The organism is Romboutsia sp. Marseille-P6047, assembly GCF_900604535.1.
Classification (GTDB): Bacteria; Bacillota; Clostridia; order Peptostreptococcales; family Peptostreptococcaceae; genus Romboutsia_E.
Genome location: NZ_UWOT01000002.1, coordinates 230,687 through 288,357, shown reverse-complemented (window position 1 = coordinate 288,357; position 57,671 = coordinate 230,687). Strand labels below are relative to the sequence as shown.

56 protein-coding genes and 2 pseudogenes (1 of these 58 cut by a window edge) are annotated in these 57,671 nt (G+C 26.6%); 17 read left to right on the top strand and 41 right to left on the bottom strand.

The window, feature by feature from the left end; all coding sequences use genetic code 11:
- Together EIH23_RS03300 and EIH23_RS03295 are read right to left on the bottom strand one after the other, a co-directional pair.
- A protein-coding gene (locus tag EIH23_RS03300) for a sn-glycerol-1-phosphate dehydrogenase (RefSeq protein ID WP_122638791.1) crosses the window boundary here: on the bottom strand, positions 1-90 show its start. 1,269 nt of this gene lie to the left of the window's left edge; 90 of the gene's 1,359 nt are visible here — the first part of the coding sequence; the start codon lies at positions 88-90; its stop codon lies beyond the left edge, outside the window.
- Positions 91-116: 26 nt separating this feature from the next.
- Positions 117-932, bottom strand: a complete 816-nt coding sequence (locus tag EIH23_RS03295; RefSeq protein WP_122638790.1) for an HAD-IIA family hydrolase — start codon at positions 930-932, stop codon at positions 117-119.
- Positions 933-1,226: 294 nt separating this feature from the next.
- Here EIH23_RS03295 and EIH23_RS03290 point away from each other — a divergent pair, with 294 nt between their 5' ends.
- Entirely contained in the window at positions 1,227-1,988 is a 762-nt protein-coding gene (locus EIH23_RS03290) for a DeoR/GlpR family DNA-binding transcription regulator (protein ID WP_122638789.1), read from the top strand.
- A 47-nt stretch (positions 1,989-2,035) separates the two neighbouring features.
- Here the strand turns inward: EIH23_RS03290 and EIH23_RS16835 are convergent, their stop codons facing one another.
- The 9 genes and pseudogenes from EIH23_RS16835 to pdxA all read right to left on the bottom strand — a co-directional run bounded on the left by EIH23_RS16835 (position 2,036) and on the right by pdxA (position 10,743).
- A complete protein-coding gene (locus tag EIH23_RS16835; protein WP_330566173.1) occupies positions 2,036-2,986 on the bottom strand; it encodes a transketolase-like TK C-terminal-containing protein in 951 nt (316 codons plus the stop codon).
- Positions 2,987-3,070: 84 nt separating this feature from the next.
- A pseudogene (locus tag EIH23_RS16830) lies at positions 3,071-4,045 on the bottom strand (1-deoxy-D-xylulose-5-phosphate synthase N-terminal domain-containing protein); the annotation flags it as partial.
- Positions 4,046-4,071: 26 nt separating this feature from the next.
- On the bottom strand, positions 4,072-4,719 hold the full coding sequence (fsa, locus tag EIH23_RS03280) for a fructose-6-phosphate aldolase (RefSeq protein WP_122638788.1): 648 nt from the start codon (positions 4,717-4,719) through the stop codon (positions 4,072-4,074).
- Positions 4,720-4,741: 22 nt separating this feature from the next.
- Positions 4,742-5,965, bottom strand: a complete 1,224-nt coding sequence (locus tag EIH23_RS03275) for a 6-phosphofructokinase (RefSeq protein ID WP_122638787.1) — start codon at positions 5,963-5,965, stop codon at positions 4,742-4,744.
- A gap of 3 nt (positions 5,966-5,968) precedes the next feature.
- Positions 5,969-6,952 carry a 2-keto-3-deoxygluconate permease gene (locus EIH23_RS03270; protein WP_122638786.1) on the bottom strand — a complete coding sequence of 328 codons (984 nt, stop codon included), beginning with the start codon at positions 6,950-6,952 and terminating at the stop codon, positions 5,969-5,971.
- A gap of 113 nt (positions 6,953-7,065) precedes the next feature.
- Entirely contained in the window at positions 7,066-7,530 is a 465-nt protein-coding gene (gene rpiB, locus EIH23_RS03265; RefSeq protein ID WP_122638785.1) for a ribose 5-phosphate isomerase B, read from the bottom strand.
- 27 nt (positions 7,531-7,557) lie between these two features.
- Positions 7,558-8,337 (bottom strand): triose-phosphate isomerase, encoded by a 780-nt coding sequence (gene tpiA / locus EIH23_RS03260; protein ID WP_122638784.1) that lies wholly within the window; start codon positions 8,335-8,337, stop codon positions 7,558-7,560.
- Positions 8,294-9,703 carry a four-carbon acid sugar kinase family protein gene (locus EIH23_RS03255; RefSeq protein ID WP_122638783.1) on the bottom strand — a complete coding sequence of 470 codons (1,410 nt, stop codon included), beginning with the start codon at positions 9,701-9,703 and terminating at the stop codon, positions 8,294-8,296. Before EIH23_RS03255 ends, tpiA begins: the two co-directional genes overlap by 44 nt.
- Positions 9,691-10,743 carry a 4-hydroxythreonine-4-phosphate dehydrogenase PdxA gene (pdxA, locus tag EIH23_RS03250; protein ID WP_122638782.1) on the bottom strand — a complete coding sequence of 351 codons (1,053 nt, stop codon included), beginning with the start codon at positions 10,741-10,743 and terminating at the stop codon, positions 9,691-9,693. Before pdxA ends, EIH23_RS03255 begins: the two co-directional genes overlap by 13 nt.
- Before the next feature lie 258 nt (positions 10,744-11,001).
- Between pdxA and EIH23_RS03245 the strand changes: the two genes are divergently transcribed.
- On the top strand, positions 11,002-11,763 hold the full coding sequence (locus EIH23_RS03245) for a DeoR/GlpR family DNA-binding transcription regulator (RefSeq protein WP_122638781.1): 762 nt from the start codon (positions 11,002-11,004) through the stop codon (positions 11,761-11,763).
- Positions 11,764-11,795: 32 nt separating this feature from the next.
- On the opposite strand, the gene EIH23_RS03240 is transcribed toward EIH23_RS03245, so the two are convergent.
- The 9 genes from EIH23_RS03240 to EIH23_RS03200 form a co-directional block, all read right to left on the bottom strand.
- Complete coding sequence (locus tag EIH23_RS03240) at positions 11,796-12,701, bottom strand: cation diffusion facilitator family transporter (protein ID WP_122638780.1); 906 nt, start codon at positions 12,699-12,701, stop codon at positions 11,796-11,798.
- Positions 12,702-12,923: 222 nt separating this feature from the next.
- Complete coding sequence (locus tag EIH23_RS03235) at positions 12,924-13,430, bottom strand: sensor histidine kinase (protein ID WP_122638779.1); 507 nt, start codon at positions 13,428-13,430, stop codon at positions 12,924-12,926.
- A complete protein-coding gene (locus tag EIH23_RS03230) occupies positions 13,431-14,804 on the bottom strand; it encodes a PAS domain S-box protein (protein ID WP_122638778.1) in 1,374 nt (457 codons plus the stop codon).
- A 151-nt stretch (positions 14,805-14,955) separates the two neighbouring features.
- Positions 14,956-15,150: a (2Fe-2S)-binding protein gene (locus EIH23_RS03225; protein WP_122638777.1), complete on the bottom strand. Its 195-nt coding sequence runs from the start codon at positions 15,148-15,150 to the stop codon at positions 14,956-14,958.
- Between the two features lie 21 nt (positions 15,151-15,171).
- The gene (locus EIH23_RS03220) at positions 15,172-15,924 is read right to left on the bottom strand and encodes a hypothetical protein (protein ID WP_122638776.1); all 753 of its coding nucleotides are present in this window, start codon (positions 15,922-15,924) and stop codon (positions 15,172-15,174) included.
- A gap of 140 nt (positions 15,925-16,064) precedes the next feature.
- Positions 16,065-16,823, bottom strand: coding sequence for a fumarylacetoacetate hydrolase family protein (locus tag EIH23_RS03215; RefSeq protein ID WP_122638775.1), 759 nt, complete (start codon positions 16,821-16,823; stop codon positions 16,065-16,067).
- Positions 16,824-16,895: 72 nt separating this feature from the next.
- A complete protein-coding gene (locus EIH23_RS03210; protein WP_122638774.1) occupies positions 16,896-18,230 on the bottom strand; it encodes an MATE family efflux transporter in 1,335 nt (444 codons plus the stop codon).
- Between the two features lie 231 nt (positions 18,231-18,461).
- Positions 18,462-20,396, bottom strand: a complete 1,935-nt coding sequence (locus EIH23_RS16695; RefSeq protein ID WP_279265745.1) for a glycosyl hydrolase 53 family protein — start codon at positions 20,394-20,396, stop codon at positions 18,462-18,464.
- A 365-nt stretch (positions 20,397-20,761) separates the two neighbouring features.
- Positions 20,762-21,550 carry an EFR1 family ferrodoxin gene (locus EIH23_RS03200; protein WP_122638772.1) on the bottom strand — a complete coding sequence of 263 codons (789 nt, stop codon included), beginning with the start codon at positions 21,548-21,550 and terminating at the stop codon, positions 20,762-20,764.
- A 754-nt stretch (positions 21,551-22,304) separates the two neighbouring features.
- Here EIH23_RS03200 and EIH23_RS03195 point away from each other — a divergent pair.
- Positions 22,305-23,903 (top strand): peptide chain release factor 3, encoded by a 1,599-nt coding sequence (locus EIH23_RS03195; protein ID WP_122638771.1) that lies wholly within the window; start codon positions 22,305-22,307, stop codon positions 23,901-23,903.
- Between the two features lie 335 nt (positions 23,904-24,238).
- Here the strand turns inward: EIH23_RS03195 and EIH23_RS16690 are convergent, their stop codons facing one another.
- Together EIH23_RS16690 and EIH23_RS03190 are read right to left on the bottom strand one after the other, a co-directional pair.
- Positions 24,239-24,370 (bottom strand): hypothetical protein, encoded by a 132-nt coding sequence (locus EIH23_RS16690; RefSeq protein WP_279265744.1) that lies wholly within the window; start codon positions 24,368-24,370, stop codon positions 24,239-24,241.
- Positions 24,371-24,542: 172 nt separating this feature from the next.
- Entirely contained in the window at positions 24,543-25,292 is a 750-nt protein-coding gene (locus tag EIH23_RS03190) for an alpha/beta hydrolase (protein ID WP_122638770.1), read from the bottom strand.
- 165 nt (positions 25,293-25,457) lie between these two features.
- Here EIH23_RS03190 and cls point away from each other — a divergent pair, with 165 nt between their 5' ends.
- The 4 genes from cls to EIH23_RS03170 all read left to right on the top strand — a co-directional run bounded on the left by cls (position 25,458) and on the right by EIH23_RS03170 (position 28,717).
- The gene (cls, locus tag EIH23_RS03185; RefSeq protein ID WP_122638769.1) at positions 25,458-26,912 is read left to right on the top strand and encodes a cardiolipin synthase; all 1,455 of its coding nucleotides are present in this window, start codon (positions 25,458-25,460) and stop codon (positions 26,910-26,912) included.
- 163 nt (positions 26,913-27,075) lie between these two features.
- Complete coding sequence (locus EIH23_RS03180) at positions 27,076-27,666, top strand: class I SAM-dependent methyltransferase (RefSeq protein ID WP_164488970.1); 591 nt, start codon at positions 27,076-27,078, stop codon at positions 27,664-27,666.
- Positions 27,667-27,713: 47 nt separating this feature from the next.
- Positions 27,714-28,232 carry an ECF transporter S component gene (locus EIH23_RS03175; RefSeq protein ID WP_122638767.1) on the top strand — a complete coding sequence of 173 codons (519 nt, stop codon included), beginning with the start codon at positions 27,714-27,716 and terminating at the stop codon, positions 28,230-28,232.
- A 260-nt stretch (positions 28,233-28,492) separates the two neighbouring features.
- A complete protein-coding gene (locus tag EIH23_RS03170) occupies positions 28,493-28,717 on the top strand; it encodes a hypothetical protein (protein WP_122638766.1) in 225 nt (74 codons plus the stop codon).
- A gap of 221 nt (positions 28,718-28,938) precedes the next feature.
- On the opposite strand, the gene EIH23_RS03165 is transcribed toward EIH23_RS03170, so the two are convergent.
- The 5 genes from EIH23_RS03165 to EIH23_RS03145 form a co-directional block, all read right to left on the bottom strand.
- The gene (locus EIH23_RS03165; protein ID WP_122638765.1) at positions 28,939-29,139 is read right to left on the bottom strand and encodes a cold-shock protein; all 201 of its coding nucleotides are present in this window, start codon (positions 29,137-29,139) and stop codon (positions 28,939-28,941) included.
- Between the two features lie 99 nt (positions 29,140-29,238).
- The gene (locus EIH23_RS03160; RefSeq protein WP_122638764.1) at positions 29,239-29,763 is read right to left on the bottom strand and encodes a prolyl-tRNA synthetase associated domain-containing protein; all 525 of its coding nucleotides are present in this window, start codon (positions 29,761-29,763) and stop codon (positions 29,239-29,241) included.
- A 16-nt stretch (positions 29,764-29,779) separates the two neighbouring features.
- Positions 29,780-30,145 (bottom strand): HIT family protein, encoded by a 366-nt coding sequence (locus EIH23_RS03155; protein WP_122638763.1) that lies wholly within the window; start codon positions 30,143-30,145, stop codon positions 29,780-29,782.
- A 183-nt stretch (positions 30,146-30,328) separates the two neighbouring features.
- On the bottom strand, positions 30,329-30,631 hold the full coding sequence (locus tag EIH23_RS03150) for a hypothetical protein (RefSeq protein ID WP_122638762.1): 303 nt from the start codon (positions 30,629-30,631) through the stop codon (positions 30,329-30,331).
- Between the two features lie 220 nt (positions 30,632-30,851).
- Positions 30,852-31,238 carry a desulfoferrodoxin family protein gene (locus EIH23_RS03145; RefSeq protein WP_122638761.1) on the bottom strand — a complete coding sequence of 129 codons (387 nt, stop codon included), beginning with the start codon at positions 31,236-31,238 and terminating at the stop codon, positions 30,852-30,854.
- 483 nt (positions 31,239-31,721) lie between these two features.
- Here EIH23_RS03145 and dndC point away from each other — a divergent pair, with 483 nt between their 5' ends.
- From dndC to EIH23_RS03130, 3 genes are read left to right on the top strand one after another with little or no spacing between them, the layout of a single operon-like run.
- Positions 31,722-33,185 carry a DNA phosphorothioation system sulfurtransferase DndC gene (gene dndC, locus EIH23_RS03140; RefSeq protein ID WP_122638760.1) on the top strand — a complete coding sequence of 488 codons (1,464 nt, stop codon included), beginning with the start codon at positions 31,722-31,724 and terminating at the stop codon, positions 33,183-33,185.
- Positions 33,172-35,331, top strand: coding sequence for an AAA family ATPase (locus EIH23_RS03135; RefSeq protein ID WP_122638759.1), 2,160 nt, complete (start codon positions 33,172-33,174; stop codon positions 35,329-35,331). The genes dndC and EIH23_RS03135 overlap by 14 nt, the downstream gene beginning before the upstream one ends.
- Before the next feature lie 2 nt (positions 35,332-35,333).
- Positions 35,334-35,717, top strand: coding sequence for a DndE family protein (locus tag EIH23_RS03130; protein ID WP_122638758.1), 384 nt, complete (start codon positions 35,334-35,336; stop codon positions 35,715-35,717).
- Here EIH23_RS03130 and EIH23_RS03125 read toward each other — a convergent pair.
- From EIH23_RS03125 to EIH23_RS03105, 5 genes are all read right to left on the bottom strand, one after another.
- Positions 35,687-36,670 carry a DUF262 domain-containing protein gene (locus tag EIH23_RS03125; RefSeq protein ID WP_122638757.1) on the bottom strand — a complete coding sequence of 328 codons (984 nt, stop codon included), beginning with the start codon at positions 36,668-36,670 and terminating at the stop codon, positions 35,687-35,689. The genes EIH23_RS03130 and EIH23_RS03125 overlap by 31 nt on opposite strands.
- 148 nt (positions 36,671-36,818) lie before the next feature.
- Positions 36,819-41,993, bottom strand: coding sequence for a DNA phosphorothioation-dependent restriction protein DptH (gene dptH / locus EIH23_RS03120; RefSeq protein ID WP_122638756.1), 5,175 nt, complete (start codon positions 41,991-41,993; stop codon positions 36,819-36,821).
- Positions 41,974-43,362 carry a DNA phosphorothioation-dependent restriction protein DptG gene (dptG, locus tag EIH23_RS03115; RefSeq protein ID WP_122638755.1) on the bottom strand — a complete coding sequence of 463 codons (1,389 nt, stop codon included), beginning with the start codon at positions 43,360-43,362 and terminating at the stop codon, positions 41,974-41,976. The genes dptH and dptG overlap by 20 nt, the downstream gene beginning before the upstream one ends.
- Positions 43,363-43,364: 2 nt before the next feature.
- Positions 43,365-45,722: a DNA phosphorothioation-dependent restriction protein DptF gene (dptF, locus tag EIH23_RS03110; protein ID WP_122638754.1), complete on the bottom strand. Its 2,358-nt coding sequence runs from the start codon at positions 45,720-45,722 to the stop codon at positions 43,365-43,367.
- A gap of 437 nt (positions 45,723-46,159) precedes the next feature.
- A complete protein-coding gene (locus EIH23_RS03105; protein ID WP_122638753.1) occupies positions 46,160-46,384 on the bottom strand; it encodes an HRDC domain-containing protein in 225 nt (74 codons plus the stop codon).
- A gap of 163 nt (positions 46,385-46,547) precedes the next feature.
- Between EIH23_RS03105 and EIH23_RS17075 the strand changes: the two genes are divergently transcribed.
- Positions 46,548-46,679 (top strand): YvrJ family protein, encoded by a 132-nt coding sequence (locus tag EIH23_RS17075; protein ID WP_122638752.1) that lies wholly within the window; start codon positions 46,548-46,550, stop codon positions 46,677-46,679.
- 191 nt (positions 46,680-46,870) lie between these two features.
- Here EIH23_RS17075 and EIH23_RS03095 read toward each other — a convergent pair whose 3' ends face one another.
- From EIH23_RS03095 to EIH23_RS16490, 3 genes are all read right to left on the bottom strand, one after another.
- Positions 46,871-48,268 (bottom strand): MATE family efflux transporter, encoded by a 1,398-nt coding sequence (locus EIH23_RS03095; protein WP_122638751.1) that lies wholly within the window; start codon positions 48,266-48,268, stop codon positions 46,871-46,873.
- A 56-nt stretch (positions 48,269-48,324) separates the two neighbouring features.
- Positions 48,325-48,735 carry a MarR family winged helix-turn-helix transcriptional regulator gene (locus EIH23_RS03090; RefSeq protein WP_122638750.1) on the bottom strand — a complete coding sequence of 137 codons (411 nt, stop codon included), beginning with the start codon at positions 48,733-48,735 and terminating at the stop codon, positions 48,325-48,327.
- A gap of 306 nt (positions 48,736-49,041) precedes the next feature.
- Positions 49,042-49,494, bottom strand: a complete 453-nt coding sequence (locus EIH23_RS16490) for an MMPL family transporter (RefSeq protein ID WP_243113308.1) — start codon at positions 49,492-49,494, stop codon at positions 49,042-49,044.
- A 490-nt stretch (positions 49,495-49,984) separates the two neighbouring features.
- Here EIH23_RS16490 and EIH23_RS17165 point away from each other — a divergent pair, with 490 nt between their 5' ends.
- The 4 genes from EIH23_RS17165 (at position 49,985) to EIH23_RS03070 (ending at position 52,412) form a co-directional block, all read left to right on the top strand.
- On the top strand, positions 49,985-50,197 hold the full coding sequence (locus EIH23_RS17165) for a TetR-like C-terminal domain-containing protein (RefSeq protein ID WP_442970278.1): 213 nt from the start codon (positions 49,985-49,987) through the stop codon (positions 50,195-50,197).
- 161 nt (positions 50,198-50,358) lie between these two features.
- On the top strand, positions 50,359-50,526 hold the full coding sequence (locus EIH23_RS16190; protein ID WP_164488969.1) for a hypothetical protein: 168 nt from the start codon (positions 50,359-50,361) through the stop codon (positions 50,524-50,526).
- A 400-nt stretch (positions 50,527-50,926) separates the two neighbouring features.
- Positions 50,927-51,316 carry a GntR family transcriptional regulator gene (locus tag EIH23_RS03075; protein WP_122638749.1) on the top strand — a complete coding sequence of 130 codons (390 nt, stop codon included), beginning with the start codon at positions 50,927-50,929 and terminating at the stop codon, positions 51,314-51,316.
- Entirely contained in the window at positions 51,309-52,412 is a 1,104-nt protein-coding gene (locus EIH23_RS03070) for a DUF1648 domain-containing protein (RefSeq protein WP_122638748.1), read from the top strand. Before EIH23_RS03075 ends, EIH23_RS03070 begins: the two co-directional genes overlap by 8 nt.
- Positions 52,413-52,565: 153 nt before the next feature.
- On the opposite strand, the gene EIH23_RS03065 is transcribed toward EIH23_RS03070, so the two are convergent.
- The 5 genes from EIH23_RS03065 to EIH23_RS03045 all read right to left on the bottom strand — a co-directional run bounded on the left by EIH23_RS03065 (position 52,566) and on the right by EIH23_RS03045 (position 55,588).
- Positions 52,566-52,784 (bottom strand): hypothetical protein, encoded by a 219-nt coding sequence (locus tag EIH23_RS03065; RefSeq protein ID WP_122638747.1) that lies wholly within the window; start codon positions 52,782-52,784, stop codon positions 52,566-52,568.
- Between the two features lie 278 nt (positions 52,785-53,062).
- Positions 53,063-53,719: a DUF2812 domain-containing protein gene (locus tag EIH23_RS03060; protein WP_122638746.1), complete on the bottom strand. Its 657-nt coding sequence runs from the start codon at positions 53,717-53,719 to the stop codon at positions 53,063-53,065.
- Positions 53,720-53,764: 45 nt separating this feature from the next.
- Positions 53,765-54,082, bottom strand: coding sequence for a hypothetical protein (locus tag EIH23_RS03055; RefSeq protein ID WP_122638745.1), 318 nt, complete (start codon positions 54,080-54,082; stop codon positions 53,765-53,767).
- Positions 54,083-54,228: 146 nt separating this feature from the next.
- Positions 54,229-55,233: a permease gene (locus EIH23_RS03050; RefSeq protein ID WP_122638744.1), complete on the bottom strand. Its 1,005-nt coding sequence runs from the start codon at positions 55,231-55,233 to the stop codon at positions 54,229-54,231.
- 82 nt (positions 55,234-55,315) lie between these two features.
- Complete coding sequence (locus EIH23_RS03045) at positions 55,316-55,588, bottom strand: ArsR/SmtB family transcription factor (RefSeq protein WP_122638743.1); 273 nt, start codon at positions 55,586-55,588, stop codon at positions 55,316-55,318.
- Positions 55,589-55,798: 210 nt separating this feature from the next.
- Between EIH23_RS03045 and EIH23_RS03040 the strand changes: the two genes are divergently transcribed.
- A complete protein-coding gene (locus EIH23_RS03040; RefSeq protein WP_122638742.1) occupies positions 55,799-56,515 on the top strand; it encodes a metallophosphoesterase family protein in 717 nt (238 codons plus the stop codon).
- 21 nt (positions 56,516-56,536) lie between these two features.
- Positions 56,537-56,812, top strand: a pseudogene (locus EIH23_RS03035) (biliverdin-producing heme oxygenase); the annotation flags it as partial.
- Between the two features lie 83 nt (positions 56,813-56,895).
- Here the strand turns inward: EIH23_RS03035 and EIH23_RS03030 are convergent.
- A complete protein-coding gene (locus EIH23_RS03030) occupies positions 56,896-57,348 on the bottom strand; it encodes a DUF2383 domain-containing protein (protein ID WP_122638740.1) in 453 nt (150 codons plus the stop codon).
- Positions 57,349-57,671: the final 323 nt, after the last annotated feature.

Genomic DNA, 57,671 nt, shown 5'->3' with positions numbered 1-57,671 from the left:
TACATCTTCTATAGAAACATTATGATCTCTTTTACAGCTACAATTTTGTATTCCTTTTAGTAAATTTTCTATGGAAATATTATTATTCATTTATTTTCCCCCACTTTTTTATTATTCTATGCTAATACATCAACTTCTTTTATATTACGATAAATATCTTTTACTGAATTAAATACATAAGTTGGATTTATATCCGACATTTCTAAGTCTCCCATAGTAGCTTCCCCTGACAATACTAATACAGATGTTATATCTGAATTTATTCCTAACATTACATCTGTATATAATCTATCTCCTACCATAGCCATTGTAGACTTTTCTATATTAAATTTTTTACTTATAGCTTCTACTATACCTTTGTTTGGTTTTCCTATTATATAAGGTAACTTTCCTGTTGAAGCTTCTATTAGCTTTATCATTGAGCCAGTATCTGGCATATATTTTCCACCTTCAAGGGGACAGTTTAAATCTGGGTGAGTTGCTATATATGTAACCCCTTCTCTTAAATAATCGCATGCTTTCCATATTTTTTCATATGTAAGAGTTGTGTCAAATCCCAATACTACATAATCAGGCTTTTCATAACTATCATTAACTAAGGTTATTCCATGTTTTATAAACTCTTCTTCTAAATCTTTTGTTCCTAATAAAAATACTTTTGGATTTTTACTTTCTTCCTTTAAGTATATTGCTGTAGCTTCCCCTGATGTAAATATGTTTTCTACTTGGCAATTTATTCCTAATCTTCTTAACTTTTCTACATAAGTTATTTTTGATTTTGAGGAGTTATTTGTCATAAATATATATCTTTTATTTTGTTTTTCTAATTCTTCTAAGAATTCCTTTGCTCCATCAATCAAATCATTTCCCAAGTATATCGTTCCATCCATATCTAATAAAAAACATTCCACATCTTTAATGTTTGTATTCATAATAATCTCTCCCTGAACCAAATTTATTTTTTCAGTTTCCCTTTTATTTGTTTTTGTTTTTTATTTTTTATAATTAATTTCGTTTACGTTTATAATTATATGGTAGTACCCTAATTATTATTTCGCAACCATTTTTTAATATTTATTATCTTTTCTTTTCTTTTTTTGTTATTTATCTTTCTTTTCATTTTATTTTTATTTTTAAATTGTTTTTTTATTTTTTATATGATATATTTTTAGTAAATTATAATAGTGAAAAATGATAATTTATATAAAATATGGAGGTGATACCTTATGCTAACTCTAGAACGACATAATCAAATAATGGAATTACTATATAAGAATACTAGAATGACTACTAATGAGCTTTGTGAACAATTAAATGTTTCTGCAGCTACTATTAGAAATGACCTTAACTTTTTAGAAAAAGAACAGCTAATAAAGAAATTTCATGGTGGTGCTACTTTACCAGATCAATCAAATAATCTTGAATTTCATAAAAGAGATAAAATAAACAATATAGAAAAAGAGAATATAGCTAATGAAGCTCTAAATTTAATAAAAAACGATCAATGCATTTTATTAGATGCAAGTTCTACATCATTAGCACTTGCTAAAAAATTACATATATTTGACAGACTAACTGTAGTTACAAACGGAATTTACGCTATGTTAGCTTTAAAGGATGTACCTAATATTACAGTTATATTTATAGGTGGTATAGTTACTAAAAACTCTGGATGTACTGAAGGTCTACTAGGAGTTGATTTATTAAGTAAGATAAATGCTGATATATCTTTTGTATCTGCTCATGGATTTACCTTAAATGAAGGATTAACTGACTTTAATATTTATGAAGTTGAGTTAAAAAAACAAATGTTAAAAAGATCTAAAAAATCAATTGCTTTATTAGATTTTTCTAAGTTTGAAAATGTTTCAACAGCATCTTTTTGTAAATCTAATGAATTAGACTTAATAATAACTGATAATAAAGCTGATAATAAAGCTTTAGAAAAATACCGTAATTCTGGTATAAATATTACAGTTTGTGAATAATAAAAAGGGCTACCTAATTTTTAAGGTAACCCTTTTTTATATTTTATTTAAAAAACTAATTCTTTATTATTTTCTACTACTTTAATTGCTTTTTCTACTACATTATCTACAGTGAATCCAAATTTTTCAAATAAATCATTTGCATTTCCTGATTCTCCAAAATGATCTAGTGATAATATATCTCCATCAAGTCCTATATATTTATGCCATCCAAATGAAGATAACGCTTCTACTCCTAATCTTGATCTTACTTTATTTGGAAGTACACTTTCTTTATATTCTTTACTTTGAGCATCAAATAACTCAAATGATGGCATACTTACAACTCTTGAATCTATACCTTGTTCTTTAAGTTTATCATATGCTCTATATATAAGTTCTACTTCAGAACCAGAAGCTATAAGTATTATATCTGGGTTGTCTTTTTTAGAATCCCTTAGTATATATCCACCTTTTAATGCTCTTTTTCCATCACCTTCGTATAAAGGTAATTTTTGTCTAGTTAATACTAGTGAAGTTGGTGTAGTTTTATTAGAAATAGAATAATACCATCCTGCTGCAGTTTCTTTTGAATCTGCCGGTCTAAATACAGTCATATTAGGCATACTTCTAAGAGCTGCTAATTGTTCTATTGGTTGGTGAGTTGGTCCATCTTCTCCAACACCTATACTATCATGAGTTAATACATATGATATAGGTAAATTCATTAGTGAAGAAAGTCTCATTGAAGCTTTCATATAATCACTAAATACAAAGAATGTAGCACAAAATACTCTTAATCCGCCATGAGCATACATTCCATTACAAATAGCTGCCATTGCATGTTCTCTAACTCCAAAATGAAGGTTTGATCCACTTTTATATTCTTTTGAAAAATCACCTTTATCCTTCATATAAGTTTTATTAGATGGAGCTAAATCAGCTGAACCACCTATAAGATTTGGTACTAAATCTTTTAATCTATTTATTAATATTCCCGAAGATTCTCTAGTTGCCATTTCTTTATCAAAACTCCAGAATTCTTCATTTTCTAATAAAGCTTTTTCATTTATATCTTTATTAAACCATAAATCATATTCTTTAGCTAATTCTGGATATTCATTTTTATAAGATTGTAATAATGAATTCCAATTAGCTTCTTTTTCTTCTCCAGATTTTATGTATTTATCCATATTTTCATATACTTCGCTTGGAACTTCAAAAGGAACTTCACTTGGCCAATTAAGATTTTCTCTAAAAGCTTTTATATTATCTATTCCTAGTGGCTCTCCATGAGCAGATGCTTTTCCTTCTTTTGCAGGACAACCATATCCTATCTTAGTACTTACTATTATCATAGAAGGTTTTGAAGTTTCTGCTTTAGCTTCATCTATAGCATTGTTTATAGCTTCTATATCATTACCATCAGAAACTTTAATAACTTGCCAGTTATAACTTTCGTATCTCTTAGCAACATCTTCTGTAAATGCTATATCAGTACTTCCTTCTATAGAGATTTTATTAGAATCATATAAAACTATAAGTTTTCAAAGCCCTAATGTTCCTGCTAATGAACTTGCCTCTCCTGATATACCTTCCATTAAACAACCATCACCTACTATTGAGTAAGTATAATGATCAACTATATTATACTTTTCTTTATTAAATTTATTAGCTAAATATTCTTCTGCAATAGCCATACCTACAGCATTACATATACCTTGTCCTAAAGGTCCTGTAGTTATCTCAACACCTGGAGTATGATTATATTCAGGATGACCTGCTGTTATACTTCCTGTTTGTCTAAAGTTTTTTATATCATCTATACTTACTTTATATCCGAATAAATGTAATAATGAGTATTCTAACATAGAACCATGCCCTGCTGATAAAATAAATCTATCTCTATTTTGCCATTTTGGATTTTTTCCATTATGATTCATTTTTGACCATAATGTAAATGCCATTGCAGCTGAACCTAAAGGTAATCCTGGATGACCTGAGTTTGCTTTTTGTATAGCATCTGCAGAGAGTATTCTTATTGCATTTATACACTTTTCATTTAAATTAGAATTCATCTTTATTCCCCCTAATAGTTAATACTTTATTTATTAAAAGCATCTTCCCAATCTTTTTTAAACTTTTCTAAACCTTGATCTGTTAAAGGATGTTTTAACATTTGATACATTAATTTAGCTGGAACTGTTGCTATGTCAGCTCCTGCTTGTGCTGCTTCTATAACGTGTATAGGAGTTCTTACACTTGCTGCTATAATTTCTGTTTGTATATCATGCACTTTAAATATTTTAGATATACTTTTTATTAAATCCATACCATTCATTGATATATCATCGATTCTTCCTAAGAAAGGACTTACATACGTTGCACCAGCTCTTGCAGCAAGCAAGGCTTGTGGTGCTGAGAATATTAATGTTACATTTGTTTTTATACCTTCTTTAGAAAGAATATTAGTTGCTTTAAGACCTTCTTCTGTCATAGGTATTTTTACAACCATATTAGGATGTATTTTAGCTATTTCTCGTCCTTCTTTTATCATATTTTCAACATCTTCACTTATAACTTCTCCACTTATAGCTCCATCAACTATTTCAGTTATTTCTTTTATAACTTCATTAAAATCTCTTCCTTCTTTAGCCACAAGAGATGGATTTGTAGTAACTCCACAAATTACTCCCATATCATTTACCTTTTTTATATCATCAACATTAGCTGTATCTAAGAAAAACTTCATATTAATCTCCTCCTTTTACACCTTAGTATAAGTTCATATATTCAGGTATACCATTTTTATAATTTATACTTACTTCACCTTGTATTAAAGGTTTTAAATAATCTATCATTTCTTTTTTAACATCATTTCCATTTGAATTTATCCAGCTTAAGGGAACTTTCTTTTCTAGATTTGCAACATTCTTAATATCAGTAGTAACAAATTCGATTTTATATGGATTAGAACTTATCCTTTTAATGCCTACCATTACTCCTGAATTTCCTTCATTAGCACATTGAAATTCCTTCATGCCTAGAGCTTTAGACTCATCTAAATCAGTTTTACTTCCTATATGTCCTGCACATCTTTGCATTAAATTTAATTCTATAGACCTTACTTTGCAGCCTATTTCATTTCTTACTATTTCCTCAAGAACTCTTCCTGCACCAGCTATATAATTATGACCAAATACATCTTTAACACCAGATTGTACTTCATCAGATATATATTGACCATTTGAATTTTTTATACCTTCACTTATTGCTACTATAACTGAGTTATTATCTTTTAACTTTTCCTTTACATCATTAGTAAACTTATTTATATCAAAATCATTTTCACATAAATATATAAGATTTGGTCCAATTCCGCCATTTAATCTTGATAATGCAGATGAAGCAGTTAGCCATCCTGCATTTCTTCCCATTACCTCTACTATAGTAACTGATTGTGTATTATAAACAGAACAATCTCTTTCTAATTCAGAAAAAGTTGTTGCTATATACTTAGCTGCTGATCCAAATCCTGGACAATGATCAGTTTCAACTAGGTCATTATCTATCGTTTTTGGTGCCCCAATTATATTTATATCATCTATATTTTTTACTCTACAGTATCTACTTAATTTTTCTACTGTATCCATTGAGTCATTCCCACCTATGTATATAAAGTAGGCTATAGAGTATTTTCTTAACACTTTTATTATTTGTTCGTATTGATTTTCACATTTATCTATATCATTAAGTTTTAATCTACAAGATCCAAGAGCTGCTGCTGGAGTTTTATAAAGTAAATCCACATCACTAGTATCTTTTAATATTTCATTTAGTTCTATAAAACTTTCTTCTATAACTCCTTGAATACCATTCTTGGCTCCATATATTTTATTTATATTTCCAGAAATCTTAGCCATCTCAACTATTCCAGCTACTGTAGCATTTATTGCAGATGTAGGGCCTCCTGATTGAGCAACTAAAATATTTTTCATATCTTATACTCCTTCCAACTCAGTGTCTGATATTATGCCTTCTTTAGCCATTTTCTTCTTTAATCTTTTATCTAAAAACGCAACTATGAATGGGCATAAGAATAATGTAACTATTGATGCAGTTGCACATTGAGCAGTTGCCATTTCTGTATATGGTGCCATTGATGGATCTGCCTCTGCTACTGCTGCTGGCGTCATTGATGAATTTAGAGCAGTTGTACCAATTACTGCACCCATTGCACTTCTTTCTTCTTTTTTAAGACATAAGTTATATAAGAAATAAAATAAAAATCCTGTTACAGTTGATATTAATCCAAGTAGTATTCCAGATGCTCCTGCTGTTGCTATTGTTGCAAGATTGGTATTAGAACCTATTGCTATAGTCATAAAAAAAGTAACTATAGGTTGAGCTTTTTTACACATATCTTTAAAATCACTATCTAAATTTCCCCATATAAAACCTATTAATATAGGTATTATTGTTGCTATTAATGAATTTATTGGAATAGTTGCAAGACCTGTTGCTCCTAATGCAACTAATGTAAAGAATGGACCATCATTTAATGAAAGTACTGATACTGCTCCTGTATCTGTGGCATTTCCAAACTGAGATGATAAAGAAATATATAAAGAACTATTTGAATTAGTTATTGCAGCTATCATAACCATAGGAGTAATTCCTAGTATTCCATTGTCACCGCATATTTTAGCTACTGTTAATCCCATTAAAACACCTACTATAAACTTCATTCCTGTTAATACTGTCCCTTTATAAAGAGGTAATCCAACTTGCTTTATGTTTATAGCAGAACCACATATAATTAAGAATAATCCCATCATTGCTGGTTGGCCATTTTTAAATAAACCAGTTGTAAATCCACCTATTTCAAAAAACTGAGGAAATACAGTATTTATAAAAACTGCGATTAATAAAGGAATAATTACAAGCCCACCAGGAATCTTTTGCATCTTCGATATAATTTTCATGTATAATCAATCTCCTTATTTTTATTTATTATATAACTATTATTTCATATACATTTTTTAAGTTAACTTATTATATAGGTCAATGTTTTACATTGACCTATATATGACTTTATTTATATATTCATTGCAGTTTTTGTATTCTTTTCATATTCACAAATTCTATCTACTTTATCTTGAGAACCTCCACCTGCAAATTCACAAGTTAACCATATTTCAACTAGGTATTTTGCAAGCTCTGGAGCTACAACTCTAGCTCCCATACACATTATTTGTGCATTATTACTTTTTCTAGCACGTTCTGTTGAATATGGATCGTGACATACTGCAGCTCTTATCCCTTGTACTTTATTTGCAGTTATTGCCATACCTATTCCCGTTCCACAAACAAGTATACCTCTTTCGTTATTTCCTTTTTGTATAGATTCTGCAACCTTTATAGCTACATCTGGATATAATACTTTTTCATCAGATGTATATGTTCCAAAATCTTCAACTTCAATCCCTTTTCCTATTAATAATTCTTTTACACTTTCTTTTAAATCAAATGCTGCTTCATCGCATCCTATAGCTAATTTCATCTTTATTTCCCCCTTTTAATTTAAACTTTATAAAGCTTTTTTAACTACATTTAAAGCACTATCTACCATAGCTTTAAAGTTCTCTCCCTTTAACCCAAATCTACCTATAAATAATCCATCAATATCTTCATATTTTACTAAATCTGGTGCAGTTTCTGGACTTACAGAACCTCCATATATAACTCTTATTGAATTTGCTACTTCTTTTCCATACTCTTGTTCAATAATTTTACGAATATATTTGTGAGTTTCATTTACATATTCAGGACGTGCAGCCTTAGGCTGACCTATAGCCCAAACTGGCTCATAAGCTAGGATTACCTTTTTTCTAAAATCATCACTTAAACCTTCTAAAGCCCATTCAACTTGTGTTTTTAAAGTTTGTTTTCCAATATTGTTATCTAAATCTTCTTTAGTTTCTCCTATACAAACTACAGGTATTAAATCATACTTTTCACAAATCTTAACTTTTCTATTTACTAAGATATCGCTTTCAGAAAACATAGCTTTACGTTCTGCATGACCTAATTCAACATAAGTACAGCCAATTTCTTTTAATACATTCGCTGGGACTTCTCCTGTATATGCACCTTTTTCTGCAAAACAAACATTTTGAGCTCCATATTTTATATTACTTCCTTTAAATTCTTCGCTTACTGTATGTATCATAGGAAATGTCGGTAATATAAATATATCTACATCTTCAACTTTTCCTACTTTATCACATATATCTTTAGCTAAGTTTTTTCCATCAACTATAGAATTAATGTGCATTTTCCAACTTGAAGCAACTATCTTCCTTCTCATCTTTATACACCTTACTTTCTTTTTTAGATTCTTTGAATAATCGATTGACTATATCAACCGCAGTATTTTCACTTCCTGTTAATCCACCTTTACCTATAACAGGCATTTTATTATATTTTGACCCTACTAACTTTCCAACATCAGCTTGTGGTATTACATAGTCTATAAGCTCTATACATTCAACACCTAATTGACGACATACACTTACCATTGTATCCCCGCCAGTCATATATAATCCTGCAAACTTATCTCTTCCTAATTTATCTAAAGATGACCATATTATATATCCTAATGAAGAGTTTATTCTTTCTGCACAAGAACCATACTCATATCCATGTTTCTCATCTTCTTTATCCAGATTTAGTAATTTTCCACTAAGAGCTGTCTCTAATAATATTGACCTTGGTTGATTTTTTTTACTTACAAGTTCTACAACTTTATCAATAGCCTTTTTAACTTCTAACTCAGCTTCTACTCCTCCATTTATTAAGGCTCTTGGATTAACATGTATTCTTACATTCCTTTCATCACTACATAAAACTTCCATTTGTTTTTTAGTTACTGGAGTAGCACTACCAGCTGCTATTAATACAGTTTTTTCTTCTGTGTAATCCTCTTTTATATTAACGTTTTCCCAAACTTTATTTGACATATATCCATTATGATAAGCTAATCTTTCTGTAAATGGTCCAGGGTCAACTGCAAGTACATTCCACCCCAATTCAACTACTGCACTTGCTATTGTATCTACATCTTCATCATCTATAGCATCTACAACTATTATTCTATTGCCCTCATCCTTTGAGTATATAAGTGATAATTTTACACTTTCTTTTCCACCTAAAACATAATCTAATCCAACAAATCCAACTTTTCTCTTACTTTGATCTTGTAAAAGTCTTGGTATATAATTTTCCTTTACAGGAGTTCTAACATCATTTGCTGCTGGAGTCTTTGTTAAAGCAACTCCATTTATAACAGAAAATCCACCTACTAATACCCTATTAGATTTTGGCATAGAAGGTACTACTATTGCTACATAGTCATCTCCTATTTCATCTAACATTGCATCTATTTCTACACCTATTCCTCCACGAAGAGTTGTATCTATTCTTTTTGAAAATTGCTTTATTCCCATTTTCTTTAAAGCTTTTGTTGCCTTAGTAACTTTTTCATAAGCTTCATCTGATGGTAATGGTCTACTGTTACTACTTACAATTATCCCTGTGTATTCATTCACATTCTCACATTCCTGTGCAGCAACTTCATTAAAAAATGCTGCTGTTTTTGCTCCTGACTTGGAAAGTAATACACCTACTGTAGTAGCTCCAGTTAAATCGTCTGCTACAGCCCCTATAATTGGCAAGTTACTTCCTCTCCCTTCTTTTCACTATTTCCATACATCATCTTTGCATATTGAGAAACCACTTTAGTTGATTCAATCATACTAACAGCACCAGCAATACCTTTTCCTGCTATATCAAATGCAGTTCCATGGTCTACTGAACTTCTTATAAATGGTAATCCAAATGTTAATGTTATAGATTTTTCAAAATCTAAAATTTTACAAGCAATATGTCCTTGGTCGTGATATAAAGAAAGGATTGCATCATATCTTCCTTGTTTACCTAAGTTGAATACCGAGTCTGCTGGAACTGGCCCTGTAACATTTATACCTAATTCCTTAGCAGCTTCACAAGCTGGTATTAACTGTTCTATTTCTTCTCTACCAAATAGTCCATTGTCTCCACCATGTGGATTTAATGCTGCAACTGCTATTAACGGATTTTTCATATTTAATTTTTTTAATTCTTTATATATATTTTTGATATTATTTAGAACTTCTTCTTTTGAAGCAAAATCACATGCATCTTTTAATGACATATGACGGCTAACAAAGAATACTCTTAATTTATGAACTGAAAACATTGTAAGAGCGTATGGAGAATTTGTTTCATCTTGATATATCTCTGTATGACCTGCTTGCTTTACTCCTACTAATTTTATTGCTGATTTGTGTATTGGAGCAGTTGATACTGCATGAACTTCTCCTTTTTTTCCTAATTCTATAGACTTCATTATGTAATCAATACTCATTTGACCTGCTAGTTTTTGTATTTTCCCATATTCAATTGAGTCACAATCATAATCTCCTGTTTCTAATACATCCATTGTTCCGTATTCATATTTTGCTTCTGATGGAGACGTTATTTTATTAATATTTAAAGTAACACCTAATACTTTCATTGCTCTTTCTAAAATTTTAATACTCCCTATAATAAAAGGTTTACATTCATTATATAAATCCTTGTCTAGCATAGTTTTAACAACTATCTCTGGTCCAATACCTGCTGGATCTCCCATTGTTATAGCTGTTATTGGTCTAAATTGATTATTTAATTCCATTATTCTATACTCCCCCTGCAATGTTATTTTCATTTACTTGTTTTTATATTTATATACTAATATCTTTATTATAAATTAGCAAGTGTTTTCTTGCGTTTTTTATTTTTTATTTTCGTTTTATTTTTATTTCATTGTTATTTATTTTTTATTTTTTGTTATTTGATTGTTTTTCAACCTTTTATGTGATACATTTTAATTAATAATTGATATAAAAATAACCATATTTATCATATATAAATAACTATAAGGAGTGAAATTATGCTAATGCTACAACGTCATATTCAAATAATTAACTTATTGAATAAAAATATTAGAATGACTACTAATGACTTTTGTAAAGAATTAAATGTATCTGCAGGTACTATAAGAAATGATTTGAATTTTTTAGAAAAAGAAAAATTATTAAAAAAATTCCATGGTGGAGCTGCAATATTAGAAAAACACTATACAATAGATATTGATAAAAGAAATAAACAAAATAATTTCGAAAAAGAAATTATTGCTAATGAAGCTTTAAAATTAATACAAGATGACCAATGTATTATTCTTGATGCAAGCTCAACTGCATTAGCTTTAGCTAAAAAGTTAGTAAAATTTAAAAGATTAACGGTAATTACAAATGGAATTTATACAATGATGGCTTTAAAAGATTTACCCAATATTACAGTTATTTTTATAGGTGGAATTGTTACAAAAAATTCAGCTTGTACTGAAGGTTTACTTGGATGTGATTTATTAGATAAAATAAATGCTGATATATCTTTTGTATCATCTCATGGTTTTACTTTAGATGAGGGGTTAACTGATTTTAATCTTTATGAAGTTGAATTAAAAAAACAAATGTTAAAACGTTCTAAAAAGTGTATTGCTCTATTAGACTATACTAAATTTGAAAATATATCTACTGCATCTTTTGGCAATTCTTGTGATATAGACCTAATAATTACTGATAGCAATACTGATATTTCTATAATTGAAAAATATCGTAACTCTGAAGTTAAGGTTATAATAGCTAAATGAAGGACTACCTTAAATAAGATAGCCCTTCATTATTAATCCATATTTTTAAATCCAGCTGGATTTACATGCACCATACAATGTTTTACTAGAGGAAATTCTCCTTCAATCTTATCATGAACAGCTTGTGCTATTTTATGAGCCTCTTCTAAGGATATACTTCCATTAACAGAAATCTCTACATCTAAATAAATCTTAGAACCAAACATTCTAGTTTTCATATCATCTATATCACAAACCCCATCTTGACTTTTAACTACATCTTTCATTTTATTTATAATATCAGTATCACATGATTTATCTATCATCTTATCCATACTATCTTTAAAAATATCATAAGATGCTTTTATTATAAATAAACATATAACTAAACTTGCAATAGGATCAAGCATAGGAAATCCAATTCTCGCTCCAAATATACCAATAAAGCTACCTACGGAAGACATTGCATCTGACCTATGATGCCATGCATCTGCCATAAGAGCACTAGAATTTATCTTCTTTGCATAAAAGCGTGTATACCAATACATTCCTTCCTTTACAATAATTGATATTATAGCTGCTAGTAATGCCAAAAATCCTGGTATTTGTAAATTTTCACTGGTAGGTCCAAATATTTTTTTTATACCAACTATACCTATACCTATCCCTGTAGCAAAAAGTATGCAAGCAAGTATCATACCTGCTACACATTCAAACCTATCATGACCATATTGATGTTCTTCATCAGCTTCCTTACTAGAAATATTAACTCCAATCATAACAATAATTGTGCTAAAAACATCTGAAGCAGAATGTACTGCATCTGATACCATAGCACTAGAATTTGATATAATACCTGCAAATAATTTAAATCCTGATAAGATGGCATTGAATATAATACTGTTAGTCGAGACTCTCATTGCTATATCTTTGTCGCTTTTTATATTAGAATTTCTCATAAATAGTCCCCCTAATTTTACTTTATATTAAAAAGCATCCATGAGAATAAGGTCTCATAGATGCCTACACTTCATTAATTATATTTTAAGAGTGTATATAAAATTTTTTACTTTATTTTAATAAATTATATTCTCATTTAATTAATTTTGTGAATAAAAATTCTATATTTCAAATATTTAATAAAATAAAAGGATAGATTATTTAAAAATCTATCCTTTTATTTATAAATATATATCTGAAAACTCTACGCTCATCTTAGTTATATTTTTAAAATTATTATTAAACTCTGATACATCAGATTCTTCACCCTCAATTAAAACATCTGGCAATGTAATTATAAACTCAGAACCCTCTCCTAATTTACTTTTTACACATATATCTCCATCGTGCATATTAACTAAGGATTTAACTAAAGAAAGACCTATTCCACTTCCTTCTCTATTATTATTCATCTTACTTCTTACTTGTTCAAATCTTCCAAAAACTGCCTCCAATTTATCACAAGGTATTCCTATTCCATTGTCTTTAACCATTATTTTGATATTATCTTCACAACTTATTTCAACAGATATAATCCCATTATCTTTATTAAATTTAATTACATTTGAAAGCAAGTTTAACATTATTCTTTCTATGTTATCTTGGTCAAAAGATATTATTTTTTCTTCAACATTTGTATCAAAAACTAAATTTAAGTTATTACTTTCAATAAATTCAGAAACAGACATTCATATATCCTCTACACATCTTACAATATCTCTATTTTTAGGATTGTGTGTAAAGCTACCTGAATCTAGTTTAGTTGAATCTATTAAGTTGTTTATTAATTTTAATAACCTATAGCTATTTTGCTTAATAATATTTAAATATCTATCAAAATATTCAAACTCTTCAGAGTTTAACTTATTCATTCTTAATTTAAGAACTTGATATGAACTAAGTATTAAATTTAAAGGAGTTCTAAGTTCATGAGATAAGTTTGCAAAAAAGTCCATTCTTAACTTTTCCATTTGTAATTCAAGTTTTTTAGCATTAGTTATATCAGATACTATGCATACTTTTCTTAAAACCTTTTCATCTTCATCTAAAATTGGGCAATACCTACCATAAAACCATCTATCTTCTTTATCTTTAGTTACTTTTAAAAACATTGTGTCCGTTTTATTATATTCATATGGTTTAAACTCTTTTTCAATTTCAACTTCATCCCAATGATTAACCCATCCATTTATATCTTCATATAAATTTAATTCTTCTGCTTTTATACCATGTATTTTTTCAAATGCTTTATTTATATAAATGATCTTATCTTCTTCCCTTATAAATATAATATCCTCTACATTATTAACTATTTGTAAGAATATTTCTTGATTCTCTTTAGCTTCTTTTATAAGTTCTACTTCATTAGTTGTTTCTATTGAACCCCCCATAGTTCCAATAACTATATTCGTTTCATCATCTATATGAGGCCATTTAGCTATCTCAAAGTACTTGGTTTCAGATTTTTTTTGAACTATATTATTAAATACATGTATTTCATTTTCCTTAATTACGTGTTGATCTTCTTCTATATACTTATTAGCTTTTTCTTTTTCTACTAAATCATAATCAGTTTTACCTATAATATCACTATATTTAAGATTTTCTACTTCTAAATATTTCTCACTTACATCTAAGTATTTACCATTTCTATCTTTTATCCAAGCTGGGAAAGGTGCTTTTTTAATTGACATAGGCAATTTAAATGCACTTTCGCTTATTTTATATACCCTAAAATGTATATATTTTCCATCTTCATTGTAACATTCCATCTTACAAATCCTATTTATAACGTTTACATACTTTTCAAATTCATATTTTTCATTTTTTATAGTTTCTAAAATAGCATTGTACCATATACTAATTTGATCTTTATCAATAAGGTCATTAGACCTTTTTCCAATAAGATCTTCTCTGTCCATATTAGAAAGCTCTTCAAATGCCTTATTGACGCGTACTACTTCTACTTCTGTAATTTCATTTTTATCATTTCTAATAAATTCTACACATATATATGCAATGGGACTTTCTTGTATCATTTTTTGGTATATATAATTCCCCATATTCTCCCCTCAAATCCGAATTTTCTATTTTTTCATATACCTAGTAATTATAACATATTTTTACATTTTATTTTAAGATATATTTTAACATTTTATTGTATACTTGATTTAACAGAAAAGATGATAGTTTATAAACTATCATCCTTTTAAACTACTTAATATATAATCTATTTTGTAAAACTTTTATTATAGTTATTTCTGCTTTTTGCCTACATCTTCCACAAGCTTTTCCAGCGTGAGTCTCATTCATTATTTCTTTTACACTTTTACATCCTTTTTCCTTTGCATCTATTAAATCTTGAACTGTTACATTAAAGCAGCCACATACTTTTTGACTATTACTCATAAGTTACCTCTCCTTATAATTTTACTTATACTTTCTATTTTTACTTCTAATACAGTGAAAGTCCATATTTGTACTTTCTTTGTATGATTTCTCTATCATACTTAAATTATCTTTATTTTTATCATCTATTTTTGATTTTCTAATTTGTTTATTATATTTAATTTGCTCTTTTACCAAATTCATATCATCTTCATTTATACTATAAAACCTTGCTATATTCACATCAGAAAGATTTAATTTAATTAATTCTTCTATTTGATTAAAACTTATAACATTGTTATTGTATTTATGAAAGTATTTATTATAAATAGTAAAAACTTTGTATTCATCTATTTTTAAAGATTTCGATATAAAATCAAATCCTATATTATTTTCTAATAAATCATTTATTTTTATTGCAGTTTCTATTTCTATAGCCTTATTTTTTGAAATATTGTTATTTATATCATTTAAAGCATATATAATATTTACTTTTTTACACTTATATAATTCAGATATTTCACTTATTGTTATTCCTTTAGATATAAGGTGTTCTATCATTCCCTTAGTTAAATTTGTCCCAAATATTATTTCTTCTTGCAAAATATTAAGTACATCTATTGTATGTATTTCTAACTCTATTGCTATATCTATATAACTTTTCCCTTCATTTATCTTGGCTTTAATTTCCCTTAAAAGTCTTGCCTTTTCTATTTTTTTATACTTTACAGTTTTTATATTTTTTGGAACTTTAAGTAATATATCTATACAAGCTCTTTCAACGCTTCCTTTCATAAATTTATTCCTTCCCTTTTATGCTTTATATAAATACTAAATTATTATTTATATACCCACATTACAATAAAATTATTGATTTGTAATAAAAAAACTACTTTAAAATGAATAAAATCATCAAAATAGTTTTTATTTATGTATTAATCTTTAATTACTATATTTTTTAATTTACCTATACCTTCAATTTCTACAGTTACAACATCATCTATGTTCATTTCACCTACACCTGATGGAGTTCCTGTAAGTATTACATCTCCAGGATAAAGTGTCATTCCTTGAGTTATAAATTCTATTATTTCAGGAATTTTAAATATAAATTCCTTAGTATTTGATGATTGACGTATTTCATCATTTAAGTATAGTTTTATATCTAAGTTATGCGGATCTATATTTGTTGCTATTACCGGTCCTATTGGCATAAATGTATCAAATGATTTTCCTCTAGTCCATTGTACATCTTGTTTTTGTATATCTCTTGCTGTTACATCATTTGCACAAGTATATCCTAAGATATAGTCATTAGCTTTATCTTTTGATACCTTATAAGCTTTTTTCTTTATTACTATTCCTAATTCTGCTTCGTAGTGTAAATTTTTTGATATTGATGGATATTTTATACCACTATTTGGATTGTTTAGTGACGATGATGGCTTCATGAATATTAATGGTTCTTTTGGTAATTCTTCATTCATTTCTTTTGCATGATTTCTATAATTTAGCCCTACACATATTCCTTTTGTAGGGCTACATGGTGCTAATAGCTTTACATCATCAAGACTTACTTTTTCTTCTGTTATTTCATATTCTTCAAATATATTTCCTTTTATTATATTTATTTTGTCCTCATTTAAAGCTCCCCATTTCTCCTTACTATCGTGTATAAATCTTGTTATTTTCATATTCCCTACCCCTTTTATTCTTTTATTTAAATATAACCTATTTAATATAATAAAGGCTATAATTTTTCTAGTCTATTTAGTAGTAACCTTTAGAAAATTAATTTTATTTGAATAAATTCCAATACCTATAAAAGTAACTAACTCTGTTATAGGAACAACAAGCCATAAACTACTTCCACCAAATAAGATAGGCATTACAAAAATAAGAATTACATTTAATAAAAATCCTCTTACTATAGATATCTTAACAGATAACTTTTCTCTACCAACAGATTGTAAATAATTGCATACTAAAATATTAATATTCATAATACAAAATGCACTTAAATACATTCTAATTGCAGGTATACCAATATTTATAACATCACTATTAGCATTTACAAAAACTAATATTACTTCTTTTGTAAATACAAAAACTATAAAAAATAAAATACTTCCTATAGCTATAGTTGTGTACATTGCATATTTTAAAACATTATCTACTCTTTTCTTTTCATTAGCACCATAATTAGTTGATATAACTGGTTGACTTGCTTGTGCCACACCATTAAATAAAGCTATTCCAACTAATACACAATTTGAAATTATTCCATAAACAACAATTCCATTATCTCCAATATACTTTAATATTTGTATATTAAAAATAAAAATCACAAACCCACTAGCTACTTCCATTAAAAAATTAGAACCACCACATAATACTATTTTCTTAATCATAGAAAGTGATAATACTTTGATAGATATTTTAACTCTATTTTTCTTTTTTATAAAATGAGTTAACAGTACTAAAGATGTTGTTAAACTTCCAATAACAGTTGCTATAGCAGCACCTTTCATTCCCATTTGCATTGGAAAAACAAATAAATAATCAAGAACTATATTAAGACCAGCTCCAATTAGTACACCTATCATACATAAATTAGGCTCTTTCCTATTTCTAATTATAGGTCCTAAGAAATTAGTACAAATAAATATTGGTGTAGCATAGACTATATATTTTCCATATTCCATAACTAAATCAATACTACTTTCATTTGCACCTAAGAAATATGAAATTTCTCTTAAATTTAAAATTGATAATATTGTAAGTATAATTGCAACTAGCCCTACAGATAAAACACTATTTATAAAATACTCATTTGATTTTTCAGTATTTCCTATACCATCTTCCACAGACATTAATATACCAGAGCCTATTCCAAATAATAGTCCAATGCCCATATATATAGAATAAAATGGTAAAAATATATTAAGAGCTAGTATACCATCTGCACCAACACCTTGTCCTATAATTAATGTATCAACTAATATATAAATTGATGTTACTAAAGTTGAACAAATTGATGGTATTAAATAATGATAGAAAACTCTTTTTTCATTTCCTTTTAATAAATCTAATGATTCCATTATATATCTCCTCCTTTTTAAATTTTTGCATAATAAAAAAATCCAAATGCGTACTGACAGTGCACGCACTTGGATTGTTATTGTTTTATTTAATTTTTTAGAACCTTGCTACTTATTAAGTAGATTTTTACATACACTGACATTATAAAAATTATAATACGCCATATATTATAGCTCTTTTACAGAGAATAATTCTATAATATTATATTTAGAAAGTCAATAAGTAAATATTTATTTTATTTTAACTAATTCAAAATCATCCATAGTTCCCCATGCATAAGCTTGAGCTTTTATTTTAACACCTATAGTAATTTCTCCATCATTTACAGTTATATTTTCTATAATAGGAGTCTTCCAATTTCTCCATCCATCAACCTCAAAACCTTCTTCCTGTATCCCTGAAGATGTCTTTGAGAATAGCTTCATTTCTGAATTAGTTGCATCTCCACCTTGTATATTTCCTTTTAACTCATAAATTCCATTTTCTAATCCTGAAATAGTTTGATAAACTACAAACTCCATATCAGAATTTGACCAAAAGTGCATAGCTCTATCTCCACTCTTAGGATCTTCCCATTTTATATTTGCACATCCATTATTATCATTTAAATGCTCTACTTTCCAAACACTATCATCTTCTTCAAAAGAATGATTTACAACATGATTTGTAAGTAATAATGTCACATTAGCTTTAGCAGATAGTTTCTTAAGTTCTTTGTCTTTAGTTTTAAACTTTCCACTTACCTCAAAAGTACCACGAACGTGCTTTTGAAGTTTCTTTATATCACTATTACTCCAAGTAACATCAACCTCAGTCGTACTCTTATCATTATATTTTACTGTTAAAGTATCTGGTAAGTTTATATCATTCTTATCATATGTCTCTACACTTACACTTTCAACTCTTTCAACTCTCTTTGTAGTTGTAGAACCTGTCATTATGTACTTAAATATATTTATAGACTCTAATGGCTTACCGTTAAAATCAAATAAACCTTGATTATCTACTGCACTACCACCATACCATTTACCTGCATCATCAGGATCATATTCTGAAGCGTAACTTGATGCCCATCCAGAACCATACTTCTCCCATAGTAACTTGTTACTTTCTAAATTACTGCTACTTCCAACTGGTAACCATGCTGGTTCCCAGTAAAATACACCAAGACCAGATTCACCTACATCAGCTACTGCTTGAAATACATTTCTCACTGAATCAGCTTGTCCTTGTACAGATATTGTATAATCTAAAGTTTGATCACTCTTTGGAGAAGTATTATAATGACCATCCCCATCTTCCTCTGTATATACATAAGAAGTTTCAGCTACCATAACTTTTTTATTATACTTGCTTGCTATATTACTTAATTGATTAGTTAAATTATCTAAAGTACCATGCCAAAATGGATAATAAGAACTTGCAAATACATCATAATCTACATTATTATCATATAACTTCTTAGATATATTTTCATAGTTACCACTTTTTTCTGGATTAGTAAAATGAAGAGCCACTAAAATATTACTATCAAAATCACGAGCAGCTCTACTTCCTGCATTAAATAACTTAGACATATTAGTCCAGCTAGTTTCCCCTACAAATCCGTTATTTGTTTCATTACCTATTTGAACCATTCCTACATCTACACCTTCACTTTTAAGTTTTTGAAGGCTTTCTTTTGTATAATTATATACAGCTTCTTCTTTTTCTTCTAATGTAAAGCTTTCCCAAGCTTTTGGTGCTTTTTGCTTAGCTGGGTCTGCCCAGAAATCTGAGTAATGAAAATCTATTAACACTTTCATATTATTCTCTGTTGCTCTTTTTCCTATTTTAATGGCTTTTTCAAGGTCATTATTTCCTCCACCATATCCATTACCATTTGAGTCATACGGATTATTCCAAACTCTAATTCTTACATAGTTAGCTCCTGCATCAGCAAAAGTTTTTATAGCATCTTGTTCTTTATTTTCAAAATCGTAAAACTTAACTCCACTTTCTTCTAATGAAATTATACTAGACACGTCTACACCCTTTATCGTATCTTCTGTAACTCCCTCAACCTTATCTATAAAAATTCCTGTTTCTGTTTCATTACTTGTTTTTGCACTGGCTATAATAAAGTTAGACTGTAATGTTGTTAATGAAATTGCTAAACTACACAAAACTATCATTCCTTTTTTAATTTCATAAAATTCCCCCTAGTAAATAATTTTATTTTAATAAATATTACTCAGAAAACGTTTGTCTTAAATTTATTATACATTATTTTTTCTATTTTGTATAATATTAATTAGTAACTTATCAAGATTTATTTAGTAAATATATTTACTATAGATTTTTTCTTATATATCCTACTCAAATAATTTCTTTGCTAATGAATGGTACTAAAAGATTTGGTAAGTTTTCATGGTTGAAAAATTTAGAAATAGATAAGAATTTGAAATTTCCTTACAGTGAATAAAAAGAAGCTTTAAGAGCAAGTATTATAAGATTCTCTTACTAAAGCTTCCTTTGTTTTTATAAAATTTTAGATAAATATTTCAGGTTTTCTTACTATATGTGCAAAATTACTTACAAGCATATTTTGCATATTTTTATACCCTTCATGAATCATTTGTTTGGCATTGAATGGACATCTCTTTATGCAGCTACAACATTTTATACATTTATTTATATCTATTAATTTACAATCATCAAAATCTATAGCTGATGTAGGACAATGTTTAGCACATATTTTACAATTTATACATGCATCTTTAGTTTCAGGAGCTATTGGTAAGATAGGTGAATTTTTTATTACATAAGGGAAATTCCCAGGAACATTTAAATTTTCTATTTTATCAAAGCTCTTTATATTTTCAATCTTTGTACTGATTTTCAGTCCAAAGTCATAAGCTATACTTAAATCTTCTTCATTAGGTCTTTTCGTTGCCAACTTATCTGTAGAAGAATGTTCTGTGATAAATGTGGCAGCTGCTATAGTTTTACAAGACTTATTTTCAAACAAATCTTTTAATTCTAACAGTGAATCTTCATAATCTCTATTTCCATATGTTGCAATAAATACAGCTAAAGAATTATTACATTTTATTTTCTCCATATATGTATGTAATAATTTAGGGAATCTACCAGCGTATGTTGGCATACCAACTATAATTATATCATTTTCATTAAAATATAATTCCTCCACTCTATTTTGAGGTAATGTAATATTAAACTCTTTATATTCTAAATTCATTCCTCTTGCTACTTTTCTTACAATTTTCTTAGTTCCATCAGTAGGACTAAAGTAAAGTAAGTTTAAATTTTTCTTCATTATATACTTCTCCTTTGTCTTTTATCTATAAAAGGATTATATATAAATGCTTTAGATCCCACAATAATGCACTTTCTGGTTAGTTACTTACCATCTAGTAAGTAGTACTATTCATATTCTTTAAGATTTCTACAATATTGTTTTTAGTATTCATCTTATATTTTACAAACTTCTTTAATATACTTTACTTCTCATTATATAACAATTGCGATCTTTATTATATTATAAGCTATACTCACTTCCCATAAATCCTATAATTAAGCCTATACTCCCTGTATAAAACCCCACCCCCCTATCCATAAGATTACTCTGTATTCTATAAAGCATTTGTTAAAGAGTATAAAATATCACCAAAAGAATTTAAAAATTACGCTATGTTTAAAGATAATGTTGAAAAATCTTTTTTAGAGTGATAACAAGGAGAAGTTGATAAAGAACCAAATACGAATTTTTCTTCTAAAAAATTAAATACCTGTTGTTGTTCATACTCAGTTAAATTTTCTAAAGATTTAATTATATAATTTATTTTTGTTTGATTTACAAATTTTAGTCTATAATCAAAATATAGATAATATTTTATATATATTTTACTCCTTACTACTATAAAAGGCAGGCATTGAGGACTGCCGTTTTAAGTGGAGCTATTTTCATAAAGTTTCTATATTGACAGTTTTGCAATAAAGTTATAATATCAATAGGATTATGGTTTTTTATATTTGGATAATCGTAAAATTAAAATAAAGGATGATAAAAAATGACAGAACAAAATTTAAACTTGATTGATGAGGTTAAAAGAAGAAGAACCTTTGCAATCATTTCCCATCCCGATGCAGGAAAAACTACATTAACTGAAAAGTTTCTATTATATGGTGGTGCCATTCGTGAAGCAGGTTCAGTTAAATCAAGAAGATCTCAAAAACATGCAGTATCTGACTGGATGGAAATTGAAAAACAAAGAGGTATATCTGTTGCATCAAGTGTTCTTCAATTTGAATATGATAACTTTTGCATAAATATTCTTGATACTCCAGGGCATCAAGATTTCAGTGAAGATACTTATAGAACTCTTATGGCAGCAGACAGTGCAGTAATGGTTATTGACTCTGCTAAAGGTGTCGAAGATCAAACAAAGAAATTATTCCAAGTTTGTAAGATGAGAGGAATACCAATTTTTACTTTTATAAATAAAATGGACCGTCAAGGAAAAGATCCATTTGAGCTACTTGAAGATATTGAAAATGTTCTAGGAATTCGCTCTTGTCCAGTAAACTGGCCAATTGGTTCTGGTAAAGAATTTAAAGGTGTGTTTAACCGTCATAAAAATCAAATTGAATTATTTGATGATGGTAATCATGGACAATCTATTGCTAATTCTATAACTGGAGAGGTATCTGATGAAAAATTTAATGCTTTATTAGGTGATGCTCTTCATGGAAAGCTACTAGAAGATATTGAACTTTTAGATATTGCTGGAGATAATTTTGATTTAGATGAAATATTAAAGGGTGAATTGACGCCTGTATTCTTCGGAAGTGCTCTTACTAACTTTGGTGTAGAACCATTTTTAGAATCATTCCTAGAAATAACATCACCGCCAAGTCCTCGTAGTAGTAATTTAGGTGATATTGATCCTAATTCTAATAACTTCTCAGGATTTATATTTAAAATTCAAGCTAATATGGATAAAAATCATAGAGATAGAATTGCATTCCTTAGAATTTGCTCTGGTAAATTTGAAAAAGGTATGACAGTAACTCATGTACAAAGAAACAAAAAGGTTAAACTATCTCAACCTCAACAGTTTGTAGCACAAGACCGTGTTATTATAGACTCAGCTTATCCAGGGGACATTATAGGTATACATGATCCAGGTATATTTAATATTGGTGATACATTAAGTGAAAAACAATCAAATTTACAATACACTGGTATACCACAATTTGCTCCTGAGCATTTTGCAAGAGTTTCTACAAAAAATGCTCTTAAGAGAAAGCAGTTCGTGAAGGGTATTACACAGTTATCAGAAGAAGGTGCTATACAGGTATTCAGACAACCTAATTCTGGTATGGAAGAACTTATTATAGGTGTAGTTGGAATTCTTCAATTTGAAGTTTTAGAATATCGCCTAAAACAAGAATATGGTGTTGAGATTCTAATGAATTCACTACCTTATCGCTATGTACGTTGGATTGAAAATGATCTTTCCAAATATGGTAGGCTTTCAATGCCAATGGAGACATTATTAGTCGAAGATAAAAATAACAATTCAGTATTGTTATTACAAAACGAATGGTCTATTAGACATTTTATTGAGAGAAATGAAGATTTAGTTTTAAGAGAAACTTCTTTATAAAAAATTCTCTTAGATTGCCACTGTGTGGTCGAATAACTTCATATAGCCAACGACTTCGTCAGTTGCTAAAAATAAATGTTAATCCCTCTATATCTATTTTTAAACGTAGGGGGATTAATTGTTTATTATCTTATATAATATTTTATGGCTATGTTAGATAACTTCATGATAAACAATATAAATTAGTTCACAATTGTTATATATTGTGAACAATTTATATATAATTAGGCTATGCTAGCCCTCTTCGTGATAAATATGGCATAAAAACAACCACACCTTAGACTTTTTAATACATTAATCTCTAAGATGTGGTTACTTCTATAACTTACTATAGATTATTCATAATATTTTAAAATTGTACCTGAAAATATAAGCATAATATCTCTTCCAAAATTAACTATACCATGTAGTAATATACTTGGCACTATAGAACCATTATATATTTTTTCATCAATATATCCTAGCATCCATCCTCCCATAGTTGGAATTATAAAATAACTAACAAGTAGAATTCTGGATTTAAAATTAGTAATTATGAAAAATTCGGTAATAAGGTTTTTGTATTTATAAAAGGAATTGCTTATAAAAATCCACTTTGTTAATAATTAATTTCTATATTAAGTTTAGAGAATTATTTAACTACATACCATATAAAAAGTCAAAATAAATTTTATTTTGTTTTTCCCATGTTGCTTCATTATGTTTTCCATTTTTAGCTATATAAACATAGCTACTTGCATTGTAATGAGTAAAATAATCATCAAAATAACCTATATAATCTAAAATTAAATCCATATTTCTTACTTCCCTTGTTCCAAAGCTAAAATAAATTCTAGTATTCGAGTCAATTATAGACGACTCTAATTCCTCATTCAATTCATCCATACATAAAAATATAGATGGTGATAAACATGCAGCCTTAGAAAAATACTTATTATATTTTATAATAGTATACAATGCCATTAGCCCACCCATAGAGCTTCCTCCAATTCCAGTGTACTCTCTAGACGGATAGGTTCTATATATATTATCAATTAATGGCTTTAACTCACTAACTACCCAATCCATTAATTGTTGTCCTCTTCCATTAATTTTTCCTATAGACTCATCTTCTATATTATAAGGACAGTATTCATTTAATCTTTCATTTCCAGTATGATTACATTCCATTCCAACAATAATAAACTTCTTATCATAGTTATCTAAAAAATCCGATAGCCCCCACGACTTTCCATATGTTGCATCATTATCATTAAATAAATTATGACCATCATACATATACATAACAGGATATCTTTCTTCACTATCGTAATAATCATCTGGTAAATAAATATGCATTGTTCTTTCTAGCTGAAAAGGCGTTATATTGATATCAAATTTTTCTATCATGGTGCTCCTCCTTATTCCTATCCAACTTTTTCATTAATAAAGCTTTCACATACTAGTATATGCATAAACATACCTCAATTAGTCTTTTTACATAAATTTAAATTTAAAGGCTATCATAATTTATATATAAAAAAGTTTAACTCCATTTGAAAGGATACTAAATTTATGATTATTGCCATTTTATCTATATTAGTTCATATTTTAAATATAATAACAATCATATATATGATTTTTAAAGAAAAACGTTCAGCTAACAGTATAATATCCTGGGCATTAATTTTAACTCTATTACCTTATATAGGCTTTATACTTTTCTTACTAATTGGTAGAAAGATTAAAAAATCTGATATATTCATAATGAAAAAATCTAAAATGGAATTTTTTAAAACATATACAGATCAATTAGATCAGATGAGAATTTCTAATGATAGTATTAAAAATTCTAGTAATTATGAAATAATTAGAGCCATAGAATCTATGGAATATTCACCTTATAGAAACAATAACGAAGTAGAATTATTTTTTGATGGTAAAGAATTATTTAATGAAATTTTAGATAGTCTAAGAAAAGCTGAAAAAAGTATAAATATACAATTTTATATCTTTAAAGATGATGAAATCGGTTCTCAAATATTAAAAATATTAAAAGAAAAAGCAAAGTCAGGTGTTGAAGTTAGATTATTATATGATTCAGTAGGTAGTAGATCTCTTACAAAGAAAAAATTAAAATCTGTAATAGATGCTGGCGTAAAAACTGGTGAGTTCTTCCCTGCTATACTAAAACTAGTAAACCTAAATATGAATTTTAGAAATCACAGAAAAATCATTGTTATAGACAATAAAATTGGTTTTGTTGGAGGATTCAACGTTGGTGATGAATACTTAGGTAAAGACCCTAAATTTGGTTATTGGAGAGATACTCATATAAAATTTGATGGAAGTGCTGTTAAAGATTTAAACTTAAGATTCTTATCTGATTGGAACTATGCAACTAAAGAAAATATAGACTTAACTTCTGTATTAAAAGATTTTAAATCTAATACTATATATGATTTTAATTACTCAGAACCTGGAATACAAATAATATCAAGTGGTCCAAATCCATACAATAGATATGAAATTAAATGGTCATATTTAGAAATGATTCAAAAAGCTAAGGATTATATTTATATACAATCACCATATTTGATTTTAGATCAAAGCATAGCTGATAGCTTAAAACTTGCATCTATTTCTGGTGTTGATATAAAAATAATGATTCCTGGCAAAGGTGATCATCCATTCGTTTATTGGGCTAATTTAGTTTATGCAGGAGAATTATTAAACTTCGGCATTGAAATCTATCACTATGATAAAAATGCATTTCTTCATTCTAAAACTGTAGTCATAGATGATAGGGTGTGCTCAATAGGTACTGCAAACATGGATACACGAAGTTGTGAATTAAACTTTGAAGTAAATGCTTTAATTTATTGTAAAGACATTGCTAAAAAACAACGTGAACAGTTTGAAAAAGATATGTTACTGTCTAATAGATTAACTTTAAAAGAATATAATAATAGAAGTAATTATGTAAAAATTAAAGAAGGTTTCTCAAAATTATTCTCTTCTTTACTTTAATCTAAATAAAATATGCTATAAAAAAGCTATAAAACATTTCTTTCATCATTTTATTGCTAAATAATTATAGCTGTGCTACTATTTTATTAATGAAATATTTGTAATAAGGCCATGAAGGTTTTTAATCTTTATGGCCTTTTTTTGTGCAAAAAAGGGGGATTATATGTCACAGGTAGATTTTTTTGATTCAATCGCTGAAAATTGGGATAATATGATTGAAGTTAATGAAAGTAAAATCAATTATATTCTAAGTAAGTTAAAACTAAAAGAAGACGACACTATACTCGATGTAGGTACTGGTACAGGAGTGTTAATACCATTTTTAATTAAACTATCACCTAATGGTTTAATTAGAGGAGTTGACATTTCTAAGGGTATGCTAGATATTGCATGTGAAAAATTTAAGAAAATACCTAATGTTCACTTTGATTTAGTAGATGTAGAAAATGAAAATATAGAATCTAAGTACGATAAAATAATTCTTTATTCTATGTATCCTCATTTAGAAGATAAAACAAACACTATATCAAAACTTGTAAAAAATAACTTACATAATAATGGTCTCTTGATGATTGCTCATTCTAATAGTAGAAATTTTTTAAACAATCTACATAAAAATGCTGATGAGCGTGTTAATGAATCACTTTTAATGGAAGTTAATGAACAAAAAGAAGTATTTATAAATGCTTCTTTGAATGTAATTGAAGCATTTGAAGACGATGAAATGTATTATATTGTAATACAAAATAGCTAGAATTTACATTTAGTATAAAATTATTTTAATTAATCAGGGGGATTATTATGAAAGCAAAAAAATTAGTATTATCAGGATTGTTTGTAGCATTTGGAGTTATTTTACCTATGATATTCCATATATTCAATATGGGAGGATCTGTATTTTTACCAATGCATATTCCAGTTTTAATGGCAGGATATTTTCTAGGACCTGCACTTGGTGCTGCTGTTGGTATAATAACACCTATACTTAGTGGTTTATTAACTAGTATGCCTCCATTAGTTCCTGTAATGCCTATTATGGCATTTGAACTTTGTGGTTATGGATTAGTGACTGGATTAGTTTTTTCTAAAACTAATAAGGTATATATTTCTCTTATTTGTGCAATGGTTGTAGGTAGACTATTTGCTATAGCTGGTGCATTTGTAGTTTCTTTAACTTTAGCTCCCCAGGTAAGTCCAATAACTTACGTTGCTTCAGGGCTTTTTCCTGCTATACCAGGTATGATAATTCAATTAATATTTATACCAATTTTAATTAATTTTCTATTAAATAATAAAGAAATTGCTAAAGCTATATCATAAATTTTTATATAAATTATATGCTATATTAGATAGTATTTATCATATTCCTTCATTGTTTCTAAATCAATATACTTATTTTACAAACTCTGCAACATATATAAATAAGAAATTATTAGATAAGTGGATTAATATACTAAATGTATGGTTATGGAGTTATCAATATTTAAGTCTAATAGAGATTCTATTAAAAATAAGAATTATATTGTACAAAGTAATGTTATAATAAAAATAAGTAAATTTAACGTCATAGGGGGATAAATATGAAAAAAATACTATGGAGCTTAGTTATAACGGTAATAATATTCTTTTTTAATATATGGCTTATTGTTCCTATAATTTCAAATATAGGTTATAGTTCTGTAGAATCTTCATATCATCTAGTAACTCATTCACTATTACTTTCATTAATATTTCTAGTTATATTCTGTGCGTCATTAATCTTGGAAAGATTTAATGAAAATAATAAAAAGTATGATGAAAATTAATAGGTTATATAGATAAAACAAAATAAACAAATTTAATATAATACTAACAAAAAAGTAGGAGTTATATGATTTGGTATACCCCTACTTTTTTATTATTAAAATTGTTCCTAATATCAACACCATATTAAACATATCCTATTTATAAATAAACAATAGAAAAGTTAAGTGTATTATAGACATAAAAAAAGACACACAATGTGTCTTTTCCACGAACATATATATTATAATATAGTTACGTTTTCAGCTTGAGGACCTCTAGCACCTTTAACTATATTAAAGTTTACTTTTTGACCTTCTTCTAAAGATTTAAATCCGTCAGTTTGTATAGCTGAAAAATGTACGAATACATCATCTCCACCTTCTACTGATATAAATCCAAATCCTTTTTCATTGTTAAACCATTTCACTGTTCCATTATTCATAAAAAATACTCCTAAAATCTATTTCTAGACACCTTTTAATTTATTTGTATGTTACTACATATATTATTATATGCACTTATTAGTTATTTGATACTAATTTTATATTATTTTTTTATATACTAATAAAATGTTTATCATTTTATATAATATTTGCTTTATAACATTATTATTAATATGATCTAAAAATTTATTAAAATCTTCTCCTGATATATTAAATGTTTCTGTATTTATAGATGGATGAAAATTAAGATTTTCACCATTTAGCAAATCACTATCTATTAATAACTCTACTTTACTATCTATATCGTTTATAATACTAAATGGATTTACACTTCCTGGAGTTACCTTTAATAGTTCGTATAAATTTTCTGGTGAATCAAATGAAAGCCTAGTACTTCCTATTTGCTCTTTTATATCTTTTAAGTTTACATTTTTATCATGTTTTGCTACTAATAAATAATTTTTACTTTTATTTGAGTTCTTTAAAAATAAGTTTTTACAGTGATATCCTGGCATATCTTTAGTTGCTTCGTAAAATTCATCAGCGGTGAATACTTCTTTATGTTTTAGTATTTTGTATTTTATCTTTAATTCATCTAACTTTTTGTATATGTCTTTTTTCATTTATCTCCATCCTTTTTTAGTACTTCATTCTTTCTGGTATTACTCCTCTTACTCCACCTTGTGGTGAGTTTGTGTCTCCTTTGTATCTTGGTATTAGATGTACATGGACATGCATTACTGTTTGTCCTGAGTATTCTCCACAGTTTACTCCTATGTTGTATGCATCTGGAGAGTATTTCTCATCTAATAGTTTTTTACCTTCATCTATTAAATTAAATATTGCTTCTCTTTCTTCTTTTGTTATATGGAAAAAGTCTTTTACGTGTCTTTTCGGTATAAATAGCATATGACCTTTCCCTACTGGGTATTTATCATAAATTGCGTAAGCTAGTTCATTTTCAAGTATGTAATTATCTTTCATATTACAGAATATACAGTTCATAGTTTACTCCTTTAATGCGGTTAGTATTTTTTAATTTTACTTTATTATTATAACCCACACAAACTTATTATTCATTTCTAAATTAATAGATTTAGATTCTATAAAAATAATAAAATATCTTATAGATGTACGTCTGAAGATAAAAAATTCTAATTGGATATAATGTCCAATTAGAATTTTTTATTAGTCTTCAAATATAGTATTTTCAGTTTTCCATTGTAATAATTTTATATATAACCAAAATCCATATATACCCAAAGTTATTATAGTAAGTATCCACCATTTTATATAATGTAAAAATAGACTAGATCCTTTACCTATAAATCTTAATCGTCTTCCTTCTATAACTGTATTTTTAGCTTCCCAGTTATACTTTATACACATAGCCCATGGTGTAGCTAATCCAAATGTTATAAGAGTTATAAAATATGCTAGTATATTAACACCTATAAGTCCAAGTAATCCACCTTCAAACCTTGATTTCATTTATTAAGCCCTCCCTATATATGACAATACACAACATTATACTAAAACTAAATATATTTTGTATATATGTATTTTATTAAAACTCATTTGTTAATATATTTATATTTTTCTATTTTTTAACAAATAACTATGCATTTTTCTGCATAAAAATGTAGAGGTACATTAATTATGTACCCCTTCATTTTTATCTTTATGATATATTTAAACTTTTAAATTTTATTTATAATTCTAATTTCCATAATCCATGAAGATTACAATATGCATATACTTCTAACAGCTTATCATTTTCAGTTAATACAAATTCCACAATTGGATCACTATCTACTTCTAAAGATTTACGCTGACCACCTTGTGTTGTTAAAAGATATATCCAGCTTATATGGTGCTCTTGTGTCATTGGATGTAATGTACTTCCAACTTGTACATTTACTTTATTGTTATCTATATTTACTACTGGTGTATGCTTTTCTACTGAAGCTTCTGTTGTATTTTCTACTAGCTCATTCATCTTTTTTCCACAACATACTAGTTTAGGACCTTTATCTTCTATCATTCCGACCATATTTCCACAGACACTACATATAAGAAACTTTTTTGAATTATTCATTTTGTAAACCTCCATAATATAAAAAATCTTACCTATAATATATATGTTGTGAAAACTTAAACTATGTTTACTTTTTATATGTAAAGCTCCGAATTTTTTAACAAGTTCCCACGAACTTCCTTTATACCATACTAAAATAATAAATTATTAAATATTTATATTTTATTATTTTAACTGAATAAAAATAATAATTTTACATAATTCTTCCAAGACCATAACTTGATTTTTATAATTTAAAGTAATCATGCAAAAGATAATATATGATAATTTATTTCAAATCCATACTATTTATAAGGCTATAATTATAATAAAGTATATTTAGCTTTATACTAATTTATGTTTGAATAGAAGTTAATATAAATTCTTTAATCTTAAAATCTGTGATATAATAATATAATGGTATATTTCTGTAAATATCATATTTAAATTTTTACTTAAATATATTTTTATAACTTATTATAAAATAGAAAGGATTGAATAGTAATGGCTAGCTACTTTGACAATTATACATTAGATGACCTATTAGATGAAATGGAAGCTGTATACCTTAATGATAAAAGACCTTGGATCCTCGGCTATAGTGGCGGCAAGGATAGTAGTTGTACCTTACAGGTGACTTTTTCTATGTTGAAAAGATTACCTAAAGAAAAAAGACACAAGCCAGTTTATGTAGTGTCATCAGATACACTTATAGAAAATCCTATAATACTTGAATATCTGAAAGATAATATAAATAAAATAAACGAAAGTGCTAAAGAATTAGATTTGCCTATAATAGCACAAATTGTGTATCCTGAACTTCATGATAGCTTCTGGGCTAATATAATTGGGAAAGGGTACCCTACTCCAAAGTCTATACAATATCGTTGGTGTACTGAAAGACTAAAGATAAGACCATCTAATAAGTTTATAAAAGAAAAATTAGAGTACGAAGATGTTGTAGTTCTACTTGGAGTTCGTAAAGATGAAAGTTCTGCAAGAAAGGCTAGAATAGAAAAAAGAGAAATAGAAGGATATCTTCTTACTCCACATGAAACTTTAAGAGGTAAAAATAAATTAGCTTATGTCTACACTCCTATAGTTGATTTCTCAACTGCTGACGTTTGGGATGTACTATACCATAACAATGACAACTTAATTACTTTTAATGCTGGTGACTTCCCTTCTCCTGCTACTGCATGGGGAACTAGTGCAATGGAATTATTTGAAATGTATATGAAAGGTTCTGGTGATTCTGGAGAATGTCCTTTTATAGCTGATGAATCAAGTGCTAAAAGCAGCTGTGGTAATAGTAGATTTGGGTGTTGGATTTGTACTGTTGTAAAAGAGGATAAATCTTTAAATGGATTTATAGAATCTGGCCATAATGAATTGAAGCCTTTAGTTGAGTTTAGAAGTTGGCTATTAAGTGAAAGAGATAAGCCTAAGAATCGTAAAAAGCACAAAAGAAATGGTGCCGTTGTTAAAAGAGATGGAAAAATAATGTTTGGTCCATTTACATTTGAAGCTAGACAAATGATTCTAAAAAAGCTTTTAGAAACTCAAATAGAAATGCAAAAGTTCTATCCTGACTTAGAACTTATTAATTTAGGTGAACTTAAAGCAATTGATGAGATATGGGATAATGAAGAAGATTTAACTTCTACTACATTATTAAATATATATAAAGAAGTGACTGGTAAAGATTTACCATGGGCTGAATATAAAAATCCTCTATTTGATTCTTCTACATTAAACGTTATAGCTGAAAAATGTAAAGAATATGATATAAACAATGATCTATTTAATAAATTAGTTATTGATACTAATAAGTATAAACACTTTAGTAATAATACTAAATTAAAAAACGCGGTAAGTAAAATATTAAATCAACAATGGCTTCATCAAGATATTATTGAAAAGATCGAAGAAGAAAGTGGCAAGGAGTTAGAACATGAAAATAAATAAACTTGTACTAAAAAACTTTAGATCTTATGAGGAAGAAACTATCTTTGATTTTACTACTACAAATGATAAAAACATAATATTAGTAGGTGGTAAAAATGGAGCTGGTAAATCAACAATATTTGAAGCTATTAAACTTTGTATTTATGGACCTATGGCTTACAAGTATCAAGGATTTAATTCTTCATATATATCTAGAGTAAAATCTAATATAAATAATAATTCTCTAAAAAATGATACTGTTGATGCATATATATCAATAGATATTGAGATTAGCGAAAATACAGAAAAAAACACTTATACATTAGTTAGACAGTGGACTTTTAAAGATAAAAAATTAGATGAGACATTTTTAGTTTATAAAAATTTCTCAAATATTCCTTTAGATGATGAAGAACTTAATTATTTTGAAAATTATATTACATCTATAATTTCACCTAAAATATTTGAATTCTTTTTCTTTGATGGTGAACATTTATCAGAATTCTTTATAGGAAAGAATTCCAATACACATTTAAAACAATCTCTTTTATCACTTTGTAACTTTGATACTTTTGATGTATTAAAAAATACAATAGTATCAAGTACTAAGTCAAATAAAAATAGTAATAATGAAATAGAAATTGCAAGAGATGAATATATGAAATTGGATGAAGAAGTTAATAATCTTACCTCTGAAGAATATATCATCAAATGTGAAATTTCTGATTTAATAAATAATATAGACAATTTAAAAGCTTTAAAGATAAAATCTGAAAAAGAATTTAGAAAAAAAGGTGGCGTTTTAGCAGAAGAGAGACAAGCTTTTAATACTAGAACTGTTGAATTAGAAGCTAGAAGAAGTATTATAAATCAAAGCATTAAAGACTTTTGTAATGAAATGCTTCCTTTCTTAATGTTAAAAGATAAAATAGTCGATTTAAAGAAACAAGTAAAATCAGAAGAGAACTATTTAATATATAATCAACTTAAAGGTAAGCTAAGTGCAGATTATATAAAAGGCTTGCTTTTAGATAAAATAAGTAGTATATCAATAGATGAAGTTGCTATGACTGTTTCAGAAGCTTTAATAGATGATATTGCTCCTAAAGATATTACTGATAACTTTAAACCTATTCATATGCTATCATCTGATGAAAGTAATTCATTAATATCACTTATGGATTCAGTAATTGATTTTGATAATGCTTCTATACTTAACTTATTTGATGAATATAGATCCATTGCTTTAGAGTTAGCAGATATTAGATCTAAACTTAATTCCAGTTTAGAAGATGAATCATTAAATAAATATATAGAAGAAATATCTAATTTATCTAGTGAAATTGGTAAATTATCAGAAAGTGAAAGTAACTTATCTTCTAATTTAGAAGAATTAAAAAATAAGTTAAATATGTTAACTTTAAATAGAGATAAATCTAAAGCTAAATATATAGAATTACTTCAAGCAAATAAGGTAGTTGATATGTCTGCTGACCTTATACTTATGTTAGAAGATATAATAAATACTTTAACAGATAATAAAACTAAAGAAATACAAGAAAATTTCATGTATATATTTAGAAGAATAATTCAAAAAGATAACTTTATAGATTTTATAGATATAGATAAAGACTTTAATGCTTCATTATATATAAATAAAATGTATAACTCTCTAGAACTTGAAAACCTAATTGAAAATATAGGTTATGATGAAATGGAGAAAAAATTTGGTAAGCTATTCTTTGAAGATTTATTTAAAGAGTATCATGTTGAAAACAAAAATGAACTTCTTAATTCTATTAAAAATAATTCTACAGGAATGTTTATTGAGTTAAGAACTAAAGTTGATATAAATGGATTCTCTAGTGGAGAAAAACAAATTTATATACTTTGTCTATACTGGGCTTTACTTAAGGCTTCTGATATAGAAATACCTTTTATAATAGATACTCCATATGCTAGAATAGATGAAACTCATAGAAATAATATTACTAGTGAATATTTATCAACTATAAGTGATCAAGTTATAATATTATCTACTAATACTGAAATAGATGAAAAGGCATATAAAGAAATAAAACCAAAGTTAAATGGCGAGTACTTAATACAATATGATGATAAAAATAGAAAGACTATCCAAAGTAAAGGATACTTTTTTGAGGTGTAATTATGGGATTTAGACTTAAAACATCACAACAAACAAAAGAAATATTTGAAGATTTAGGTTCTAGAATGAATTTAAAGCCATTTGCACTTTGTAAGCTTGCAATTTCAATGTCTTTAACTAATGATGAACCAATTGAAAATTATAAAGAAACTGATAATAACGGACTTGAACTTAATAGACAGACTATAACTGCACAATATGATGTGTTATTTAAAAGTTTACTTGAACAACATGCTGGTAAGCATTTAAGTGATGATGAGTACTTCCCTACTCATGCTAAGCTTCATATTGATCGTGGTGCTGCTATGTTGAAGAATAGATATAATTACTCTAGCAATTTGGAACATTTCATTACTCAAGTTGTTAAAGGAGATATTAGTATATAATAAAAACCCATCTTCTTATAAAGTTTTATATGGAGATGGGTTTCATTTATAATTTCTTTTGCATTTTTTATATTTTTATGAGAAACTATATCTAATTTTTCATATTCGAAGTCTAATAATTCATTTACTTTATGTATATCTTCATCAGTTATATACTTTTTTTCTAGATAGTAATTTATACATTTCCCAGTTTTACTCAACATATCCCTAATATATTTTATTAATAAATACTTTTCAAATATTTTATAATTATAATTAGACTTTAAATCTAGTTTAGACTTATATTGCTCATAACATATATCCTTTAAATCATTAAACCTAATTCTATTATTAATTACTGGTATATTTAGTATATCTTTATATGTTATTTTTTTCTTTTTATGTATTTTTTTAATGTATGCATTTTTATATTCTATACCTGTTTCTATACATTCAACTAATTCTAACTTATCTACTACCTCATAACAAATATCTATTAATTCCTTTTCCGTAGATATATCTAGCACTTTCTCAAAGTATTCATTGTCAACTTTAGATAATATAACTTTATATCTATTTTCATTTTTAATACATTGACCTAAATCACCTTGCTTATTTCTTAATTCTTTTATATTTTGCTTATATTTTAGTTTATCTGATTTCTCCATTTGGTCAATTAGCACTTCACATAAATTATATAATTGTGAAATTAGTATAGAAAAAGTAGTTATTCTTTGTTGACCATCTATAACTTGCTGATTGTTTTGATTATATTTATCTTCCATTGTTATAAGTGCACCAAAAAAATAATCTTTTCCATTGCCTGTATATAAATCATTTAAGTCTTCACAAAAATCACTTATTTCATCCTCTCCCCAACTATATGACCTTTGATACATCGGAATATTATAAGAAATCCCTTCTGGCTCTCTAAATAATCCCATAATACTTTTGGGTTTAGCCTCAAATGACATAGAATCCCCCCATTATTTCACTTATTATACTAATAAGTATATGTACAATATATATTTATTAACACAGAAAAATAGAGACCTAAAACATCATAAGATCTCTATTCTTCAATATATACTGATTTTTATGATATAATAAACTTTATCATATCTACTGTATTAACTCCCAAAATGCCTTATCTCTCATAAATATAGCCCTATCACTATCCCCCATCTTAACTAAGCTATAATGCTTACTTAAAGTCTTAATCCTATTACATAAATTTTCTTGCTCACTCTTATCATGTGCATTAAATATATACCTAGCATCTTTTAGATTAATCTCAGCTACATTATGAACTATCCAAGTTAAAATATAATCTGAATACTTATTCTCTCCAGTAGAGAAATGGCTTAATAACTGAGTCGAAAGAATAGTACCTACTCCAAACTCTCTACCCTCTTTAAGTATCTTCTTTAATGTTTCAAAATCCTTACTTAAGAAATTGTCAGCTTCATCAACTAATATAATCTTATTAAGCTGTCTTAAACTTCCTTCTATTTTACTATGTCCGTATGCCTGCATTTGAGAATAGAATAAATCTAAAGTTATTGCAACTACTAAGTTTTGAATATCTGGATCATATCCTGATAAATCTATTACAGTAACTCCATCTATTAACTCAAATAAACTCTTAGTATTTGCTGAATCTGGCTCAAATATCTCAAAATCTATTAAGTTACTAAATGCTGCATATAAGCTATCTTCTTTTAAATCATCTCTATTTACATATATATCGTATACATCTTTTAATGTAGGTGCTGGTTTGTTCCAAGTATCTGATTGATTTTTTATTATACCTTTCTTTTCATATGCTTCCATTATTAAATCTCTTAATAATGTTTCTTGCTTAATTCCAAGTCCAAATGCTTTTGCTAGTGTTACTTTTAAACTATTTGCTGTATGAAGAGGTAGCATTGGTTTAGAATTAGCAGCCTTTATTACTGAAAGCGGATTAAATGGTAATTGGTATAGTTCATATACATTTGCATTTGTAGCTTCTATAAAATCAGTTTTAGATTTATTGTAATCTCCTTTGTAGTCAAATATTAATATTCCTACATCTTTTCTATCTACATTGTACTTAGATTCTCTATGTATTTGAGTAATCATAGATTTTGTAAATTGAGTTTTACCAGTACCCATAGTACCAATTATTCCTGTATTAGTATGAAGTAACTTATCCGTATCATTTGGATACCAAATCACTTCTTTATTATTCTTTTGGTTTACTCCAAATAGTATTTCCATCTTTCTATCTTCATCAGAATTTATTAGTTCATTATCGTTTTGGGGTTGTATAATTGAACATGTATTCACTTTTTGATGCGTGATCTCTAAATCCACTGATGTATCAGCTACAATAGTTGCTGCTTCAGTATCACCACTATTTTCTTCATAACTTACAGGCTTATTTACATTATTAAAATTATTACTATTATTATAATTCTCTATATTCATTCCTGAAATATTAATTCTTTCTACATGTTCTCCTATTTCTTCAATACTCTTAGTTATAAAATTAATCCCATCTTCTTCAGACATCTCTATAACCATAACATCATCTTCTATACCGATATGAGTATATGCCATACCTTTTTTAAATGATATAACTGAAGCTTTACCTAGTGAAGTTTCAATTGAGTTATTTATTTCATATTCTTCATTAAGTAATTTTCTTCTTAAATCAGAATTAATTACTTTATTCCAGTCTCCACCTTTACAAACATTATATAAACTTAACTTTTCAGCACTAGTTATTACAAGCTGCATTAAGAAGTTTCTATATACTTTTTGTGTGCTACTTAAATCTTCATTTTCATCAGGTAATAATATATTATTGAATATTGATTTAGTAGATTTAGCTTGTTTTATTCCCTTATGAACATATGATGGATCATTTATTCCTATCTTAACTTCAACTGGATAATAATGTACAAATACTTTATCGCTTACTTCTTCTATACCAACAAATAATATATCATCACTTGTTACTCCCCCTTCAAACCCTAAGTTCTTAGCTGATAAAAATCCTTCACTTTGTTTTAAACCTGCACCACCTGATACTCTTAATATTTCTTCAAGTGATATAGGAACCCATATTATATTATCATTTTTAAATTGAGCAAGACCTAACTTTATTGCAGATAATATACTTATTTTCTCTTTAGGGAAATGTGATTTACTAGATAATAATCTTAAAAGCCAATCTCCATTTATAGCATTAAACATATTTATAACTGATGGTGAATAATCACTTGCATTTTCTATTCCATTTTTTTCTAAAAACTCTTCTATAACTCTTTGATATGGTCCAGACTTTCTAGTAACCGTTATTGCATCATATCCTCCGGCAGTTGTATATTGATCACTATAATGTATTATTAATAGATCTTTTGCATCAGGGTCATTTTTAAAGAAATTCAAATCAACCTTAGGATCTATGAATGTTACCCAATGACTAGCATCATATATACTATCTAATGTTGCTTTGTTTTTGTTAGGTATAGATATAGCTTTGCATTGATTGCTGTTAAATGGTTCTCCAGATGATGCTGCATTTAAAGCATTTAATTTTATAGCTACATTCATAAGTCTACTTTCTGTATTAGTATATTTAGTACCAAATCCAGTTCTATATGAGTCTCCTAAAAATACTGATGGAACTCCTGATATAGTACCATTTAATATAACTCCTGATGGTATATCATCCATATTAGAAGTTATTTTCTTAACGTCACTACTCATTTCTAAAAATGTAATATGTGCATACTCAACACCATTACTTATATTCTTAGAATAAAAATGTACTTTTTCTCTATATAAATTTAATACATCTTCTTCAGACATATCATCCACTGATAAATCCAAATTATATATCTCTTTTAATGATTCTATATCCTCATTAAATGCTACTTCTTCAAAAGCATTTGTTATATTCTTATCTGAGTATATAAATAAATCTATTGGTAATAGTTCACTTACCTTTTTATTCTTAAGCTGTTTTATATAGTATTTAAATATCCCTTGTAGTATCTCTTTGCTATCACCTGTATTAATTAAGTTAATTCTTATTGGTGCATTATTTCCCATTTCAAACATATATTTAAAATGGCTTACAAACTCTTCTATCTTTTCATTAACTAATTTTGAAACAAAGTCTCTTGAACTTTTATATCTAGGAAGATTCTCGTCTACGTAATACTTCCATTCAGGAGAATGTTGTTGTTCCATAGGTATATAAAGTTTATCGTCTTCATCTATTATATATGGTAAAAGATAAGTGGATGTAAATTTCTTTAAAACATCTTCATCTATAACTTCATTATCTATTCCATAATTTAAATGAAGTTGATATATAATATTTAATGGATGCAATGAAGTAAAAATTAACTCTTTATCTTCTATACTTCTTCTTATTGCACCTATTCTAAATAAGTTTTTTTGCTTTTTAGTAAGATAACTACCTTCTTTTATATTATTTAATGCTATTGTATATGATTTAATAAATTCGTCATATAACTTCTTTATATCATCATTTATATATGATAAACTTGGAAGTTTTTTAGATAATCTATAATAATCTATTATATTTCTGTATGTTCTTTCTACATCAATATCTAAGTCTATATCTAAAACTTCTATTCCTTCACTATTTTCAATAAAACTTAATCCTTCTAAATCTATAAGTTGCTTTTCTAAATTTAGATTTTTTCTAAATTCATCTCTAGTGAAATATTCTTTAGTTCCATGTTGTAATTTATTATCACCTATTAACTTAAAGTCACTTTTCTTTTCTCTTTTTAATTTCCAAACTTTAAAACCTTCTATAGGTGCAATTTTCTCACTTGTTCCTACTATACCAATAGGAATTATATCATTTTCTAATTTTAAGTTAAATCTTGCTAAATCACTATCATTTTCATATTCAAAGTTTTCACTTAGTTTAACAGTTAACTTTTCATTTTTTGGTAATTCTATTACATCATTATTTGAATCAATTTCATAAGTAGTATTCTTATCTTCAAATTCATTAAAAACGATTGTTGATTCATTAGTATTTACTGATATATAACTATCTTTTTTCTTGATTACTAGTGAGTATTTTGATTTAATTGATTCAAGGTATCTAGGGCTGCATTTAAGCATTACTATCTTAAATTCAAACTTAATATTATCTACTTTATATATAACTTTATAGAAGTTTGACTTTCCTTCTATATCTTTAATAGTAACTTTTAATTTCTTACCTGAAGTTTTTGCTTCAGCTTCCCCTTCAACCTTTTGTATAAATTCATTTTTTAAATTATCATAGAATGAAAATTCTAACTCTACTTCTTCTTTTTTCTCTTCATTAAAAACGATAATATTTCTAACTCTTAATTTTGCTTTTGATGTTCCTTCTTCTTTGTCCCACTCTTCAGAGCTTGATTTGTATTCTAGTTTTGTAGTTTTCTTACCCTCATCAATAAATTTATCTACCAATTTATAATCTACTTGCATCCAATCTTTTTCTTTAAGCCTTGATGATCCTTTTTCACCAAAGAACTTTTCTAACTGTGTCTCTGGATTTCCATAGTTATGAATTTCATCTACTTTAGTAAAGTAAGATGCATTCTCTTTTATTCTATTGCTTAGTTGCTTACCTTCAAAATCTGTAAGCTTTTCATCATAAAAAAGCCCAAAATCTTTATATTGATCTTTTGATATATATCCTTTTTTTAAAATATCAAGTATATCTTCATATTCAAATATAGAGTGGTTATCTGCAAATAAAACTTTCTTCTTTTTATCTAAATCCATCTCAACTATAGCTTTATCAACTTCTGTAAAAGACTCTGTAGCTAGTATCTTTTTTATATCTTTTTGAATAGAGTCAATGTGAAATGGCATTCCTTCCTTGCTAAAAGATTCTGTTCCTCCCATAATACTATCTAGTGTAGTGTTATGAATGAATAATATAGCTTTTTTCTCGTATCCCTCTTCCATGCCAACCATATTTCTAAGTCTAGTTAAAAAATCAGGTTGAACATTATCCATAGTCGAAGATACTATTAACGATACTCCATTAAACTCTAACTCATATGATTTATACTTTACTTCTCCACTTAAATCTTTGTATTCATATTCTCTATATAAATTATTATCTTTTAATTTTTCATATAAATCCCTTACTTGTTCTTCTGTTTCAAACTGAATATTATATTTTGAACCAGGTATTAATGGATTTAATCTGAAAAAATCAATTATCTTACTCGATAAATAACTATAAAACTGATTTGACATACTGCGCATCCCCACTATCCGATTTCTTTTCTAATAAATTTAATTTTTCATATAACTGTATTATCTTTAATTTTGAATCTCTATCAAAGAATAATCCTCTTAATTCAAATTCTTCAAATAAATCATTTAATTTAAGTTTTTCATTATTATTGATACAAATTTTTGTCATTAGTATTATATCATCTTCGGTTATATTTAAGTTATATCCTAATTGACCTCTTCTCTTTGCAAAGTTCTTTTGAACAAATCTTACAAACCAGTTCCTGTATGCTTCATTTGCTCTACTTCTACTACTAGAGTTTTCAAACTGATATCTAACAACATTAAATAATTTATGAACAGAACTAAAACCTTTTATCTCTGTTTCTTTATCAACATACCTAAAGTTTTCCCACTTAATATCTTGTAATTGTCTTTTGTATGCTTCTATTAATTCTTCTATTTGATCAGTAAAAGTATCCTCAGAAATAATTTTAAATAATTCAGCTAAATCCTTATATCCTAATTGTTCTTCTATCTCATTATGATTTAACATTTCTAATACTACTGCATGAGAAAATAATGAAGCTGTACTATTCTTTATTTTTTCCCATCCAAATTGATAAGCTGTTCTAGTCTTTGATGTACGCTCCCAATCTAATGTATAGTAAAGCTTATTAGGCTTAGTTAAATCTACATTTTCAAATTCATCAAGCTTCATTACAAGCTGAGATACATAAAACATATAATAGTATTCTAAAAATCTCTTTAATGAATCTTTATATAAATCTTCTTTTGATATAATAAACTTAAAATCTTTTACAAATTGCTCCTTAACAAAAGGTAAATAGCATTTATATTCACCTATTTTATTCTTTTCATCTTTTAATTCTGGTAATGCTTTTATCACTAGCTTATATAAAATATTTTCAACTTCCCTATCATAATACTTACTAACATCTTCTTTTATAGATTCATCAAATAATATTGAGTATAAGAAGGTTGATATTTTATCATCTGACGTTGTTGATGATATATAGTTTATAGTTCTTATATCAAAATCAACTAATCCATTATTGTCTATGAACATACTTCTAATAATATCTTTAAAAGTTTCTCTTGAGTTATCTCCTTCATATTCTCCAATTTGATCCGATACTTCTTCTAAAAAGCTTTCTACCTCAAAATCTCCATTAAGTTTCTTATCACTTATAATCCTTGAAAATGAACCTATAACCCCTGAGAAATCTGATACTAAAGTTTTTTCATTAGCCACATATGGTAACAGTTTATATTTTCCACCTTGCTTATGTGTTAAACCTTTGTCTGTAAACTTAAAGGTTTCTTTTATACCTTCTAAATCTATACTATAATTAATTGCTTTGCACATAACTAAATCTCCATAAACTTATAAATTTCAAATTCATCGTCATATTCTAATCTGAATTTTTTATTTTCTTCTCTATTTTTTTCTGTGAATATTAATTGAGTTTTTTGCGAACCTGCCATCTCAATTTTATTCATGAATTCTATAAACTTTATAAAATGATTTTTATCTTTTTTATTTGGTCTATATCCATTTCCTACTCTTATCAAAAGCTCATATAATGGGAAGTCTATATCTATACCACAAGACTCATCTAATCTATCTCCCTTATATTTGATTTCAATTGTAGTTAAGAACTTTTCCAATCTACTTTCTTTGCTAGATGGTAGGTTAGTCGTATCTGCTTTTAATTCTAATTCTTCACTTACTTTATACTTAACTTGATTTTTTCCAATAAATATATTTATTTGGTTCTTATCAGCCTCACCATTCCACCTTATAATTCCATTTTTAACTTCAGTATATAATCCTTTTAGTTTTGCCTTATCACCTTTATTCCAATAATACACATACCTTATAAAATCTTCATATACAGTATCTCTAAGATTAAATATATTTCCTTTACCACATAAGTAATAGCTTCTAATAAATAATTTCAGTAATTCTTTCTTAGTCTTCTTATCTAGTTTTTCTTCATCATTTATATTATGTAATTTACTTATATAACCTTTAGGATAATCTATATATTCATCAAAGAAGTCCATTACCTTAACCGAGTTATTAAATTTAATAATAAAATCATCAACTTCTCTATTTCTTACATTAAGTGGATCTAAAGTATTTAGAGCTTTAAATATGAAAGATAATTCTTCATGATCAAATATTATATTTGGTGTTAATGAGTTTATATACTCTTCATTTTTAAGCTTACTTATATCATCCTTAAACATTGGTGAGTGTATATCTATATAAGTTCTAGCTATTAATAAATCATACATAAAGTTAAGTAATGCCCTTGTCGATATTATTATTTTATTTTTTATAATACATTGAACAAGTAAATCTACTATAGCATCTTGTGTTTTATCTTCACTCAATAATTCATAATTTGACTTAATTGGACATTTATCTTTATTCTTACATTTCATACAATTAGTTTTATAAGAATTATAGAAGATATTTATTTCTGATTTATCTGTAATTTTTTTGATTAATGACTTAATATATTCTGACTCAACTTTTTCATCTTTTAAGGTATATAAGCTATAATCACTAAAATTAACAAATTGTATGTTACTATCTTTATCAAAGCTATTATCTGCTATGCTTCTTTCTAGTATCTTCTTCTCATTAACAAATGTTTTTAGCTTAGTAAATCGTTCTCCATACTCTGAATCTATGAAATTATTTAATGTTCCTAAGTTTATTGCTAATATAAGTTTTTGGCTACTTGATGCTATTTTCTCATCAGTAAAGTTTTCTAGTAAATCATCTAGTGTATCCATAGATGTTTTATTAGGTTCTAAACTTTCTGTAGCATCATTATGCAAAGTAAAATTCTTTATTATATCTGGGTATTTATTTTTAAAATATGATATAATGTGTGACTTACCATCTCCTACACTACCACATACTAATATTAATTGAGATTTAGTCTGTTTATTTGATTCTACTATTATTTCTTCTAACTCCATTTGTGCATTTCTATCAACATGCATATATTTCTTAAAATCAGTAAATACATTAACGCCTTCTACCGCTTCTCTTGATGATTCTTTAAGTCTGGACAAATCTTCAATCAAACATTCGCTCTTTCTTATCTCTTCAACTTCTTTTGTAACTGATATTTCTTCTTTATATTCTTTAATATCTACTGTTTCTTCAACCTTTTTAGCAGATACTTGTGCTATCTTTTCTTCATTACTTTTATTAAGCTTTAACAAATCTTCCATTTTGCCCATTATTTTCATAAACATATTTGAACTTTCACTTTGACTATTATTCATAGGCTTAGGACTTTTGTATATTGGAGTTTTAAAATTATAATCTATATAAACTTCAATAAACCAACTTGTAACTTTATATATGTTTTTATGTGCTTTTAATGCTAATACTAATTCTTCTTCAATATTTTCATGTGCTGCTTGATTCCCTAACATTCTTATTTCATGCAGATAATCACTTATTTCATTATCTATAATACCTTTATACTTTAGGGTATTTATTCTTTGTGATAAATTCAGTTCGTTTAAACCTTGTAATCTTTCTAGACTTGATATATTGTCAATTAATTGTTCAACAAATACTCTAGATTTTACTATTACACTATGAGGTGATGTAAATACTGAATTATCTATATCTGTCCCAATACTATATAGTTCTATATAGTCTTTTTCTAAAAATTTATAAATATTTATATTCACTTTATTTCTTCCTTCCAATTAATATCTCTATCTTAATTTATAATAAAATTCTATTTGTTATTTTATCTTAATAAAAACTATATTTATATTTATTCATAGCTTAAATAATATAATAATATTATTATAAAATGTATTTATATCTTTGGAATCCCTTTATTCCGTAATTTTTAAGAATTTTTTATAATAATCTTATAAATTGTAATTTTTATAGTTTTTAGGCAATATAAAAAAGTTGTTATCACTATAACATACTCTATATACTTAACTATCATTTATATTTTATGGTAAAATATACAATCAACATAATTTCCCTCATATATTCTAATCTTTAATTTAATATATAAAATTTATATAATATAAATCATAAAAAATAATCCCTAAATACAAATAAATTTAAGGATTATTTTTTTATACAAAATTTAAATTCATTTTTAATTTTAAAAGTTTCTAACTATTTTAAGTAAATTAGTTCCATATTTTTCACATTTTACCGCCACAAAACCTCTTATCAATTTCAACTCTTCTATATTTGGTGTCCTATTCAAAATAAATTCTTCCATAGTACTATTATTAAACACTATAAATGCTTTAATTCCTTCTCTATTACTAGCAGAAAGTCTATATAACTTAAGTTCTTTCCTTAAATCATCTTCACATTTTATATTTGCTTTATGCTCCTGTGTTACTCATATAGAATACTTTTTATCATATGTATTTCCATTTTGCATCTTCTCAGATTCTAGCTTATATTTTATATGAAAAGTTTTGTTTTTGTATTTATGACTATCTTTTAATGTATTTTATCTTCATATACTACTGTAGACTATCATAGCAAATGTCGGCTTTCCAATTGCCCTATCAATGTACTTATTGGTTAGGATAGAAAGAAAGCTTTTGGTGCTCTCTGATAGTATAAATGATTTATCCAAGACACTTTCAAAGCTTAGAATAGAATAATTTAAAAGTAAAAAATCGTGATTTTGTTAAAAAGTTTGTAAATATAAAATTTAACAGCTTTCTATGATAATAGTAAATTATTATAGAAAGCTGTTTTTAGTGTTACTTATGTCAATTTATTTACTACGTAAATAGGAATTTGACTTGAGGTATTGATTTATCTTCTGTTTATTTATAATATATCCATTAATCTAAACTGGCTTTATAGCCTCACTATTTATTTTAGATTTATCTTCTTTTATTTTAGATAATGTCTTTTTATAAAACACTGCAAAACATATTAATGTAGTTAAAGCTGCTATTATATCAGCAACTGGTTCTGCTAGCAATACACCAAATAATCCATCACTTGTAAAGTTTGGTAATATAAATATTAGTGGAATTAATAATATTATCTTTCTAAGTAAAGCTAAGAATAGAGAAATCTTTGCCTGACCTAATGCTAAAAATGTCTGTTGGCAAGCTATTTGAGCTCCAAGTATAAATATTGCTGCGAAATAAACTTTAATACTGTCAGATGTTATCTTTAATAATGATGGATCACTGTTAAATATTTTAACTACAAACTCTGATGAAGTCATAAGTAATATATATGCACCTGATGTAAATACTAAAGATGATATTAAACATACTTTAAACGCCTTCTTTACTCTATCTATATTGTTCGCACCAAAATTGTAACTTATTATTGGCTGAGCTCCCTGTGTAAGTCCCGTAAGAGGTAATATAGTCATCTGCATTATACTACTCATAATTGTCATAGCTCCAACAGCTAAGTCTCCACCATACTTAGATAATTGAGTATTTAGTGAAATTAGTACAAGACTTTCTGTTGATTGCATTATAAAAGGCGCCATTCCTAATCCTACTATTGACCCTACTATTTTTTTATCTAATTTTAAATTTTCTTTTCTTATTTTAAGTATACTATTTTTTCCAAATAAGAATTTAAGTACCCATATTGCAGAAACTGCTTGAGATATTAATGTTGCAAGTGCTGCACCTTTAACGCCTAAATTTAAACCAAATATAAATATTGGATCTAATACTATATTTATAATAGCACCTATTGTTACTGTCATCATTCCTATTTTAGCAAAACCTTGAGTATTTATATAAGCATTCATTCCAAGTGCAATTTGAACAAATACTGTTCCTATTAAATAAATACCTATATAATCCATACCATATACTAAAGTTTTATCACTTGCACCAAATGCCATTAATATAGGCTCTTTAAATAAAGTAAATACTATTGTTAGTATGATTGCAATTATAATTAATAAACTAAAACTATTTGCCATTATCTTTTCTGCACCGTCATTATCTTTTTGCCCCATTCTTATAGCGGCAAGTGGTGCTCCACCCATACCTACTAATGAACTGAATGCAGATATTAATAAAATTATAGGAAACGCAACTCCTACACCTGCCATAGCTAAATCGCCACTCGGCATTCTACCTATAAATATTCTGTCAACTATGTTGTATAATACATTGACTATTTGAGCGATTATAGCTGGGGCTGATAATTTTAACATTAGTTTACCTATGGAGTCTTTCCCCAAATCAGCATTTTTTTTACTCATTTTATTCCTCCTCCAATTATTAAATTTTATACATTATAAATAATATTTCATATTTACTATAAAAGATTTTTTTTCATTTGATCTAATACTTTATTGAAAATAGCTAACTCATCTTTGTCTATACCTTTTAATATAACTTCTGTTGTTTTATTTCTATTTTCCTTCAATAATTTCACTATAGGCTTTGCATCTTCTTTTAGTATTAAACGAGTTATTCTTTTATCTTTTTCATCTTTTTTTGTATCTATATATCCCTTTTTTATAAGGGAATCTACGGATCTACAAACAAGAGATTTAGATATTTCAAAACTCTCTGCAATTTCTGCGGCTTTATCATATATCTCCATATCTAATGCTACAAGTATATCTATCTCGTTAGGAGATAATTTATACGAAGATATTACACTTCTATTTTTTCTTTTTAGTTCTTTTATTATGGTTGCAAACTTTATTATATATTCTTCCATAGCAGCTTCTCCTCAAAATAGTTTACTTGTTAACCATTGTATGCTTAATTAGTTAACTTGTCAACTAATTAAATACCTTATTATTATAAACTAATAAAAATTTATCATATCTACCAAATATACCTATATAAAAATAGCTACTTTATAAGCTGCAAAACCTATAACTGTAGTAAGTCCACTAGATAATATAAAGCTTGTAGATTTTGCTAATGCCTTAATCATTGCTTCTTTTGGTTCATATCCTTCTTATCTCATTTCAGAAAATCTGTGTAAAAGGAATATGGAATAGTCCATAGACACTGCTAATTACAGTACATTTCCTGCTGCATTTGTTACAAAGGATATTGTTCCAAATATTAAATTTGTACCTTGATTTAATTTAATTGCTATACCTATACTCCCAAGAAGTAGTATTGGTTCAAACCATGATGTTAATGTCAACATCAGTATTGCTAAACATAGTTGAATAATAAATAATATTATTTTACTTACTTCTTTAGTTGTAGCTTGTGTTGCTATTGCTGTATTTACTGCAGAACCTGCCATGGAGTTTTCATCTCCAATTAAATTTCTAATCTCATTTACTGTTTTAATTCTTTTATTTTCATCTATTGTAACTGTATATAAAGCCTTATTATCTTTATAATAATTTTCAACTACCTCTTTAGACAATGTTTCTAATGGTGTATCTAAGTCAATTACATCATCTAACCAGGTTACTGACTGAACCCCCTCTATTTTCAGTAATTTCTCCTTCATGCTTTTGCTTATGATAAGCTTAAATCTGATACCATTACTCTAGCATTTGGTATGGACGTACCATATTCCTTATCCATAACATCTAATGCTATTGATGAAGTTGCTTCATCTGGTAAGTAGTTATTCATATCGTAGTCAATCTTTACTTGTTTACTACAAAACATGTAAACTATTACAGATATAGTAAATCGGACTATAATCAATAATAATACTTATGTTCATATATGAACACCAAAATAACAAACCGTATTTTAATAAACATTTTTTTGAAATCTGTTTATTTTTGAAAGGAGATTTATGGAAAAGAAAATAGATCGTAGAATAAAAAAACAAGAAAACAACTTTAGGATGGCTTTACAGCTTTATTACTAGAAAAAAGTATTAAAGATATAACTGTAAAAAAATTATGTGATAAAGTTGACTTGAATAGAGGAACTTTTTATCTTCACTATAAGGATATTTATGATATGGCTGAACAGTTGGAAAATGAATTGTTAAGTCAATTAGAGAATATTTTAATCATTGGATGGTTTTATTTAATACAAATAAAATTGATAAATTTGAATATTTTTATAATTTTGTAGTTTCAGGTTCTATTGGCATTATTGACGCTTGGCTTAAAAATAGCTTAAAAGAAAGTCCTGTGGAAATTTCTGTTATTGTGGGAAAAATTATTCTTAATGGGTTTGATATAATAAAATAATAAAATAAAATAATATAATAAAAATAACCATATTTTAGTAGTTTCAATATTTTACATTCTAAAATGTAGTTATTTAATTTGTTATATTATTCGTAATTGTTAAATATTGTATAATAGTATAATATAATATTAATTAAAATTTTATAAATAAGGGGTATTTTATGAGTCTTATAGAAGAAACAACAAATATGGGATTTGATTTTAATTTAATTTTAATTAGTATTATGCAATTATTAAATATGGCTATTAATCTTACAATCAAGATATTAGTTATATACATTATGTACTTATTAATATGTGCTTTAAAAAAATACTTAAATAATAAATAAGTTTATTATTCCTATAAGCAAGTTTGTAATATTAATATATTATGTATTAAAGTATTATTAAAGAGGGCTATTGTTAGCCCTCTTTAATAATTTCATATTCTTTATCACTTTCTATAGGTATTTTCTCAATAACTTCAAAATCATCTATTGAATTATTAAGCTTAATATATGGTATAAGTGATTTCTCCTACTTATCATATAATAATATTGAAAAATCATCAGAACTTTTTATACTTATCGGTAACTTTTTTCCTTTTTTATTAAACTTACGATTACTATTATTTGCATTATGTATTTATATACCAATTATTTAAAATAATCATTAATTTACTTGCAATACTTCATATATTTGTTATATTATATATATAACAAATATATTATTTAATATAGAGGTGATAAAATGATATTAAACTTAGATTTTAACAGTGATATTCCTATATACACACAAATTAAGGAACAAATTATAAAATCTATTGCAACAGGTGATTTAAAAATAAATGAATCATTACCATCAGTTAGGAATATGGCCGAAGAAGTAGGAGTTAATCTCCACACTGTAAATAAGTCATATAACTTGCTTAAAGATGAAGGCTATATAAATATCGATAGAAGAAAAGGTGCTATAGTAAATAATCTTCCTTTAGAGAAAAAAGATGAGAATGTTGAAAAAATCAAATCTACATTAGAGCTTTTAACTGCACAGAGTTATCTTTTAGGTATGTCTAGGGATGAATTTATAGACTATAGTAATAAATTATTTGATAAATATGGGGTGAAAGATTATGAATAGTACTTTAGCTGTTTTAATAAATGTTCCAATGTTGTTATTTGTTTATGTGATGATGTATTTTACTCAAGCATTAAGTGGTAAAAGACAATTTTATGGAGTTAGCTTAAATAGTGATTACTTTACAAAAAAAGAATTTAGAGATTTAGATAAAAAATTTAAGTTACTTCTTACTATAGGTTTTATTGCTTTTGAAGTAATTACATTAGTGAGCATTTATGTATTTAAAGCTTATATATCATCTTCTATTGTTCCAATATTAGGATTTTGTATATATCAATTTATTGTATTTATATATATCCATAATAAAGTAAAAGCTTTAAAACAAGATTTATCTTTAGAAATAAGTGATTTAGAATTAGAAAAAACTAAAGTTATATTAGACACTGATTTCATTAATGAGAAAAATAGAATTATAAAAAAATACTCTATTTTATTTTTAGCTCCATTTATAATTACTATATTAGTTGCCATATATGTAGCTACTCAATATAATTCAATGCCTGATGTTATACCTACTCACTGGGGATTTAGTGGTGATCCAGATGCTTTTTCACAAAAATCATTTTTTAGTGTTTTTGGTATTATATTTATGAGTATTGGAATCGGAATAATAATATATATTAGTTCTGTAAATTCTTTAAAAACTAGAGCCAAACTAAGCTCTGATAATATTGATGAAAGTAAAAAAGCTCATTTAAATTATTTAAATAAAATTGCAGTTACTTTCTTTATACTAAATATTTCAATGCAAGTTTTATTTATCAATATATTAATTGCTACAGTTAATGCTAGTAGTCTAAATACTTATATAGTGTTGGCTAGTACTTTATTATTAGTTGTATCTTCTATTTATCAAACATACTTATATTATAAGTCTCCAAGTAAGTATAAGACTGCTGTTTATTCTGTAGATGATAATGATGATAATTGGATATTTGGAAGTATATATAATAATCCTAATGATCCATCGTTATTTGTTCAAAAAAGATTTGGTGTAGGTTGGACTGTTAATATAGGAAGTGTTAAAGGAAAAGTGGTATTCTTCTCTCCTTTTATACTAATAATAGTTGTACTATTTATAACATTTAATATGTAATGGGTTGAAAAAAACACATCTATTTAAACAGATGTGTTTTTTGCAATATTAATATTTTCTGGGCAATATATATAATCAAAGTCATTTTCACAGTTGAATACAACCTTTATAATCATTTTTCCTCCTGATTTCAACTATATATGTATGTTCCTTTTAAATTATAAGTTTTTCTTTGACTAAGTCTATATAGTTGTTAATATCAAAATCATCTATATTAATAGTAATAATCACATTATCATAAACTATTACCTTTTCGTTTGTATCAATGACAGTATAAACTGACTTTGCTCCCCAGTCCTTTGTATCATTTTTATCATATTTATAACTAAATCCATATCTATCATATTCTGATAAAATAGACTGTAAAGCCATTTCTAATACTTTATCATACTTACTTTCAATTACTGAATAAGCAACATAGCCCTTAGATTTTTCAATATACTCCTCATAATATCCCTTACTTGTATTATCATAATGTATTTTTTTACTTTCTACAAAGGCATAATCAGAATATGTATAATATTTTCCAAAAGGTGATGAAGACTTCGATTTATAAACTTGTCTGTTTCCTGAAATATCCTCATTAAAATCTTCTAAAGATAATGGTATATCTTTATTTGAAACAAGCTTTTCGCTACCATTAATACCAACTATAAAAATATAGTCATAATAATTGCTAAAGTACCTGTATTACTTAATAATTTTGTATAAAAACTTTTCTTCTTAAAGTTATCCCAAATATCAAAATTTAAATCCTTATTTTTAACTATAGCATTATATTTTTTTAATTTTAAAATAAATATGCTTATATTAATAAATATAGCTAGTATAAATAAAAATAATAATATCAGCATACGATTGTCTGTTATTATTATAAGCCCATTTTGCTTTGTGCTAATTAAATAAATATTTAGTATAATAATAAAAAATGTAAATATCATATAAAAGTATTCTTTAAATACGTTTATAAAATTTAGTTTTTGTCTATCTAAGTTTTTATTATCTGAGTTATTTATAAATATTTGAAACTTTTCATTTCCACAGATAAGTTCTAAATTTTTTTCTTGGCATGATTTTGTATATTCTAAGGCTTGTACACTATTGTTTCCTACTAAATTCTTTTTTGTAATATCTACAAAGAAATTTACTACTTTCGGATCAATTCTTTCAAAAGTTAAATTTCTTATACTTATATCACTTATCATCCAACCTTTAAGTGCCATTTCACTTAAATAGTTTTCTAAAAGATCTGCATCTAGAACATCAAATGAATTGTGCTTTTTTAGTTTGTTTTTGCCTATTAACATTTTGTCTCCCCCTGAAATTATATATCCATTTTAAAATCATAAATATTATCTTATGTTAATGTAAAACTTATATCCACTAATAAATACATTTATAATATATAGGCTAAGAACTAAAACCATTACAAAAACCATCAATAAGCCTAATGTGTTATAAAATAAAGTTCCAATTATACCAGTAATCAGTAGTTGTTTTCCATATTTTAAATTGATTTTTGCTAATCCTTCAGATTCCATATAATTCACAATATTATCTAATATTTTAAAATTACTAAGTTCTTGTGTATATGTATTTCCCTTAATTGTTACTTTACCTAACATTATTAATGATATACCTAAAATTCCTAGGTTTATAAAAAAATCCATTCAAATGCCTCCTAATTATGTTCAGTTAAATAATACCATATATTGGTATATAGTGTATAAATATATGCTATAATATATTACGAATTAAAGTCCGACAAATAATTTGTTGGACTTTTTTTATTTATCTAATAAAGTTTTATTTTATACTACATTAAATATAATCCAAAGTAATTAAATAAATATCCAGTTATCATTATACCAACAGTAACAATAATAACAAAAATAGTAAGCAACTTTGGTTTAACAACTTTAGCTAACATTATAATTGATGGAAGAGATAAAGCTGTAACACTCATCATAAATGCAAGTACAGTACCTATTGGAACTCCTGCCATAAACAGAGCCTCAGCCATTGGAATAGTTCCAAATATATCTGCATACATTGGTATACCTATTACAGATGCTATAACTACAGAGAATGGATTATTAGAGCCAAGTATAGCTAAAATAACATCTTGTGGTATCCAGTTATGAATTAATGCACCTATACCAACACCTATTATTACATATTTATAGACGTTTTTTACTATTATCTTTGTATCATTTAAAGCATAATCAAGTCTTTGCTTTTGATTAAAGTTTTCAGACTCATCATATAACTCACGAGTTTCTTCAGTGTAAACTTTTATCTCATTTTCCATATTAATTTTAGAGATTATAGTACCTCCAACTATGGCAATTATAAGTCCTAATACAACATATAAAATAGAAATTTTCATACCAAAAAATGAAGAAAGCAGTAAAAGTGATGCTAAATCAACCATTGGTGAGGATATTAAAAATGAAAATGTTATACCAAGAGGAAGCCCAGCTTTAGTAAATCCTATAAATATTGGAATAGAAGAGCAGGAACAAAATGGAGTTACAGTTCCAAGTAATGCTGAAATTGTAGCACCAGTTACTCCTTTGAATTTAGTTAATATTTTCTTTGTTTTCTCTGGTGGGAAGTAACTTTGTATATATGATATAAAGAATATTAATACTGCTAAAAGGATAAATATTTTTATAGTATCATATATAAAAAATTGAACACTACCACCAATTCTACTAGAAACATTTAAATTAAGAACATTCTCAACAAATAAATTAATTAAATCAGATAACCACTTCATGCCTAGTATTTGTTCTGTAAAAAAATTAAAAATACTCATAATAACCTCCCATTATACATCAAAAAAAATCGATGTAATACTATATAGTTATTATATCAATTTTTTTTGATTTGGCAACTGATTATAAAAATAAATTTTTAATTAATTCATAAGTTAATATTTGTGACAAGATATCTTTATTTACAGAATAATAATTCCATTTCCCTCTAGATGTTTTATTTATAATGTTAGCTGAAAGCAGCATTTTCAAGTGATAAGATAATTTTGATTGAGATATATTAAACTTATCAACTAGCTCGCAAACACATACACTATCAGCAGAATAAAGTATTTTTAAAATATCCAATCTAATAGGGTCGGATAATGCTTTAAAAACTAAATCTATGTTGTTCATGTAAATACCTCCAATATATTTATTATAACAAATATTTTACAATTGATAATAGAATCTACTTAATTTAAACATTGTATAACATATAAATATAACTATAAACAAAAGTGAAAAACATTAAAATATATCAAAAAAAGTTGATGCAAATATTTACAAAAATAAAATTAAATATTATTATATGAATTAAGACAATTTGATGAAGGAGTTATAAATATGAAAATAGCAGTAATATCAGATATACATAGCAACGTATATGCACTTAATGAAGTTTTAGTAGATATTAAAAATAGAAATGTGGATATGATTGTATGCACAGGTGATTTAGTAGGATATGGTACTAGACCCAATGAAGTTATAGAAGTTCTGAGAAAAGAAAAAATCCTTACTATAATGGGAAACTATGATGATGCCATAGGAAACTTCAAAATAGTATGTGGATGTGATTACAAAGACCCAAAAGATGCAGAAAAAGCAGCTCTTTCTATGCACTTTACTAGTGAAAAAACAACTGATGAAAATAAAGAATATCTAAGAAATTTACCTAAAGAAATTACTTTTACTTTCAACAATAAAACTATAAGATTTGTTCATGGAAGTACAAGATTAATCAATGAATACTTAAAAGAAAACTCTAAAGAATCTGAAGAAGTTATGAGAGAACTTAAAGAAGATATATTAGTTTGTGGTCATACTCATATACCATATTCTAAATATTATGGTGATAAATTATTAGTTAATGCAGGTAGTGTTGGAAAACCAAAAACTAATAGTCCAAATGCTAACTATGTAACTATAGATATAAACTCTTCTGCTAAAGTTGAAATAATAGAAGTACCTTATGATTTTGAAAAAATTGCTAAAGAAATTGAAGAAAATGAAATACTTCCAAATGATTTTGCAGGATTAATAAGACAAGGTAGTGCTAAGTAGCATTAATATGAGTTATTAGTAGCTCATGCATATACTAGATTTATGGCAGACTTATTTGGTGGAAGAACATTCGTACCTCTATTAGGACAAAAATACGGTATTACTGAAGAAGGATTAAACTACTATAACTGTGAAGGTGTAGGAGAGATAATGCCTTATGTTATGGGATATGCTATGAAGATAAACAACATGAATTTATCTGAAGAACTTGAAGAAAAATTAATTGTTGAAGTAAGTAACTCTTACATTTACAACATGGCTATTTCTCAAGAATTAGAATCAAAATTATATAAATAAAAATAATATAAAAAGGCTATGAAATAGACTTAATTCTTTTTCATAACCTTTATTTATATTCTAATTATACAATATAATATGAATTACATACTTTCATAAATTCTTTGAAAATTATCAGATATATTCTTAAATTCGTCCACTATATTATTTAAAGAATTAATTATATCTTCATTTGAAGTCATCTTTTGTAGGGAAAGTACTACTCTTTCAGAACTTGTTATACCTCGTTCCATATTTTTTAGGGCATGATTTACAATATCTTTATCCTCATGCATAAACATATCTTTCATTTTTTGAAAAATCTCACTAACTTTAGCATCTATTCCCATAGATTCTTTTGCATCATGGTCTAAATCAGTTATATATGAATTAATTGATTTTTTCTGCGAAGCAAATGTATTTAGAACCTTTGTAAACTCATTTTTTAAATTTTTATCATTTACTTTCTCTTCATAAGTTTTAAAAGTATCATAGGCCATATTTATACCTGTCAGAAATTTATTTAATTCTTTTATAATTTTATCTTTTTCTTTCAAGTTAATCACCTCTTATAGTAATTTTTCCTTGATTAAGTTACATTATTCATTTTATGAACTACCTTCCCTTATAAGCCTTGTAAAATCATTCGGAAGAATTTCATTTTCTTCTATTTCTTTTTCTTCTTTAGAGTTTTCTTTTAAATATTCATTTATAACTATAATACTTCTATGTACAAATCTTATTGTTTTATTATTAAAAGTGAATATAGCTTCTTTTGACAGTTTTCTTAAATTTTTTTATTTAAAGCTTAGAACAGAGTAATTTAAAAGGTAGTGCTTCTTATTATTTTTATAAGTCATATAAGCATCACCTTTTTTTA

Coding starts and splice junctions, on each gene's coding strand:
- EIH23_RS03275 (WP_122638787.1), bottom strand. CDS start 5,965: ATGAAAAATATTTTAGTTGCTCAATCAGGAGGCCCTACATCTGCAATA.
- EIH23_RS03290 (WP_122638789.1), top strand. CDS start 1,227: ATGCTAACTCTAGAACGACATAATCAAATAATGGAATTACTATATAAG.
- tpiA (WP_122638784.1), bottom strand. CDS start 8,337: ATGAGAAGGAAGATAGTTGCTTCAAGTTGGAAAATGCACATTAATTCT.
- EIH23_RS16490 (WP_243113308.1), bottom strand. CDS start 49,494: ATGAAGGAGAAATTACTGAAAATAGAGGGGGTTCAGTCAGTAACCTGG.
- EIH23_RS03245 (WP_122638781.1), top strand. CDS start 11,002: ATGCTAATGCTACAACGTCATATTCAAATAATTAACTTATTGAATAAA.
- pdxA (WP_122638782.1), bottom strand. CDS start 10,743: ATGGAATTAAATAATCAATTTAGACCAATAACAGCTATAACAATGGGA.
- EIH23_RS03240 (WP_122638780.1), bottom strand. CDS start 12,701: ATGAGAAATTCTAATATAAAAAGCGACAAAGATATAGCAATGAGAGTC.
- EIH23_RS03270 (WP_122638786.1), bottom strand. CDS start 6,952: ATGAAAATTATATCGAAGATGCAAAAGATTCCTGGTGGGCTTGTAATT.
- EIH23_RS03075 (WP_122638749.1), top strand. CDS start 50,927: ATGATATTAAACTTAGATTTTAACAGTGATATTCCTATATACACACAA.
- EIH23_RS03055 (WP_122638745.1), bottom strand. CDS start 54,082: ATGGATTTTTTTATAAACCTAGGAATTTTAGGTATATCATTAATAATG.
- EIH23_RS03235 (WP_122638779.1), bottom strand. CDS start 13,430: ATGTCTGTTTCTGAATTTATTGAAAGTAATAACTTAAATTTAGTTTTT.
- EIH23_RS03135 (WP_122638759.1), top strand. CDS start 33,172: ATGAAAATAAATAAACTTGTACTAAAAAACTTTAGATCTTATGAGGAA.
- EIH23_RS03160 (WP_122638764.1), bottom strand. CDS start 29,763: ATGAAAAAAGACATATACAAAAAGTTAGATGAATTAAAGATAAAATAC.
- EIH23_RS03220 (WP_122638776.1), bottom strand. CDS start 15,924: ATGAAAGGAAGCGTTGAAAGAGCTTGTATAGATATATTACTTAAAGTT.
- EIH23_RS03195 (WP_122638771.1), top strand. CDS start 22,305: ATGACAGAACAAAATTTAAACTTGATTGATGAGGTTAAAAGAAGAAGA.
- rpiB (WP_122638785.1), bottom strand. CDS start 7,530: ATGAAATTAGCTATAGGATGCGATGAAGCAGCATTTGATTTAAAAGAA.
- EIH23_RS03210 (WP_122638774.1), bottom strand. CDS start 18,230: ATGGAATCATTAGATTTATTAAAAGGAAATGAAAAAAGAGTTTTCTAT.
- EIH23_RS03190 (WP_122638770.1), bottom strand. CDS start 25,292: ATGATAGAAAAATTTGATATCAATATAACGCCTTTTCAGCTAGAAAGA.
- EIH23_RS03150 (WP_122638762.1), bottom strand. CDS start 30,631: ATGAAATCAAGGTTTGAAGGTGGATTACTTGGACTTATAGGTGTTAAT.
- EIH23_RS16190 (WP_164488969.1), top strand. CDS start 50,359: ATGAGTCTTATAGAAGAAACAACAAATATGGGATTTGATTTTAATTTA.
- EIH23_RS03095 (WP_122638751.1), bottom strand. CDS start 48,268: ATGAGTAAAAAAAATGCTGATTTGGGGAAAGACTCCATAGGTAAACTA.
- EIH23_RS03155 (WP_122638763.1), bottom strand. CDS start 30,145: ATGAACTGTATATTCTGTAATATGAAAGATAATTACATACTTGAAAAT.
- EIH23_RS03050 (WP_122638744.1), bottom strand. CDS start 55,233: ATGAGTATTTTTAATTTTTTTACAGAACAAATACTAGGCATGAAGTGG.
- EIH23_RS03165 (WP_122638765.1), bottom strand. CDS start 29,139: ATGAATAATGGAACAGTGAAATGGTTTAACAATGAAAAAGGATTTGGA.
- EIH23_RS16690 (WP_279265744.1), bottom strand. CDS start 24,370: ATGCTAGGATATATTGATGAAAAAATATATAATGGTTCTATAGTGCCA.
- cls (WP_122638769.1), top strand. CDS start 25,458: ATGATTATTGCCATTTTATCTATATTAGTTCATATTTTAAATATAATA.
- dndC (WP_122638760.1), top strand. CDS start 31,722: ATGGCTAGCTACTTTGACAATTATACATTAGATGACCTATTAGATGAA.
- fsa (WP_122638788.1), bottom strand. CDS start 4,719: ATGAAGTTTTTCTTAGATACAGCTAATGTTGATGATATAAAAAAGGTA.
- EIH23_RS03040 (WP_122638742.1), top strand. CDS start 55,799: ATGAAAATAGCAGTAATATCAGATATACATAGCAACGTATATGCACTT.
- dptG (WP_122638755.1), bottom strand. CDS start 43,362: ATGTGCAAAGCAATTAATTATAGTATAGATTTAGAAGGTATAAAAGAA.
- EIH23_RS03090 (WP_122638750.1), bottom strand. CDS start 48,735: ATGGAAGAATATATAATAAAGTTTGCAACCATAATAAAAGAACTAAAA.
- EIH23_RS16835 (WP_330566173.1), bottom strand. CDS start 2,986: ATGGCAACTAGAGAATCTTCGGGAATATTAATAAATAGATTAAAAGAT.
- EIH23_RS03145 (WP_122638761.1), bottom strand. CDS start 31,238: ATGAATAATTCAAAAAAGTTTCTTATATGTAGTGTCTGTGGAAATATG.
- EIH23_RS03070 (WP_122638748.1), top strand. CDS start 51,309: ATGAATAGTACTTTAGCTGTTTTAATAAATGTTCCAATGTTGTTATTT.
- EIH23_RS03170 (WP_122638766.1), top strand. CDS start 28,493: ATGAAAAAAATACTATGGAGCTTAGTTATAACGGTAATAATATTCTTT.
- EIH23_RS03125 (WP_122638757.1), bottom strand. CDS start 36,670: ATGTCATTTGAGGCTAAACCCAAAAGTATTATGGGATTATTTAGAGAG.
- EIH23_RS03175 (WP_122638767.1), top strand. CDS start 27,714: ATGAAAGCAAAAAAATTAGTATTATCAGGATTGTTTGTAGCATTTGGA.
- EIH23_RS03180 (WP_164488970.1), top strand. CDS start 27,076: ATGTCACAGGTAGATTTTTTTGATTCAATCGCTGAAAATTGGGATAAT.
- EIH23_RS03130 (WP_122638758.1), top strand. CDS start 35,334: ATGGGATTTAGACTTAAAACATCACAACAAACAAAAGAAATATTTGAA.
- EIH23_RS03215 (WP_122638775.1), bottom strand. CDS start 16,823: ATGAAAATAACAAGATTTATACACGATAGTAAGGAGAAATGGGGAGCT.
- EIH23_RS03295 (WP_122638790.1), bottom strand. CDS start 932: ATGAATACAAACATTAAAGATGTGGAATGTTTTTTATTAGATATGGAT.
- EIH23_RS03225 (WP_122638777.1), bottom strand. CDS start 15,150: ATGAGTAATAGTCAAAAAGTATGTGGCTGCTTTAATGTAACAGTTCAA.
- EIH23_RS03065 (WP_122638747.1), bottom strand. CDS start 52,784: ATGGCTTTACAGTCTATTTTATCAGAATATGATAGATATGGATTTAGT.
- EIH23_RS03230 (WP_122638778.1), bottom strand. CDS start 14,804: ATGGGGAATTATATATACCAAAAAATGATACAAGAAAGTCCCATTGCA.
- EIH23_RS03060 (WP_122638746.1), bottom strand. CDS start 53,719: ATGTTAATAGGCAAAAACAAACTAAAAAAGCACAATTCATTTGATGTT.
- EIH23_RS03200 (WP_122638772.1), bottom strand. CDS start 21,550: ATGAAGAAAAATTTAAACTTACTTTACTTTAGTCCTACTGATGGAACT.
- EIH23_RS03045 (WP_122638743.1), bottom strand. CDS start 55,588: ATGAACAACATAGATTTAGTTTTTAAAGCATTATCCGACCCTATTAGA.
- dptH (WP_122638756.1), bottom strand. CDS start 41,993: ATGTCAAATCAGTTTTATAGTTATTTATCGAGTAAGATAATTGATTTT.